At 70.3% G+C, this 57,671-nt stretch carries 27 protein-coding genes and 1 pseudogene (2 of these 28 running past the window's edge); 15 read left to right on the forward strand and 13 right to left on the reverse strand.

Features of this window, described 5'->3' with window-relative positions:
- Positions 1 to 807, reverse strand: the 5' portion of a protein-coding gene (locus tag OV427_RS48180; protein ID WP_267863014.1) for an ATPase. It extends 966 nt beyond the left edge of the window; only the first 807 of its 1,773 coding nucleotides appear in the window; it begins with the start codon at positions 805 to 807; the stop codon falls past the left edge of the window.
- Between the two features lie 187 nt (positions 808 to 994).
- Here OV427_RS48180 and OV427_RS48185 point away from each other — a divergent pair, with 187 nt between their 5' ends.
- From OV427_RS48185 to OV427_RS48205, 5 genes are all read left to right on the forward strand, one after another.
- Positions 995 to 1,771: a DUF6209 family protein gene (locus tag OV427_RS48185; protein ID WP_267863015.1), complete on the forward strand. Its 777-nt coding sequence runs from the start codon at positions 995 to 997 to the stop codon at positions 1,769 to 1,771.
- Positions 1,772 to 1,860: 89 nt separating this feature from the next.
- Positions 1,861 to 2,610, forward strand: a complete 750-nt coding sequence (locus OV427_RS48190; RefSeq protein ID WP_324290040.1) for an imm11 family protein — start codon at positions 1,861 to 1,863, stop codon at positions 2,608 to 2,610.
- Positions 2,495 to 4,156: an acyl-CoA dehydrogenase family protein gene (locus tag OV427_RS48195; protein ID WP_267863016.1), complete on the forward strand. Its 1,662-nt coding sequence runs from the start codon at positions 2,495 to 2,497 to the stop codon at positions 4,154 to 4,156. The genes OV427_RS48190 and OV427_RS48195 overlap by 116 nt, the downstream gene beginning before the upstream one ends.
- A 192-nt stretch (positions 4,157 to 4,348) precedes the next feature.
- A complete protein-coding gene (locus OV427_RS48200; RefSeq protein ID WP_267863017.1) occupies positions 4,349 to 5,677 on the forward strand; it encodes an AAA family ATPase in 1,329 nt (442 codons plus the stop codon).
- Between the two features lie 6 nt (positions 5,678 to 5,683).
- On the forward strand, positions 5,684 to 6,334 hold the full coding sequence (locus tag OV427_RS48205) for an HNH endonuclease signature motif containing protein (RefSeq protein ID WP_267863018.1): 651 nt from the start codon (positions 5,684 to 5,686) through the stop codon (positions 6,332 to 6,334).
- A gap of 241 nt (positions 6,335 to 6,575) precedes the next feature.
- Here OV427_RS48205 and OV427_RS48210 read toward each other — a convergent pair whose 3' ends face one another.
- The 3 genes from OV427_RS48210 to OV427_RS48220 form a co-directional block, all read right to left on the reverse strand.
- Positions 6,576 to 9,596 carry an error-prone DNA polymerase gene (locus tag OV427_RS48210; protein ID WP_267863019.1) on the reverse strand — a complete coding sequence of 1,007 codons (3,021 nt, stop codon included), beginning with the start codon at positions 9,594 to 9,596 and terminating at the stop codon, positions 6,576 to 6,578.
- Positions 9,597 to 9,854: 258 nt separating this feature from the next.
- Positions 9,855 to 11,423 carry a sensor histidine kinase gene (locus OV427_RS48215; protein WP_267863020.1) on the reverse strand — a complete coding sequence of 523 codons (1,569 nt, stop codon included), beginning with the start codon at positions 11,421 to 11,423 and terminating at the stop codon, positions 9,855 to 9,857.
- A gap of 244 nt (positions 11,424 to 11,667) precedes the next feature.
- Positions 11,668 to 12,495 (reverse strand): alpha/beta fold hydrolase, encoded by an 828-nt coding sequence (locus OV427_RS48220; RefSeq protein ID WP_267863021.1) that lies wholly within the window; start codon positions 12,493 to 12,495, stop codon positions 11,668 to 11,670.
- Between the two features lie 126 nt (positions 12,496 to 12,621).
- On the opposite strand from OV427_RS48220, the gene OV427_RS48225 reads away from it, so the two are divergent.
- The 6 genes from OV427_RS48225 (at position 12,622) to OV427_RS48250 (ending at position 17,970) form a co-directional block, all read left to right on the forward strand.
- Positions 12,622 to 13,110, forward strand: coding sequence for an NfeD family protein (locus OV427_RS48225; protein ID WP_267863022.1), 489 nt, complete (start codon positions 12,622 to 12,624; stop codon positions 13,108 to 13,110).
- Positions 13,110 to 14,228, forward strand: coding sequence for an SPFH domain-containing protein (locus OV427_RS48230; RefSeq protein WP_267863023.1), 1,119 nt, complete (start codon positions 13,110 to 13,112; stop codon positions 14,226 to 14,228). The genes OV427_RS48225 and OV427_RS48230 overlap by 1 nt, the downstream gene beginning before the upstream one ends.
- An 86-nt stretch (positions 14,229 to 14,314) precedes the next feature.
- On the forward strand, positions 14,315 to 14,689 hold the full coding sequence (locus OV427_RS48235) for a hypothetical protein (protein ID WP_267863024.1): 375 nt from the start codon (positions 14,315 to 14,317) through the stop codon (positions 14,687 to 14,689).
- A gap of 265 nt (positions 14,690 to 14,954) precedes the next feature.
- The gene (locus OV427_RS48240) at positions 14,955 to 16,457 is read left to right on the forward strand and encodes an ATP-binding cassette domain-containing protein (protein ID WP_267863025.1); all 1,503 of its coding nucleotides are present in this window, start codon (positions 14,955 to 14,957) and stop codon (positions 16,455 to 16,457) included.
- Positions 16,458 to 16,546: 89 nt separating this feature from the next.
- Entirely contained in the window at positions 16,547 to 16,885 is a 339-nt protein-coding gene (locus OV427_RS48245) for a hypothetical protein (RefSeq protein ID WP_267863026.1), read from the forward strand.
- A 26-nt stretch (positions 16,886 to 16,911) separates the two neighbouring features.
- Complete coding sequence (locus OV427_RS48250; RefSeq protein WP_267863027.1) at positions 16,912 to 17,970, forward strand: hypothetical protein; 1,059 nt, start codon at positions 16,912 to 16,914, stop codon at positions 17,968 to 17,970.
- Positions 17,971 to 18,052: 82 nt separating this feature from the next.
- On the opposite strand, the gene OV427_RS48255 is transcribed toward OV427_RS48250, so the two are convergent.
- Entirely contained in the window at positions 18,053 to 19,486 is a 1,434-nt protein-coding gene (locus tag OV427_RS48255) for a hypothetical protein (RefSeq protein WP_267863028.1), read from the reverse strand.
- A gap of 127 nt (positions 19,487 to 19,613) precedes the next feature.
- Positions 19,614 to 20,582, reverse strand: coding sequence for an NAD-dependent epimerase/dehydratase family protein (locus tag OV427_RS48260; protein ID WP_267863029.1), 969 nt, complete (start codon positions 20,580 to 20,582; stop codon positions 19,614 to 19,616).
- Between the two features lie 63 nt (positions 20,583 to 20,645).
- On the opposite strand from OV427_RS48260, the gene OV427_RS48265 reads away from it, so the two are divergent.
- Positions 20,646 to 21,182, forward strand: a complete 537-nt coding sequence (locus OV427_RS48265) for an FHA domain-containing protein (protein ID WP_267863030.1) — start codon at positions 20,646 to 20,648, stop codon at positions 21,180 to 21,182.
- Positions 21,183 to 21,194: 12 nt separating this feature from the next.
- Here OV427_RS48265 and OV427_RS48270 read toward each other — a convergent pair whose 3' ends face one another.
- Positions 21,195 to 21,725, reverse strand: coding sequence for a hypothetical protein (locus OV427_RS48270; protein WP_267863031.1), 531 nt, complete (start codon positions 21,723 to 21,725; stop codon positions 21,195 to 21,197).
- Positions 21,726 to 22,123: 398 nt separating this feature from the next.
- Between OV427_RS48270 and OV427_RS48275 the strand changes: the two genes are divergently transcribed.
- Positions 22,124 to 22,477 carry a hypothetical protein gene (locus OV427_RS48275; RefSeq protein ID WP_267863032.1) on the forward strand — a complete coding sequence of 118 codons (354 nt, stop codon included), beginning with the start codon at positions 22,124 to 22,126 and terminating at the stop codon, positions 22,475 to 22,477.
- A 469-nt stretch (positions 22,478 to 22,946) separates the two neighbouring features.
- Here the strand turns inward: OV427_RS48275 and OV427_RS48280 are convergent, their stop codons facing one another.
- The 3 genes from OV427_RS48280 to OV427_RS48290 all read right to left on the reverse strand — a co-directional run bounded on the left by OV427_RS48280 (position 22,947) and on the right by OV427_RS48290 (position 26,745).
- Positions 22,947 to 24,458 carry a Y-family DNA polymerase gene (locus OV427_RS48280; RefSeq protein ID WP_267863033.1) on the reverse strand — a complete coding sequence of 504 codons (1,512 nt, stop codon included), beginning with the start codon at positions 24,456 to 24,458 and terminating at the stop codon, positions 22,947 to 22,949.
- 7 nt (positions 24,459 to 24,465) lie between these two features.
- Positions 24,466 to 25,347: an ImuA family protein gene (locus OV427_RS48285; RefSeq protein ID WP_267863034.1), complete on the reverse strand. Its 882-nt coding sequence runs from the start codon at positions 25,345 to 25,347 to the stop codon at positions 24,466 to 24,468.
- Between the two features lie 180 nt (positions 25,348 to 25,527).
- The gene (locus OV427_RS48290; protein WP_267863035.1) at positions 25,528 to 26,745 is read right to left on the reverse strand and encodes a vWA domain-containing protein; all 1,218 of its coding nucleotides are present in this window, start codon (positions 26,743 to 26,745) and stop codon (positions 25,528 to 25,530) included.
- Positions 26,746 to 27,008: 263 nt separating this feature from the next.
- Here OV427_RS48290 and lon point away from each other — a divergent pair, with 263 nt between their 5' ends.
- Positions 27,009 to 29,489, forward strand: coding sequence for an endopeptidase La (gene lon, locus OV427_RS48295; RefSeq protein ID WP_267863036.1), 2,481 nt, complete (start codon positions 27,009 to 27,011; stop codon positions 29,487 to 29,489).
- 192 nt (positions 29,490 to 29,681) lie between these two features.
- On the forward strand, positions 29,682 to 30,578 hold the full coding sequence (locus OV427_RS48300) for an N-acetylmuramoyl-L-alanine amidase family protein (RefSeq protein ID WP_267863037.1): 897 nt from the start codon (positions 29,682 to 29,684) through the stop codon (positions 30,576 to 30,578).
- Positions 30,579 to 30,582: 4 nt separating this feature from the next.
- Here OV427_RS48300 and OV427_RS50940 read toward each other — a convergent pair whose 3' ends face one another.
- From OV427_RS50940 to OV427_RS48315, 3 genes and pseudogenes are all read right to left on the reverse strand, one after another.
- Entirely contained in the window at positions 30,583 to 36,489 is a 5,907-nt protein-coding gene (locus OV427_RS50940) for an amino acid adenylation domain-containing protein (RefSeq protein WP_420718389.1), read from the reverse strand.
- Positions 36,469 to 51,836 (reverse strand): annotated as a pseudogene (locus tag OV427_RS48310) (non-ribosomal peptide synthase/polyketide synthase); the annotation flags it as partial. The pseudogene OV427_RS48310 and the gene OV427_RS50940, both read right to left, overlap by 21 nt.
- A protein-coding gene (locus OV427_RS48315) for a non-ribosomal peptide synthetase/type I polyketide synthase (RefSeq protein WP_267863039.1) crosses the window boundary here: on the reverse strand, positions 51,833 to 57,671 show its 3' portion. It continues 5,576 nt past the right edge of the window; only the last 5,839 of its 11,415 coding nucleotides appear in the window; the start codon falls outside the window, past its right edge; the stop codon is at positions 51,833 to 51,835. The gene OV427_RS48315 and the pseudogene OV427_RS48310, both read right to left, overlap by 4 nt.

A 57,671-nucleotide genomic window follows, 5' to 3' on the forward strand; every position in this document is an offset into this window, starting at 1 on the left:
GCCGTTGTAGCGGTTGCGGTCGTTGATCTGCCGCAGCACGTCCGTGACGAAGGGGGTGAGCTGGTAGATCATCGTGGACTTGCCCACGCCGGACGAGCCGCCGCCGCGGATGTCCACGTACTTCTGGCGGCGCAGGCCCTCGATGATGTCGTCGACGATGGCCGTGGGGAGCTGGAGGCGGGCGGCCAGGTCCATGCCGCGCATCTCACCGGCGGCGAAGAGGGCCTTGAGGACGAGCTCCTCGATGAAGGTCGCCGTGAGGCCCGTCTCGTCCAGGCCGCGCGGCTGCTGGGGCCAGAACCGGTCCCCGGTGGCGGCGGGCATGGAGCCGTCCGTGTTCCGGCGCGGCATGGCGCGGCGCTCGGGGCCCGGGGGCGGCGCGGCGGAGGCACGGCGATCCGGGCCGGTGTACGCGGGGGTGGCGACCTGGGGGGCGGGAGCGGCGGCGCGGCGCTCGGGGGGCGGAGCGCCAGGCGGGGCGCGGCGCTCGGGCGGTGGGGCGAGCGGGGCCGGGGCGCGGCGCTCAGGGATGGCGGCGTCCGGGGAGACGACGACGGAGCGGCGCTCGGTGGCGAAGTCGGTGCCCTCCTGAGGCGCGGGTGGCGGGCGCTGGGCGGCGGGGGCGGGAGGCCGGGGTGGGAGCGCGGGGCTGGTGCCGGTGAGCCCCGTGCGCGCGCGAGGCGGGCCGGAGAGCACGGGGGATGCCGCGGGGACCGCGGGCGTCTCCACGGGGGTGACGCTGCGGTTGTTGTCTTCGTCGGCCGGCTCGCCTGCGGCCGGGGGGGACGGCCTCCTGAACAGGGACATTGGCGCTCGCTCGAGGGTGTTGGCCCCGGAGCCTACCGCATGGCTGCTGATTCAATGAAACACCACGGTGACGGGTTTGGGTGGAATTCCCGTGGGACCGGGTTTTCCCTGTCGGAGGGTTGTGGCATGGATGCGCGCCCCTTCGCCCCCGCCGGAGGGCCTCACCCCTCTCACCGGAGCTACATCCGTGAAGCGACTTCTGTCCTTGCTCACCCTGCCCCTGCTGCTCATCGGTACCGCCGCGGCGGCGCAGACGACGACGCCCGTCATCACCTTCAACGCCAACTGGACGCTCTCCGAGTCCGCGCCGCTGGTTGCCGGAGGCCAGGTGCAGGTGGCCTATGACGCCACCCGCCTGCCGCAGTGCCGCACCGCCCTGCCGGACGGGAGCCCCGGATGGAGCCTCACGGGGTACTACCGGCTGAGCGGTGGTGCGGTGGGGAGCTTCGACGTGGCGGGTGCTCCGTCCACGGGCGCCGCGCCCGTCATCGCCCTGCCCGTGGCGGGCCCGCTGGAGGTGTGGTTCCGCGTGGCGAGCGCGGGGTGCGAGGCGTGGGACTCGAACTACGGGACGAACTTCCGGTTCACCGTGCAGCCGGCGGGGACGGCGGTGCCGCCCACGATTGTGTTCCAGGAGGGCTGGGTGGAGTACGTGGTGGGCACGCTGACGGCGGGACAGTCGTTCGTCGTGGACTACGACCTCGACCGGCTCCCCGAGTGCCGGCTCCTCTACAACGGCGCGCCCACGTGGGAGGTGTGGGTGTACTACCGGTTCGACAACGGCGTGACGGGGAGCAAGAGCGTCACGGCGGTGTCCGGGTACTCGCGGTTCGGGGTTCCGGTGACGATTACGCCGCCAGCCGGGGCGAGGTCTGTGTCGATGTGGTTCGAGAACTGGGACCGTGGGTCCTGCCACCGGTGGGACTCGAATTACAGCGCGAACTATGGGTTCACGCTGAACTGAGTCCGACGCTCGCGCGAGTGAACTGACCTGGAGCTCCCGGCCTTGCCTCGGCTGGGAGTCTCGATTCTGGGGAGACTGTGAGGCATGACGTGACGAATCGCCACTTCTTCCGACTCGACTTCGACGTGGACGTACCGGGGCGTTGGTACCTGCGTGAGCCCAAGAATCTCGAAGGGCAAGAGGTCTCCGACATCTGGGCGTTCATCGAGGGAAAGCCAGTGAGTGCCCCCGGGCCGCTGCGCATCCCCTTTTCTCGGCCCGGCAATCCCCTGGACTTCGACAAGACAACCGTCGCCGGAACCCCCGTTGTGAGCGCGCGGATCGTCGCTGTATTCCGCGAGATGGCGCCCCATGACGTGCAGCTCTTCCCTGTAAAGATCGAAGGACAACTCGAGCCCCATCACATCCTCAACGTCGCGTGCACCGTTCGCTGTATCGACGACGCAGCATGTGAAGAGGTCCAGCTCTACACTCCGGAAGATGGATACCCGGAACGTGTAGGTGAGTACCACTCGGTGTCCGGTCTCCGGATCGACAAGTCGAAGGTCGGCGACGCCCGTGTGTTCCGGCTGTGGGGCTGGCATCCACCCATCATCGTTGACGGGGACATCAAGGAAGCGCTGGAGCGTGCCGGGATTGTGGGGGACTCTTCGACGAAGTCTGAAGAGGTCGGCGGGACTGTGCGATGTGCCCATCCGCGAGAGCGGGTGTTAACTTCGGCGCATGAGCTTCTTCCAGGACCCGCCGAGACTTGGAAACCAGCACGACGACGACACGCTCCTGCAGAGCTACCTGGCGCGCACCCTGCCGGAAGACCTGCACCGCTCGCTGAAGGATGAACTCCGCGAGCTGGGCGACCTGGGCGGCGGGTACTTCTACCAGTTCCAGCTTCGCGACCGGCTGAACGAGCCCGAGCTGACGCAGTGGGATGCGTGGGGGCAGCGCATCGACCACATCGAGGTGTCGCCGCTGTGGAAGGAGGCGGAGATCCTCGCGGCGAAGCGGGGGCTGGTGGCGACGGCGTACGAGCAGAAGAGCGCCGAGTTCAGCCGCGTGCACCAGTTCGTCCTGAACTACCTCGTACAGGCATCGTTGGATGTGCACTCGTGCCCGCTGGCGATGACGGATGGGGCGGCAAGATCGCTGCTCAATCTGGGGAACCAGGAGTTGATTGATCGCGCCCTGCCCCACCTGACGTCGAGAGACCCCGCGAGCTTCTGGACGTCGGGCCAGTGGATGACCGAGCGGACCGGCGGCTCGGACGTGGGCCTGACGCAGACGGTGGCGCGGCAGTCTCCCGAGGGGTGGCGACTGTCCGGGACGAAGTGGTTCACGTCCGCGACGACGGCGCAGATAGCGCTGACGCTGGCGCGGCCGGAGGGCAACGGCCCCGGTGGCAAGGGATTGGCCATCTTCTACGTGGAAACCCGGGATGCTGCGGGGAAGCTGAATGGCATCCAGATCAACCGGCTGAAGGACAAGTTCGGGACGCGCAAGGTGCCCACGGCGGAATTGACGCTGGATGGGACGCTGGCGACTCCAGTGGCCGGGCTGACGGATGGCATCAAGAACATGGCGTGGATGCTGAATGTGACGCGCACATGGAATGCTATGGGCTCGGCGTGGAGTATGAGGCGCGCGATGGCGCTAGCTCGTGACTACGCGCAGCGACGAGTGCAGTTCGGCGCGAAGCTGATGGAGAAGCCGCTCCATGTGGATACACTGGCAGGACTGGAAGCGGAGTTCCAGGCGGGGTTCATGCTGGCATTCCGCGCGGTGGAACTACTGGGGCGGATGGAGGCGAAGGTCGCGTCGGAGCAGGAATTGCTTCTACAGCGATTGGTGACGCCACTAGCGAAGCTGACGACGGGGCGGCAAGCGGTGCACGTCACGTCGGAGGTCTCCGAGGCGTTCGGCGGCGCGGGGTACGTGGAGGACACGGGTATCCCGCGGCTCCAAGCGGACTCGCAGGTGCTGTCCATCTGGGAGGGCACGACGAACGTGCTGTCACTGGATGCGCTACGGGCGCTGGCAAAAGAAGGAACGCTTAAGGCATTCTTCCACGAGGTGGAGGGGCGATTGGCAAAGGTGCGGGACTCGGGCCTGCAGCCCTGCGTGGACGCCGCGAGCGGCGCGTTGGAGCACGCACGGGCGTGGGTATTCGGAGCGATGGAAAATCCCGCGACGATGGAGGCCGGGGCCCGGAGGTTCTCTCTGACGCTGGGACGGACGCTGGAACTGGCGCTGCTGAGCGATCATGCACAGTGGTGCCTTGACAATGGTCACGGGCCGCGAAACAGGGCAGCGGCACGGCGGTTCGCGCAGCACGGCGTGGACCTCATCCGGGATGAAATGGATCTAGGTGACGCACGGCTGCTGAGCTGACTCGATCCAAACCACCATTTCATTGCCAACCACCCCACCTCTAGACCAAGCATGCAATCGCCATCGGCGGCAACCATCAAATTCGCCTGTCTAAGATCGAGAAATGGGATCATACTGAAGTATAGTTTTCACCATGATGAGAGCTCTGTATTCCAACCCCGCTAACCGCACGTGGATGAACTAGGAGGCTCAGTGCCCTATTTAACCAAGCTGCACATTGATCAATTACGTCATTTGAGCAATTTCGACATCGATCTTTCCCCTCACGCAAATCGCCAATTCAGCCATCTAGTCATAACAGGCCCAAATGGGTCAGGAAAAACAACACTGCTCAATGGCATTGCCAAAGAATGCACACTAAACGCGCGAAAACAATTCAAAAACAACGACGCCTTCAAGGCCGCATTGGAACAGGAAATCAAGAACCGACAAAGCCTACTGCAATCAAGCAGTACGAATCGGATAGCGGACCTTGAAAATCAACTATATTCAATTGATAGTCGAATTGAGCACTATCGAAAGCAAATACTAAATCAGAATCAGGAACATCCAGTCCAACTACAGTGGAGCACAGGGGGAGGGCAGCACTCCATCAATCAAGCCTTCTCTTCAGGCAACAGCGTATTTTTTCACGCACCAGCTCAGCGTCAACTGGGAATAAACAGCGTGACTGGGCCACAGAGACTTGCGCTGACTACTGAAGCGTTAACACCTCAGGTCCAGGGAGATACTCGCAACGCGGTGGCTGGCTACATACTGCAACTACTTGTCAACAAGAAGACCGAGCGAACTTTCGCGAGCGAGGATGGAGAGTCAGAGACAGTAAGGAGAATTGACGATTGGTTTGAGAGCGCTCGGCAGGCGTTTGGGATTCTTCTAGATGACCCAGGCTTGAAATTGGTCTTTGATCGCGTCAAATGGGATTACACTCTTGTGCGCTCCAAGGATGGGCGTGAGTTTAATCTACATGGCCTCTCGCATGGACATGCCTCTGCCATTCAACTATTCTCTGAGTTGCTCGTGCGTTTTGAAGTTTCTCGACAGGCCAAAGGGGATCCTTCCTTCAACCCTCAGGGTATCGCAATCATTGATGAGCTTGAGACGCACCTGCATTTGCGACTCCAAGAGGCCATGCTACCGTTTTTAACTCGTGCGTTTCCAACCATTCAGTTCATCGTGGCAACACACTCACCTGCCGTGGTCGCAAGCGTTCCCAACGCCGTAGTCTTCGATCTCGAGACACAAAAGGCCGATCGTAGCGATGCGCTACAAGGAATTCGCTATGGCGACCTAGCTACGGGACATTTCGGGGTTCAGTCCGATTACGACATCGCAACAAGGGGCAAGCTGGAAGACCTCGAAAGACTTTTTTCCAAGAACCCTCGAACTAAAGAAGAGGAAGCTCAAATGCGCGCACTTGCAGGCGTGCTCGCCGCGAAGTCGCACAGTTTAGCACTCGACGTGCTGCTTCGGTTGAAAGTAGCGGAAGTGCATGCGAGTGCGGCCGAGGCGCAGGAGTGAGCGGTCATGATCAAAGTCACCCGCTCGGCAATCCCCCCTACAAGCCTTGCTGCGAGAAAGTCTTACGCTGGAGACGATGTGCGCGACCAACTCCATGCTGACTTCCTAGGAAAGTGCTACCTGTGCGAAGGGCCGATCGTCCGCGGCAGCTTCGAGGTCGAACATCGTCAGCCCAAGGGAGATGGTGGGGGAGAGTTCGATTGGAATAACCTCTTCCCCGCTTGTCGTACGTGCAATGGCGCTCGCCGACGCAAACATCCGCCTGGAGGGCTTCTAAATCCTGGCGAGCATCATGATCTTGAGCAACGAATTCGCCAGTGGATGTCAAAGGTCGGTGGGCAGGAACTGCCTGAGTTTGACACCGCCAGTCCAGGCGATACCCAGGCAGAAAACACCGCTCGTGAGTTGCAAGAACTTCACCGCGAGAAAGATCAACGATCGACCGATCTCTGCAGCGCTATTTCACGCTGTCTCGTTGAGGTTCGCAGCAAGGCACTTGAGATGTACGCCTCCTATCAGCAGGACGGGCCCAACAGTGTGTCATACGTCCAGGCACGCGCCGAACTGCGCAGAATGGTTTCAAGAAAGGCCCCCTACACAGCGCTTGTTCGCTATTGCGTTAGTGATTTCCCGTTGGTGAGAGTTCTCTTTGACTGAAAGGCTCATGATCTTGGCTGAGAAGATTGACTGCAGATCTGAGGAGAAGAAACTCGCCTCTGCGCATCACAGAAATAACAGGCTTCTTGTTGTTGGCATGGAGTGCAGCAATAGCCTGTTCCAGGGAAACCGAGAACATCTTCAGTAGGGTGCCCACGCTGTTGAAGACGCAGCCCACGGACATGTGTGACGAAAACACGGGCAGCAACGTGCCCGTCCCCTACCAGCGGCCAGTGTCCCCTCATTGACTCAGTGAGGTGACGAACTTCGTCTTCACGTTCGTCACCTTCCCAGAACGCTCCAGCACGCCCTGCCCCACGATGAACAGGGCGCCGTGGATCTGCTTCCGGCACGCCTCGTACACGTCCGGAGGCACGATGAGGTTCGCGATGCCCGTCTCGTCCTCCAGCGAGATGAAGCAGATGCCCTTCGCCGTGGGCGGCCGCTGCCGGCAGATGAGCATCCCGCCCACCGCCACCTTCTGTCCCGAGCGCACCTTCTTAAGCCCCTCCGCCGTCACCGCGCCCAGCTTCTTCAGCGTGGGCCGCAGCAACTCCAGCGGGTGCTTCTCCAGCGACAGCCCCACCGTGTCGTAGTCCGCCACCACGCGCTCGTAGAGGCTCATCGACGGCAGCTCCACCTCCGTGCCGTCCATCGACATCCCGAAGAACAGGTCATCAGAATCCAGCGGTCCCAGCGCCTGTATCTCCCACAGCGCCTTGCGCCTCGAGCCACACAGGCTCGCCAGCGCTCCCGCCAACGCCAGCCGCGTCAGCTCGTGCCGGGGAATCCGCGCCCGCCTCGCCAGCTCTCCCACGTCGCGGAAGCCCTCCCCCTTCGCCGACTCCACCCGGCGCCCCGCGGACTCTCCTAGCCCCCTCACCATCCGCAGCCCCAGCCGCAGCGCCTTCCCGCCCTCTTCCAGCGTGCAGTCCCACTGCGAGCGCTGCACATCCACCTCCCGCACCTCCACCCCGTGCCGCTGCGCATCCGCCACCAACGTATGCGGCGCGTAGAACCCCATCGGCTGTGAGTTCAGCAACGACGCCGTGAAGGCCGCCGGGTAGTGGCACTTCAGCCAGCTCGACGCGTACGCAATCAGCGCGAAGCTCGCGGAGTGGCTCTCCGGGAACCCGTAGTGCGCGAAGCCGCGGAAGTTGTCGAACCACTCCTCCGCCTGCCCTCGCGCATACCCTCGGGAGATACAGCCCTCCACGAACCTCCCCCGGTACTGCAACAACATCGACTCCGCCCGCTTGTGGCTCAGCACCCGCCGCAGCCCGTCCGCCTCCCCCGCCGTGAAGCCCGCCGCCACCATCGCCAGCTTCATCGCCTGCTCCTGGAAGAGCGGCACCCCCAGCGTCTTCCCGAGAATCTCCTTCACCGCCTCGCTCGGGTACTGCACCTGCTCGATTCCGTTCCTCCGCCTCAGGAACGGGTGCACCATGTTCCCGACAATCGGCCCCGGGCGGATGAGGGCAATCTCCACCACCAGGTCGTAGAACGTCCTCGGCCGCAGCCTCGGCAGCATGTTCATCTGCGCGCGGCTCTCGATCTGGAACACCCCCACCGTGTCCGCCTCGCACAGCATGTCGTAGACCTTCGGGTCCTCCGACGGAATCGTCGCCAACGACAACTCCCTCCCGTGGTGCTCCCGAATCAGCGCGAGGCACTTCGACAGCGCCGTCAGCATCCCCAGCGCCAGCAGGTCCACCTTCAGCAGGCCAATCGAGTTGATGTCATCCTTCTCCCACTGGATGACCGTGCGGCCCGGCATCGCCGCGTTCTCCACCGGCACCAATTCCGTCAGCGGTTCGCGCGTAATCACGAACCCGCCCACGTGGATGGACAGGTGTCTCGGGAAGCCTTCCATCTCCATCGCCAGGGACAGCGTCTTCTGCACCCGGCTGTCAAAGGCAGACAACCCCGCCTCCAGCAACACCTCCGGCGTCACCTGGAACCCGTTTGCCGCCGCCACCTTCGACAGCTTGTCCACCTGGTCCAAGGACAGCCCCAGCGCCTTGCCCGTCTCCCTCAACGCCAGCCGGCCCCGGTAGCAGATGACCTCGCACACCATGCCCGCCCGCTGCCGGCCGTGCTTCTCGTAGACGTACTGGAGCACCTCCTCGCGGCGCTCGTGCTCGAAGTCCACGTCGATGTCCGGCGGTTCCTTGCGCTCCATGCTCAGGAAGCGCTCGAACAGCAGCCCCATCCGCACCGGGTCAATCGCAGTAATCTGCAACGCGTAGCAGACCGCCGAGTTCGCCGCGCTCCCGCGCCCCTGGCACAGAATCCCCCGCCTCCGCGCAAACCCCACGATGTCCCACAGCGCCAGGAAGTACCCCGCGAAGTCCAGCGCGGCGATGAGCTTCAATTCATGCTCAATCTGTTTCACCACCTCCGGCGGCACGCCCCCCGGATAGCGCACCACGAGCCCTTCGTACGTCAGCGCCCGCAGGTGCGCGTTCGCAGTGCGCCCCTCCGGCAGGTCCTCCTCCGGGAAGCGGTAGTGCAAATCATCCAGCGAGGCGTGACACCGCGACGCCAGCTCGATGGACCGCTCCAGCGCCTCCGGCCAGTCCGCGAACAGCCGCCCCATCTCGTGCGGCCCCTTCAGCGTCCGCTCCGCGTTGGGCAACATCCGCGTCCCCGTCTTGTCCACCGTCGTCCCGTGGCGGATCGCCACCAGCACGTCCTGCAAGGGCTGCCGCCGGCGGTGGTGCGTGTGCACGTCGTTGTGCACCACCACGGGCACGCCCAGTTCTCGCGCCAGCGCGTCCACCCGGGCCTCGCGCGCCTGGTCTCCCGCCGACAGCGTCCGGCAGAGGCCCACGTGGAAGCGCTCCGGGAAGGCCTCCGCCAGCGCCGCCACCCGCTCCACCGGGGCCGGCTCCGGCAGCAGCGCGAGCAGCCCCGCGGAGCGGTCCGCCAGCGCCCGCCACGGCAGCCCCGCCTCCCCCTTCGGGTGCGTCATCCGGCTCTGCGACACCAGGCTGCACAGGTTCGCGTACCCGCCCGCGTCCGCCGCGTACACCACCACCGGCGGGGCGTCCTCCAGCGTCAGCTCGGCCCCGAGGATGAGCTTCAGGCCGTGCTCCTTCGCCGCCAGGTGCGCCTTCACCACCCCGTACAGCCCGTCCGCGTCCGTCAGCGCCAGCGCGCGCACCCCGAGCCTCGCGGCCGTGGCCACCAGCTCCTCCGGATGCGAGGCGCCGCGCAGGAACGAGAAGTTGGAGCGGCAGACGAGCTCGGCGTAGTCCACGGCCGATCAACATACTGAGCGGGCGTTCAGGCGCTAGGTTGGATCGACACTCAGCGAGAGAGGAGACGTCATGGGTTGACGCCAGCCAGGACGATCTCGCGGGGCTTGGGCCGGGCTCGACGGCCCCCCGCCGCCGTCATGGCCAGTGCCCGCTCCCCGTTGGCCGCTCCCACGACGTCACAGCCCTGCTCCTCCAGCAGCGCCACCAGGGCTTCGCGGATCTCCGTGTCGTCCTCATCACCCGCACCTTGTGGCGCATCACGAGGCGCTCTCCTTCCCCTCGGACGCCGCCGGCCTGGGAGCGCGTGGCAGGGTGACGATGAACCTGGCCCCATGAGGCGCCACCCCCTCGATGGCGACGGCGCCGCCGTGGGCCTCCATGATCTGCTGGACGACGTACAGCCCCAGCCCCATCCCACCGAAGTGGCGTATCGAAGCCGCGCGCTCGAAGCGGCCGAAGATGCGTGCCCGCTCGCACTCCGGCACTCCCGGGCCCTGGTCGGAGACCGTGAGGACCGCGGTGTCGCCCTCGGCGCGCACCGCCAGCTCCACGGGAGTTCCCGCCGCATACTTGAGGGCGTTGGCCAGCAGGTTGGTGACCACCTGTTCCACGCGAAGCCGGTCCCACTCTCCCGTGACGGACTCGTCCAACTGGAGGGTCAGCTCGCAGCCTGCCTTGGTGGCCTGCTCACGGAAGCGATCCACGACCTCCCCCACGCTCCGGGCCAGGTCGAACCGGGCGGGAGTCAGGGCGAGCTTGCCGGTGGCGATGCGTGACACGTCCAGCAACGTCTCCACCAGGTCGGTCAGCCGCTCCCCGCCTTTGTACGCACGCTCCGCCTTGATGCGGAGCTTCGGCTCCAGGGACTGGCTCCCGTGGAGCAGGCTCTGGAGCTGGAGCAGGATGGCGCTCAGCGGGGTCTTCAGCTCGTGGGACGCGATGGAGAGGAACTCGTCGCGCAGGCGGATGGCCTCCTGGGCCTGGGCGAGCCGCAGGCGCTCCGCCTCCGCATTGCGCCGGTCCGTGAGGTCGCGCGTCACCTTCGCGAAGCCGAGGAGCCTGCCGTCGAGGTCCCACATCGGCTGGAGGACGACGTTCGCCCAGAAGCGCGTGCCGTCCTTGCGAAGACGCCACCCCTCCTCCTCGAACCTTCCCTCGGCGACCGCGACCTCGAGCTCCAGCTCGCATTTGCCGCTCGCCACTTCCTCGGGCAGGTAGAACCGCGAGAAGTGCTGGCCGATGATCTCCTCGGGCAAGTAGCCCTTGATGCGCGTGGCGCCCGTGTTCCAGGTGGCCACATGGCCCCGCGGGTCCAGCATGAAGATGGCGTAGTCCTTCACGCTCTGGAGGAGCAGCCGGAAGCGCTGCTCGCTCTGGCGAAGGGCTTCCTCCGCCCCACGCCTCACCGTCAGGTCGCGAGTCACCTTGCTGAACCCGAGCAGCTTTCCGGACTCGTTCCGGAGCGCGGTGAGCACCACGTCGGCCCAGAAGCGCGTGCCGTCCTTGCGCACCCGCCAGCCCTCGTCCTCGACCCGCCCGTCCCGGGCGGCGACGGAGAGGAGCCGCTGGGGCCTTCCGTCCGCCACGTCCTCGGGGGTGTAGAACCGGGAGAAGGAGTGGCCGACGATTTCCTCCGCCGTGTAGCCCTTGATGGCCTCGGCTCCCGCGTTCCAGGTCTGGACCTGTCCCTCCGGGTTCAACATGAAGATGGCGTAGTCCTTCACACTCTGGATGGCGAGCCGGTAGCGCTCCTCACGCTGGCGACGCGCCGGTGGCTCGGATTCATCCTCCGGGGATGGCTGGACGGGCTGTGGGGCGATGCTCACGGATGAGGCTCCAGCAGTAGGGCCCCAGGGGCCAGGGAAGCAGCCTACGGAATAAGGGCTCGACCCCCACATGTAACCTGTTGAGGCCCAACGGACTGTTCAGTCATGCACTTGCCGGCCGCGCCGCGAAACCTCAAACGACCCTGTGGACCGGCAACCGCCTCGACGGCCGGTCCAGCAGGGAGTCAGTCCGGGGTCCGGTTGGAAGCCGGAAGGTGCGGCGAGAGGGATTGCGCAATCCCTCTCACACCGCCTGGAGCTGCGCCCCGGACACCTCATCCAGGAACGAGGAGATGGCGGCGTTCACCGCCTCCGGCTGCTCCAGGTTGCTCATGTGCCCGCCGTGAGGCAGCCGCAGGAGCTGCGAGCCGGAGATGCGCTCATGCAGCCGGTCCGCCATCTCCGGCAGCGTCACCGCGTCCTCCTCGCCCACGAGGATCAGCGTCGGTGTGGTGATGCGGTGCAACTCGCCCTCCACGCTGCGCCGGTGGATGACGCCGTCCATCGCCCGCCACACCGCGCGCGGGTTCCTGGCGAGCTGCCGGCGCAGCGCTTCCCGCTCCGCTCGCCGCGCCGGGTCCTTCATGAAGGTGGGCCCGAAGTAGATGTGCATGACGCGGTCCACCACCGGCCCCAGGCCCAACCAGTGCGTCACCGTGGAGAGCAGGCGGAAGCGCGGCAGGTTGCTCGGCAGCTCTGCCCCGGCGGACGTGTCCAGCAGCACCAGCGAGCTCAAGAGCTCCGGGTGGCGTGCCGCCACGCGCAGCCCCACGAAGCCGCCCATCGACAGGCCCACGAAGTGGCACGGCGCCAGCCGCAGCGCCTGGATGACGGACACCGCGTCCTCGTACACCGTCCTCAAATCGATGGGCTTGCCGTCCTCGGGCGCCTCGCTGCGGCCCTGCCCCCGGTGGTCGTAGCAGATGCACCGGTAGCGGCCCTTCAGCGCCTCCACCTGCCGCGAGAACAGGTGCGAGTCCCACAGCAGCCCGTGGCTGAACAGCACCGGCTCACCGGGCCCTCCAGAGTCCTCGTAGTAGAGCTTCGCGCCACGAATGGACAGGAACGGCATGGATATCCAGGATAGGGCGGTGGTCCGGAGCCGAAACCCCTGGCTCCAGGGCGATTGTTTCCTGCCCCATCCCGTGCCCCCACCCCTGGTTTGACAGGACGGCGAGGCGGCTGCCAAACATGGGGCATGGACCTCACCCCCACTGCCTGGCAGCTCTGGATGGTCGCGGCGCTGGTCTGCGGAGCGCTCGAAATCAAGCTCTCCGGCTTCGTGATGCTCTGGTTCTCCCTGGGGGCGCTGGCCTCCTCGCTCGCCGCGTCGCTCGGTCTGGGCATCAACTTCCAGCTCTTCCTCTTCACCGCCGTCTCCGCCGGCCTCTTCGCCGCCTCGCGCACCATCTTCAAAAACGTTTTCATGCGCACCGCCTCGCATTTGAAGACAGGCGTCGAGGCGATGCTCGGCCAGGAGGCGGTGGTGGTGGAGACGCTCGGCGAGCCCCATGGGGGCACCGTGCGCATCAACGGCGAGCTGTGGACGGCGCGCTCCCTGTCGGGGCTCGTGGCCGAGGGCGAGCGCGTCACCGTGGAGCAGGTGGAAGGTCTCAAGCTTTGGGTGCGCCGCCCTTCGGCGGCGCTGTCGGTTCCCGTCGCGGAACACAAGAAGGAGAGGGCCTAGTGGACTTCGTAACCGTGCTTCTCATCATCGCGGCGGTGGCGGTGGGCTTCGCCCTCATCACCGGCATCCGCATCGTCCCCCAGGCCAAGGTCATGGTGGTGGAGCGGCTGGGCAAGTTCCACAGCGTGGCCACCAGCGGCCTCAACATCCTGATTCCCTTCCTCGACAGCCCCCGGGCCATCGAGATGCGCGTGGGCAACCGCGTCATGCGCAGCAACCTGGTGGATCTGCGCGAGCAGGTCATGGGCTTCGAGACCGTGCAGGTCATCACCCATGACAACGTCAACATGGAGGTCGGCTCGGTCATCTACTACCAGATCGTCGACCCCGCGAAGGCGCTCTACCAGGTGGAGAACCTGGCGCTGGCGATTGAACAGCTCACGATGACGAACCTGCGCAACGTCATGGGCGGGCTGACGCTGGACCAGACGCTCACCAGCCGCGAGACGGTGAATACCAAGCTGCGCATCGTGCTGGACGAGGCCACCGAGAAGTGGGGCGTCAAGGTGACGCGCGTGGAGCTGCGGGAAATCGAGCCGCCCCAGGCCATCAAGGCCGCCATGGCCAAGCAGATGACGGCCGAGCGCGAGCGCCGCGCCGAGGTGACGAAGGCCGAGGGCGACAAGTCCGCCGCCATCCTCCAGGCCGAAGGCGAGAAGATTTCGCGCATCCTCCGCGCCGAGGCCGAGCGCGACGCCGAGGTGGCCCGCGCCGAGGGCCACAAGCGCGCCGTCATGCTGGAGGCCGAGGGCAAGGCCGAGGCCACCCGCCTCGTCTTCGAGGCCATCCACCAGGGCCGAGCCACCCCCGAGGTGCTCGCGCTGCGCTACATGGAGACCCTCCAGGAGCTGGGCAAGGGGGACAACAAGATGTTCATCCCCTACGAGGCCACCGCCGCCCTGGGCGCCGTCTCCGCCATCAAGGACCTCTTCAGTGAGACCGCCCCCAAGCGCGCGCCCGCCCAGGCCGCACCCGCCACCCGCGCTCCCTCCGCCGCCGCGCTGAGCGCCCAGGCCATTGCCCGCGGCGCCTCCGTCCCCGAGGCCGCCACGCTCGTCGGCACGCCCGCCGTCCCGGTGCGCCGCACGCGCCCGGCCTCCGAGTCCCAGGACGATTGACGCACCGTCCTTCCGGGCCCGGCGCGGGAACCTATTTCGCGCCGGGGTGTCCTTGAGGCCGGACACCGCGGTCACCCGGAGACACCATGCAGGAAGCATTCACCGAAGGCGGCTGGGGGATGTACCCGACGACCCTGGCCGGGTTCGCCCTCATCCTCACCTGCCTCCAGTACGCGCGCCGGCCCGAGGCGCGCTACGTGCCGCTGATGCTGTCGCTCGGGCTCGTCACGCTGATGGCCGGTGCGCTCGGCTTCGCCTCCGGCATCATCTCCGTGCTGCGCCACTACACCGGCGCCGGCTCGGACGCGCCGACGTCCGAACTCTACGTGGGCTTCTATGAGTCGCTCCACAACGTGAGGCTCGCGCTGATCATGTCCACGCTGGGCGCCATCGTCGCGTCGGTCGGCGCGCTGCGCCTGGCTCGCGGGGCGGCGGTGGTTTCCCGCGCCGCCGTGGACTGAACCGGCGGCGGGTATTCCCCCTGTCAGGGTGCCTGCGTGCGCCCCGTCCAGCCGGGCCTGCGGGCGTGCCGGGGTTGCATTCCGGCGCGCCCCTTGCCATAGATTGTCGCGCTGTTCGTTCCACCCGGAGGGCCTGACAACCCCTCCCCACGCGAGGTCCGACGTCCCTTGAAGCTGAGCCGCTGAATCCCCAGGCCGTTTTGGTCTCTCCCGCGCTGAGCCGCCTTCTGGCGGGCTCGCGCCCTGGATTCAGGAGCTCGCTTCTATGTCATCCGCTCGCGCGCACCGCGTGTCGTTCGCCTTTTCCGACGCCGTCCCCGTCCTCTCTGAAGTCGACTTCCACCTGCCCGCCGGCTGGACGGGGCTCGTCGGCGCCAATGGCGCTGGCAAGTCCACCCTCCTCCGCCTGCTGTCCGGTGACTTGACGCCCACCGAGGGGCACCTCCAGTTCGAGCCGCCCTCGCCCACCGTCATCCTCTGCCACCAGGAGGTGGAGACGCTGACGCCCGACATCACCGCGTTCGCCGAGTCGTGGGACTCGCTCGCGCGGAGGCTGCACGGGCAACTGGGTCTGGACGTCACCGCGCTGGAGCGCTGGCCCACGCTGTCCCCGGGCGAGCGCAAGCGGTGGCAGGTGGGCGCGGCCCTCGCCGCCGAGCCCCACGTGCTGCTGCTGGACGAGCCCACCAACCACCTCGACGTGGAGGCCCGCACGTGGCTCATCTCCGCGCTGCGGCGCTTCCGGGGCCTCGGCGTCGTCGTGTCACATGACCGCTCGCTGCTGGAGTCCCTCACCACGTCCACGCTGCGCGTCCATGCCGGCGGGGCGCGGTTGTGGCCCGGCGCGTACTCCGCCGCCCAGGTGCACTGGGAGGCCGAGCGTGAGGCAGAGGTGGCCGCGTATCAGGGAGCCCGCGCCGAGCAGCGGCGCGCGGCGCACCTGCTGGACCAGGCCCGGCGCGAGCAGCAGGCCGTCACCGCCAACCGCCATACCCGGAAGCGGATGAAGGACAAGAACGACAACGACGCGCGCTCCATGGGCGCGAAGGTGGTGGCCGGCTGGGCCGAGGACGGCGCGGGCAAGCGCGTGGGCGTGGCGCGCCGCGAGTTGGAGCGCATCAGTGACGCGATGGGGGAGTTCACCGCGGACAAGACGGTGGGCCGCTCCGTCTTCGTGGGCTACGTGCGCTCACCCAACCCGTGGCTCTTCACGCTCGACGTGCCGACCGTGCGCGCGGGGGACGTGGAGTTGCTCGGGCCGGTGAACCTCTCGGTGGGCCGCGAGGCGCGCGTGCGCGTCGAGGGCCCCAACGGCGCCGGAAAGAGCACCCTGGTGCGCGCGCTGCTGGAGCACGCCCGCGTGCCCCTGGAGCGCGTGCTGTACCTGCCCCAGGACGTCGGCGCCATGGAAGCCCGGGCCACGCTGGACGCAGTGCGCGCACTGCCGCCGGAGGAACGTGGGCGCGTGTTGTCCCTGGTGGCCGCGCTGGGGGTGGACCCCGAGCGGCTGCTCGCCTCGGAGCAGCCGTCACCCGGCGAGGCGCGCAAGCTGCTCATCGCGCGCGGCCTGGGACAGCACGCGTGGGCCCTGGTGCTGGACGAGCCCACCAACCACCTGGACCTGCCGTCCATCGAACGGCTGGAGGCGGCCCTGCGCGAGTACCCGGGCGCGCTGCTGCTCGTCACCCATGACGCCGCCTTCGCCCGCGCGTGCACCACGGAGTCCTGGCGGGTGGAGCATGGGCGGGTGGAGGTGGGCACGGGCTGAAATTCGAAACGGCCGGGAAGATTCACGCGGGCCCTCGTTCTCCCTGCACACCCGACGCATTCCGCGTCTCGCAACCCCGGAGAATGATGATGAAGACGTTCCGCCTCGTGCCTGCTCTCGTCCTCGGCCTGTCCCTCGCCAGCGTCCCCGCGCTCGCCGACAGCGCGTCCTGCACGCCGTCCAACGTGGCGGTGCTTTCCAACCGCATCCACGTGAAGTGCGCCGCGTCCGTCGCCGGAGGCATCTGGTACTTCGCGCTCTCCACGTCCGACACCGCGCATGTGAACCGGACGCTCAGCCTCCTCAGCACCGCGCTCGCCGGAGGCCGCACGCTGTCCATCGACTACAACCCGTCCTCCACCGCGGGCACCAGCATCGGCTGCCTGTCCAGTGACTGCCGGTTGATCAACTGGATTGCGATGTGGTGAACCGCACCGGATTCCAGAGGTCACCCATGGAAACCCGACGCGTCTGGTGGGGGCTGTCCGTCCTGGCATGTCTGCTGGGAGCACTCCCCGCCCAGGCTTCTCTCTACTGGAACCACGGTGTCCGCAGCACCACGCCCAGCGTCTGCTTCGTGGGCGATGCGCTCACCTCGCGCCCCACGCGCGTGCAGCAGGTGCTCGACTACATCCACGACTTCGAGCGCGCCGCCAACATCCGCTTCAACTACCTGGGCACCTGCCCGGCATCCATCGTCCAGGCCAACGGCAACGACTGGTTCGGCGGCGACATCCGCGTCGTCCTGTCCGGCACCAGCGTGCCCTTCACCGGCATGGTCCCCGGCAACGGCTGCCCGATGTTCCTCGAGGGCGGCGTCTACAACGGCGACAACAACGGCGGAGGCAGCTGGTCCAATGCCCCGAGCGACCTCGTCACGAACCGGGGCTGCCGCTACAACCTGAAGCTCGGTGACGACGCCGACGCCTTCGGCGTGCCCTGGAAGGACCACTCGCTGCACGAGTTCGGTCATGCGATGGGCCTTGCCCACGAGCACGTCCGTGACGACGTGGACTCCGCGACGTGCACCGCCAGCGGCTACGGCGGCAGCGCGAGCAGCGGCCACCTCACGCCGTACGACAGGTACTCGGTGATGCACTACCAGTTCCTGGCCTGCGGCATCCACGGCAACTACGGCCACGCCGGCCTGTCCACGTGGGACCAGCTCGCGCTGCACATCCTCTACCCGGAGCCCGTGCGCGTCGCGGAGCTGGTGGGGCGGAGGGTCATCCGTACCACCGAGCCCCTCAACCTGTCCTCCTCCTGGGGCGCGCGCGGCGCCAACCTGTCCGTCGTCGCGTCGTCCTTCTCGTGGACGCTGTCGGGCATCTCGTACAGCTCCTCCAGCAGTCTCTCCACGTGGCTGGGCGCGGGGACGTACACCTTGCAGTTCTCCCACGCGGACTTCCTCGGCCGGACGTACTCGTACTCCGGCACGGTGGAGGTGCTCACGCCCGCGGACTACGCGAAGCAGGTCGTGACGCCCGTGTCCGCGCAGATGCCCCTGCTGTGAGCCTGGGCCGCGGACGTCCTCCTCCGTGAGGCCGTCTTCGCCCGTGCGGCGGCTCGCGACACCGCGAGCCGCCGCGTCCGCGTCAGGGGCCTCCGAACACGCCCAGCCACACCTCGTTGTTCTTGAGGTGGTCGGCCACGCGGGAGAGGTTGGAGGCCTCGTTGGTGGAGAAGGCAAACACCACGGAGCCCCCGGGCCCGCCGGCCGCGAGGAGGACCTGCGTGTCGCGCTGGCCCTCGAGCAGGAGGAGGTCCTGCTGCGCGCCCTGGGCGTCCAGCCTCAGGATGAAGCCCTTGCCGTTGTCCTGCGTGCGCCCGGTGTCCAGGTCCACGTAGCCGGTGTGACCCGTGAGGCAGTAGTGCGCCGCTCCGCACGGCACCAGCGCGGCGGCCGTCTCGTCCCGGTCCAGCGAGAAGTCGCGGGTGACGACCTCCTGCGCCGGGCGGTCGAAGCGGCCGGACGCGAAGAAGAGGTTCGTCTCGCGGCTCTTGTCGTCCTGCTCCACGGGCTTGCTGGTGCGGCCGCCGAGGGCGTAGGCCCCGCCACCCACCACGAGGCTGGCGATTTCATCCGCGGTCTCCGTCGGCACCGTCCTCGCGCCCAGCCACGCGCCCGTGGGCTCGAAGCTCGACACGAGGATGCCCCGGCCCTCCGGCCCCTCCGGGAGCCGCCGCATCGCCTCCTCGTACGCGCGCCGGTGGACGCCCAGGAAGGGGGTGGCGACATGGGCCCGGTCCGCCTCGTCCACGGTGAGTCCGAAGCCCGTGAAGGGCGCCCCCATGGCGGACATCTGTTCCCGGGTCGCCGCCTTCAGGATGACGCTCGGCGCCACCACGCTGGTCCACTGCGTCCGCAGGCGGCTGTCGAGCCGGAGCAGGCGCAGGCCGTCCATCCCCGCCAGCACGTACACGTCCTCGCCGGAGGGTCGGATGACGAGGACGCCCAGGGCACGCTCCTCGTCCGGCTCCTGCGTCTTCACCACCCTCCCGTCCGGCATGCCGTTGAAGGTGAGGCGCTCCTCTGGCGGCACGTCGTTGCGGAGCATGCCCTCGGCGATGACGGTGCCGTCCGGGCGCAGGCGGCGCAACTGAATCTCCAGTTGGGACTCCGTCCTCTCCCAGCCGAACACCGTGAGCTCTCCGCTGGGGTGCACGACGAAGTCCTGGATGAACTCCGGCATCTTCAGCTCCCCGAGGAGCTCGCCCCCGGGCCCCACGTGCGTCAGCAGCTTGACGGGTGGGTAGTAGAAGCTGTCGACGCCGTGGTCCTCGTACTCGACGCGGCGAAGCCAGGTGGAGCCGTCCGCCTCTACGCCCAACCCCACCACGTTGCCGCGGAAGGCACAGTCCACCCGGCGGACGCGGGCGCGCGCGTCGAAGGGTGCCCTTGCCTCGAAGCTGGCCTGCGCGTCCCGGGCACAGTCATCGTCCGAGTCCGAGCAACCCCCGAGCACGGAGACGAGGGCGGCGAGCGTAAGGAGGGAGAGCCGCGAACACGCGGCGAGGAAGCGGGCCATGACGTCACTCCAGCTGGGACGTTTCAATGACGATTGCGGGGAGCACCACACCCGCCGGCCCGGGTGTCCGGGACGCGCGCCCCGGCGGCGCCACTATAAACGGAGCGGGCGCGGGCTGGAGGACGACTCAGGCGGCGGAGTGTTGGAGGTACCACTCCACCAGCCGCGCCACGCCCTCCTCCACGGACACCCGGGGGCGGAAGCCCGTCTCGCGCTCCAGCGCCGAGGAGTCCGCCCACGTGGCGTCCAGCTCTCCCGGCTGGGCCGGCAGCGGGTTGAGCCTCGCCCGCGTGCCCAGGTGCCTCTCCAGCAGGGCCAGGAAGTCCCGCAGTGCCACCGGCTCGCCCCGGCCCACGTTGAGGAGCCGGTACGGCGGAGCCCCGGAGGGCGGCCTGTCCAACACGCGCACCACGGCCTCCGCCACGTCGTCCACGTGCGTGAAGTCGCGCCGCATCCGGCCGTCGCCATACAGGTCGATGGTGCGGCCCTCGCGCAGGGCCTTCAGGAAGAGCATGGGCGCCATGTCCGGCCGGCCCCACGGCCCGTACACGGTGAAGAAGCGCAGGCCCGTGGTGGGCAGCCCGTGCAGGTGGCCGGCCGTGTGGGCCAGGAGCTCGTCCGTGCGCTTGGTGGCCGCGTAGACGCTCAGCGGCCGGTCCGCCGCCGCGTCCTCCCGGAAGGGTGCAGGAGTGCCCGAGCCGTAGACGGAGCTGGAGGACGCGTACACCAGGTGCTCCACGCCCCGGGCGAGCTCCAGGACGTGGAGAAATCCGGTAACATTTGTATCCAGGTAACCGCGCGAGGCAGCACCCGCCGCCCGCACGCCCACGCGCGCCGCCAGGTGCACCACGCGCTCCGGGTGTTCGCGCTCGAACATTGCCCGCAGCGCCGGCCCGTCCGTCACATCCACCGCGTGGAAGGTGAAGCGCTCGGCGCCCGGCAGGCCCTGGAGCCGCGCCAGGCGTGCCTGCTTGAGGGGCACGTCACCGGACGGGTCCAGGTTGTCCACGCCGATGACGGCGTCCCCCCGCGCGAGCAGCCGTGCGCTGACGTGGTGGCCGATGAAACCCGCCGCTCCGGTGACGAGGACCCGCATACGCCCCCACGCTCCCACGGAGCGCTTCCCGTCTCCACCGCTTGCACGTAGGGTGGGGGCCGCATGGTGTCCGTGAAACAGCTCCGCCCCTTCGCCGGGGCCCCGCTGGACGCATTCATGGCCGCGTCCGGCCCGGTAGCCCTCATCCAGCCGCCCGCGGCGCTCCTGCAGGCCGCGGCCCTGGGAAGCGCCAGCAACCGCACCGTCGGCATGGCCCATCGCGCGCGCATGGAGGAGCGACTGCTCGCCATGCTCCGCGACTTCGACAACCTGGAGGTCCACTTCCTCCAGCCCACGGTGGACGGCGAGGAGTTCACCGTCGGCCGGACCGACACGTGCGACCTGGCGGTGCCGGACCCGTCCGTCTCCCAGCACCACGCCACCCTGCGGTGGAACGCAGAGCGTGGCGGCTTCACCGTGCGCGACGCGGAGTCCATGAACGGCACTTGGATCAACGGCGCGCCGCTGGCCTACCGCGCGCAGGTGCCACTGCATGACGGGGACACGCTGGCCTTCGGCGACGCCCAGTTCCTCTACCTGCGCGCGGAGACGGTCTACGAGCACCTGCGCCGGGCCAGTCCCCGGCCGCCCTCACCCTGACGGCTTCGTGCCTCAGGGCACCGCGCGCACGGCCTCGATGACAGCCTTGCGCAGGTAGGAGCGCCAGTCCGTCTGCGCCTGGAACATGCCGATATTGGCCACGGTGTGCGTTTCGTTGCGCCAGCTCAGCTCGCCGGAGGGCGACACGACGCCCGTGTCCAGCACCACCTGGGCCTGGCCCATCGTGTTGATGGAGGACGCGTCCACCCAGGCGAGCACCACCACCACGGCGGCCTCGGCCTGGTTGTCGCTGATGAGCGCCACCACTTCCTCCGTGGAGGGCGCGGGGGCCGGGGAGATGCGCGTGCCCATCACCTCGAAGCCGCGCTCGCGCAGCACCGCCTCCGCCTGACTGACGAGCACGGTGCGCGGGTTGCCCTCCCCCATCATGTCCTCGCGGTACGTGGACGTCGGCAGCGCGTCCACGCGCGAGCCCACCACCACCACCACCTTGCGGATGGCCCCGGGCGGCCGGACCTGGGGCGCGGCACAGGCGGCGAGCAGGAGGGTCAGGACGATGGGGACGGAGTGAAGGACGCGCATGTTCGGGACCTGGAGGATGGGTGGTGGCTCACCGACTATCATGTACCCGCAGCTCGGGGCGCCAGAGCGCCTTGGAGAACAGGAGGCGTTGCCGGGCCACACCTGCGTGAACTTCACGCCGGTGGCCTTAATGCGTTCCAGGGCCTTCTTGATGTCCTCGGAGACAGTGACCAGGTCGCGCTAGGAACACTCCAGCTTTCGGCCGCTCCCCACGCGGTGTTCCCTCTCCCCGTAATCGAGCATGGCTGCCGCTCTCACTTTTCGTTGATTGGAATGCCATCGGGGGCACTGTGGCACCGCATCGTAGAGCAGGTGCGCATTGGAGTCGCGCGCACGAGATTCTTCAACACCCAGCGCGGTACCCCACTGGCAGTGCACCCCTCTCAAAAGGTGAACAAATGAAGAACAAATTCAGCGGCGCTTGCTTGCTCCTCTTGGGCGTCATTCTTGCTGTTGGGTGCGGTGGCAGTGAATTAGCTGGCTCAGAGGATGGCCAGAACCTAGTCACGGACGAGAGTGGCAATCTTCCATCTCCCACCGAAGAGGAATTCACCTCTCGGGAGCAGGAAGAGGATCGAACCATCGGAAGCTTTGCGGCTTGCTGCTATGCGGCCTGCACTGGCGATAATCGTCCCGGCCACTATTACGGTCCATTCCCAAACGTCAAATACGGCAACTGCACGAACTACGGGCAGTATTATTGCGGACAGCGCGGCTGGACACTTGAGGGGGCGAAGTGGAGTGATTGCTAATCGTCCCAACGGTGTAGGTCCGTGAACCCGCACAAGGTGACGCTTGGGCGGGTGTCACTCGGCTCCACACGAGGCGGTGTCATGGGCTTGCCCTGCGGGGCCCTTCGAGCAGGTGCTTCGTCCTTCGCTTCGATGAGGTCATATGGAGCTGAGGTTTCCTGGGAGCAGGAAGCTGCCTTGGTGGTTGCGATTGCATCGCTCTCGGCTTCCTGCTCGGGCGCGTGGGAAGTCCCGATGCAGAGCACTTTCGGTCAGCAACCCCAACGTGCAGACACTCATTGAGTCCCCGGGAGGCGCCCCGCACGTAAGCCTCATGAGCCCGGATGGAGCGCTGGGGCTCGCGAGCGCCTGAAAGCGTTCGGGAGCCTGGTGCCTCCAGCAGGCTAGGACACCTTCGAGGGGTGGCGTGCTGGCAGTGATAGGCAAACCGCCCCTTTTCATGTTGGGGCCGCCGGAGCACCGACCGAAGTCAGTCGAACAACCCCTGCAGGTAGAACCGGCCGTCCCGTCCATCCCGAAACACCCAAGCCGGCCCCAGCCCCTCGAAGTGCACGCGGTAGTAGTCCCGCTGGTAGGGCACGTCGGCCCACCACTCCCCGCCCAGCCGCTCCGGGCCCGCCAGCGCCGTCACCCGGTGCCGCTTCCCGCCCAGCCGCGCCGCCAGCAGCCGCCCCGACTCCGCCACCTCCGCGTCCAGACATGCCGGTGCCGCCAGCAGCCGTGACGGCCGCTCCCGCCCCACGCCCACCGCCGCCTCCTCCCGCGCTCCCGCCTCCAGCCCCTCCGCCGCCAAGCCCCGCTTGCGCTCCGGCGGGTGGAAGCCCCGCGCTCCATGCGCCGCCTCCGGCCGGTGCACCGCCTCCAGCCCCGCCGCGAAGAGCGAGTGCTCGCCCAGCGTCGTCACCAACCGCGACAGCACCACCTCCAGCGCCGCGTCCCCCTCCGGAGCATCCCCCAGCGCGAGCTGCTGCCCCCGGTCCTCGGAGTGCTCGTCCACCCGCGCGGACACCTCCGCCACCGGGTTCTCCAGCTTCAATTCCTCCAGCCGGTGCCGCGCCAGATCCAGCAGCAGCTTCGCCTGCGCCGTGGGCCGCGCCAGCGTCAGCGGCACCCGCGCCTGTCCCCGCGGGTCCAGCTTCATCGAGAAGGTGAGCCGCACCGCCGCCCGCCGCCGCCCGGACAGCCGCGCCCCCAGCCGGTCCGTCAGCGTCTTCAGCGCGAAGCGCAGCGGCTCGAAGGACTCCGCCGGGAAGTCCAGCACCACCCGCTCCTCCAGCACCTCCTCCAGCACCGCCGCGACGAAGGGCGTGTCGTCCTCCCCCCGGCAGCGCGCATGCACCCGCGCCCCGGCCACTCCACCGCGCGCCGCCACCGCCCCCGCGGGCAGCACCGCCACCTCTCCCAGCGTCGTGAGGCCCAGCGAGGAGAAGGCCGCCCCCTCCCCGCCCTCCAGCGCCGCCAGCGGCAGTGGCCCCAGCGCCCGGGCCCCTCCCCCTTCCGGCACCACCTCCACCCGCCGCGCCCCGTAGCGCGCCAGTGCCCGCGACGTGAAGGCCTCCGAGGCCACCACCGCGTGCCCCCGGTAGCCCAGCTCCGCGCACCGCTCCAGGGCCAGCACCGCCAGGGGCTCCTCGCCCCCCACCAGGTGCGCCGCCCCCGCGTCCAGCCACAGGCCATCCGGCGGGGACAACTGGAAGCCCGGCGCCAGCGCCATCAGCGCCTCGCCCAGCACCGTCAGCGCCCGCGCTTCGTCCTCCGGGCGGTAGGTGAAGTGCCGCAGCACCGGCTCCAGCGCCGTGGCCGCCGTCAGCGTCATCCCCGGGCGCACCCCGGCCTTCAACGCCGTGGTGGACGCGAAGGCCACGCGCCGCTGGCCGCGCACCTCCTCCACCAGCGCGAAGGGCCGGCTCGCCAGCTCCGGCAGCTCCAGCACCTTTCGCTGCACCGGGAAGCGCGTGAAGTGCAGATACGCCCTGCGCATCGCCCCCTCAGCCCGCCACGCCGGCCGCGTCCAGGCCCTCGCGCAGGGACGGCATGGGTGCGTCACGGCCGGGCCGCTGGCCGAGGATTCCGCAGCCATTTCGCAGCGCCCCGGACTGATCCCGCAGGAAGTCCGGCGTCGCATCCGCCCCGACCTCCGCCACGTCCAGCACCCGCCCGCCATCCTCTAGCCCCAGCTCCGGGTACAGCACGCTCCACGGCAGCTCCGCCCGCGTCCCCGTGCCTCCCTGCCGGCTGCGCACCACCTCCACCGACCAGCCCTTCCCGTCGCGCGCCTCCGTGCGAAGCCGCGTCACCCCGTCCGCCGGCGCCTCCGGCGAGGTGAGCAGCAGCAGCAGCCCGCCCCCGCGCTCCGCCGCGTCCGCCAGCTTGCGCGCCTCCGCCAGGGAGACCCGTGGCGTCCTCTCCACCGAGCCCACCCCTCGCGTCAGGTCCAGCACCACGCAGGCAAAGGCCCCGCTCCGGGCGAGCTGCACCGCCGCCCACACCCGCTGCTCGGGCGCCTGGGGCCGGACGATGAGCAGCCGCTCCAGGTCCACGCCGAGCGCCGCCGCCGCGGGCGGGTACAGCTCACGCGGGCCATCCACCCACGCGCAAAGCCGCTCCTCCCGGTGCGCCGCCGACACCGCCCGCAGCGCCAGGCTGGTGCGCCCCGAGGCCGCCTCTCCACACAGCTCCACCGCCTGCCCCAGCGGGAAGCCGCCCGCGGGCAGCAGCGCGTCCACCGCCTCCATGCCCGTGCGCAGCACCGCCAGGTAGCGCCGGGGCGCCGCCTGGAGCTGGCGGATCTTCTCCCGCAGCTGCTCCACCACCGAGCCCGACGAGCCCGTCGCCCCCGCCTCCCCACGCTGCTCCGCCGCCGCGCGCATCTCGCCTCCTCGCCAGAACCCCTGAGCCCGAACGGTCGTCTGGACGCTCGTTCAGTATGCTCGTGGGTCTGACATGCGCCGCACAGGACGCACCGCGATGGGGCGGCGGATCAGACCTGACAGCTCGGATCCGCGGGGGCGACGTGAGAGATCTCCAGGGTCTGCGCGAGCACCAGGCCGCTAGCCCGCGCAGATCACCTTCACTTCCACCTTCGTGTCGTCCGCGCGGCGCAGGCACGTGCCCAGGAAGTACAGGCGCGCGGAGCGCTCCTCACCCGAGGGCTCGTACCGCAGGTCGCCCGCCGCCACCGAGCAGCTCTCCACCGTGCCGTCCGCGCGCGTGAGCTCCACCTTCGCCAGCCGTGCGTCCGGCAGATTCACCACGTCGATGCTCTGCGCCACCGTGGCCAGCTCGGCGATGCTCAGCAGCGTGTCCCGGTAGCCCTCCTTGCAGATGGAGTCGAGGTTGCGCAGGTCCTGATCGAACTTCTCCGCCAGGGCCCGCTGCCGGAAACCCGGGCCGTTCGACGTCGGACAGTCGACATTGCGGACGAACGTGCCGCCGCTCGTGACGTCCTGCACCAGACCGGCCCGCTTGTCGGACAGCGCCACCGGGCCAATGGTGGCCCACAGCACCTCCCGGGAGGCCCCCGTCGAGTCATGCAGGCGCTGGAAGAGGGAGAAGTACTCGTCCACCGACGTCAGCTTGTCCCCCTGCTCCGTGCAGTGGTCCACCGACGTGTCCTCGGTGAGCACCACGGGCGGCGGGCGCTCGGTGGAGCTGCAGTCCTCCTCGTCCGACACCACCACGACGAGCAGCCGGGCGCCGTCGCGCAGGAAGCCCGCGTTGCCGCCCGCGGAGACGGCCGTCGTCGCCAGGGGCTCCGACACCGCCAGGTTCACCGCCTCGAAGGGGGACTCCTGCCCGCTGCCGTTCGTGCCCTGCTCCACCAGCCGGCGGAACTTCTCCACCAGGAACGGGTCCGAGCCCTCGATGAAGTGCTCGTCCGTCGCCTGCCCCGAGGCGTCCGGCACGGGCTGCAGCCGGCCGGACTGGTCCTCGTAGTACCGGACCTGCTCCTGCCCCTGGAACAGCACGCGCCGATAGACGGACGTGGTGATGACGCCCACACGGAAGTCCTGGGCGATGCCGCCCCCCTCCTTGAGGGCCTCCACGAAGGCGGGCAGCTCCCGGGCGATGCCCTCCTGCTCTTCCGCCATGGAGGACGAGTTGTCGATGACGAAGAGGATGTCCGTCTTCTGCGGGGAGACGACCGGGGACTCGGCCTCGCATTTCCCTGGCAGGGTGGAGCCCGGGTCGTCGACGGGCGACTTGCACGCCGACCCCCACAGGGCGGCCGTCAGCAGCAACAGGGTTGCACGGGTGCGGAGCTTCATGGGCATCTCCGAGGGGGACGGCGCACCCGGCGGCGCGCCGCATCAAGCAGGGGGGGCAAGCATGCCCCACCCCATGCAAGGACGCGAGACTTCAGAGGATCGTCGGGCATCCGACGAGGGCGTGGAAAAACGCACATCGCGTTTGCCAGGGGCGTTTTGGTTGTTACGTTGGTTCATCTGCCGCAGAAAACTGACAGATGTTCACCGGTCTGGTCGCTTGCTGACCGGGCTTGAAGAAAGAACAAGAGAAGAGGCCGAACTTCATGTCCGACGAGAAGAAGAAGGGCTCCTCCGCGAGCGCCATGCCCACCGCGATGGCACCGCCGGGGCTCATCAACAAGGAAGACATTCCGCAGGTGCTGCCCATCCTGCCGCTGCGGAATAGCGTCTTCTTCCCGGGCGGTGTGCTTCCGCTGGCCGTCGGCCGCCAGAAGACCATTGCCCTCATCAAGGACGCGGTGCGCGACGACCAGGTCATCGGTGTCGTCACGCAGCGCCGCGCCGAGGAGGAGGACCCGGGCGCGTCCGACCTCTACACCATGGGCACCGTCGCCCGCATCGTGAAGCTCCTGAAGATGGGCGAGGACAACTACTCGCTCGTCGTCCAGGGTCTCGCCCGCTTCCGCGTGGTGGAGCTGGTCCAGGAAGCGCCCTACCTGAAGGCCCGCGTCGACGCCGTCGAGGACAAGACCTCCTCGGAGAACGTCGAAGTCGAGGCCCTGGGCATCAACCTCAAGAAGCTGGCGCGCGAGGTCATCGAGCTGATGCCCGAGCTGCCGGCCGCCGCCACCGAGCTGGTGGAGAGCATCACCCACCCCGGCCACCTGGCGGACCTCATCGCCGCCAACGTGGACGTGCCCATCGAGGAGAAGCAGGCCGTCCTCGAGACGGTGGACCTCAAGGCGCGGATGAAGCTCGTCCTCGAGCTGCTCAACCGCAAGCGGGAGATCCTCAAGCTCTCCAACAAGATCGACTCCGCCGTGAAGGGCGAGATGTCGAAGACCCAGCGCGAGTACTACCTGCGCCAGCAGCTCAAGGCGATCAAGGAAGAGCTCGGCGAGATGGGCGAGGAGGAGGAGGAGCTCGACGAGCTGCAGGAGCGCCTGAAGAAGGCCGGCCTGCCGCCCGACGTGGAGAAGGTGGCCCAGAAGGAGCTCAACCGCCTGAAGACCATTCCGGCGGCCTCCAGCGAGTACACCGTCTCGCGCACCTACCTCGACTGGATCGCCGACCTGCCGTGGTCGAAGATCTCCGAGGACAACCTCGACATCGAGAACGCGCGCCAGCAGCTCGACAAGGATCACTTCGGCATCAAGAAGGTGAAGAAGCGCATCCTGGAGTACCTGGCCGTCCGCAAGCTGAAGAACGACATGCGTGGCCCCATCCTCTGCCTCGTGGGTCCCCCGGGCGTCGGCAAGACGTCGCTGGGCCAGAGCGTGGCGAAGGCCACGGGCCGCAAGTTCGTGCGCCTGTCCCTGGGCGGCGTGCGTGACGAGGCGGAGATCCGCGGCCACCGGCGTACCTACGTCGGCGCGCTGCCCGGCCGCTTCATCCAGAGCATGAAGAAGGCCGGCACCAAGAACCCGGTGATGATGCTCGACGAGATCGACAAGCTCGGCGCGGACTTCCGCGGCGACCCGAGCGCGGCGCTCCTCGAGGTGCTGGACCCGGAGCAGAACAACTCGTTCAGCGACCACTACCTCGACGTGGCCTTCGACCTGTCCAAGGTCATGTTCGTCGCCACGGCGAACCAGCTCGACCCCATCCCCGGCCCCTTGCGGGACCGCATGGAGATCATCGAGCTGACGGGCTACACGTTCGAGGAGAAGCAGAACATCGCCCGCATCCACCTGGTGCCCAAGCAGCTCAAGGAGCACGGGCTCAGCGGGGACCACATCGAAATCACCGACGAGGCGCTGCTGACGCTGACGACCTCGTACACGCGTGAGGCCGGTGTGCGTAACCTCGAGCGCCGCATCGCGGACATCTGCCGCGCGGTGGCGGTGGAGGTGGCCGGAGGGAAGATGGAGAAGCAGACCATCAACGGCGACAGGGTGAAGGAGATCCTGGGGCCCGAGATGTTCTACTCCGAGGTGGCCGAGCGGACCGAGGTGCCGGGTGTGGCCACGGGCCTGGCCTGGACGGCGGCCGGCGGCGACCTGCTCTTCATCGAGGCGACGAAGATGGCGGGCAAGGGCGGCATGACGCTCACCGGCCAGCTCGGCGACGTGATGAAGGAGAGCGCGACGGCGGCGCTGAGCTACCTGCGCAGCAAGGCGGAGCAGCTCGGCATCAGCCCGAACTTCCTCGAGAAGACGGACCTGCACCTGCACTTCCCGGCGGGCTCCATTCCGAAGGACGGTCCTTCGGCGGGCGTCACCATCCTCACCGCGCTCACCAGCCTGCTGACGGGCATCCGGGTGCGGCACGACACGGCGATGACGGGCGAGGCCACGCTGCGTGGCCTGGTTCTGCCGGTGGGTGGCATCAAGGAGAAGGTGCTGGCGGCGCACCGGGCGGGCATCAAGCGGGTCATCCTGCCCGAGCGGTGCCGCAAGGACCTCATCGACGTGCCGGACCAGGCGCGCAACGAGCTGGAGTTCATCTTCGTCACGCACATGGACGAGGTGCTCAAGGCCGCCCTGGAGACCATGCCGGTCGGCCTCGCCCCCAGCGGCGGCGGCGAGCCGGGCAAGGAGGCCCCGCTGGCCCAGAAGACGGCGGAGCCCGAGGTCCGCGCCTAGCGCACGGCCTCACGGCCGGTAGGAAATGACACGGGCAGGTTCCCTCACGGGGACCTGCCCGTTGTCTTTGCGGGCGGGCGTCGTGCTTGGGCCCTCCGGCCGGGCAGGCGCGGGACGGGGCTGCCCTTCCGTCGAGTCCCGCGCCGGGGGACACTGGGGAACGCCGCTCCGTCCCCGGGCGTCACACCCGCCATGCTGAAAACCACCTCCCTGCTCGGACTGTGCGCCGCCCTGCTCTCCGCGCCCGTGCTCGCGTCGGAAGCGGTGGTTCAGCCCTCCGTCCCCTTGGCGGACGGTGCGAGCACGGCCTCGTCCCCCGCATGGCCCGCGCCGGGCGCGCCGCTCACCGTCGCCGAGGTGCGCTTCCCGGCGGGCTTCGGGAAGCGGCGCATCTATCTGGATGCGGGGCACGGCGCGGTGGGGAACACCGGCAACCGCTCCGTCACCTGTGAGGACGAGGAGGCCTTCACGCTGCGTGTCGCGGAGGACCTGGCGCGGCGGCTGGAGGCCACCGGCCACTTCCGGGTGCGCCTGAGCCGCAAGCCGGGCGAGCGCGTCCCCTACCCGTCCCGCCTCAACGCCGCGCGGAGCTGGAATGCGCACGCGCTGCTGAGCCTGCACTCGGATGCGCGGGGCATGGCCCTGCCCTGGGAGCCCGCGCCGGGACAGCAGTGCTACCGGCAGGACGCGTCCCCGGGCTTCAGCGTTCTGTGGTCCGAGGAGGCCAACGCGCCTCTGCGCTCCCAGCGGGCCCTGCTGGCCCGCGCGCTGGCCCGGAGCATGGGACGCGCCGGCTTCCGCTCCTACGACGGCGTGGACTACACGGGGCTCTACGCCCCCGACGCCGCACAGCCCGGCGTCTTCGTCGCGCGCCCGAACGAGCCCACGCACCGGCGCATCTTCGTGCTGCGCAGGCCGACCATCCCCTCCGTCATCATCGAGACGCACCACGCGCTCGACTTCGAGGAGGCCGCGCGCTGGCGCGAGGAGCGCACCCTGGAGGCGTTCTCCGCCGCGGTGGCCCAGGGGTTGGTGGACGCGCTCGCGCCGTCCGTGTCACCGGCCGCCAGCGCGACGGCCCAGCCCTGAGCGATCAGCCTTCTCCGCGCTGTCCGCCTTCCTCCGAGACTTCATCGAGGTGCCGCGTGAGTCGCGTTGCCACCGCGTTCACGTGCGGTGCGCGCAGCGCGCTGTAGTGGTCTCCAGGCACGTCCTCCACCATGAGGCGGGACGTCACCCAGCGAGACCAGCCGTGCGTCGCATCCACGGCGTGCTCACGCTGCGAGTCCTTCGCGCGCAGCAGCAGCACGGGTCCGCGATACTCCGAGGGCCGCCAGGCCATCTGCGCGCGCAGGTTCGCCCGCATCACGTCACGCCACGCGCGGAGGTCCGCGTCCCGCACCTCCGGCGGAAGCCAGCCGGCCTCGCGGGCGTGCCGGGCGACCCGGGAGAGTCGCTCCTCGTCTGACTGTCCTTCGAGCAGCTCGGGCCGCAGCGTCGGATCGGCGCCCGCCATGCGCGCCAGGTCCATGGCCATTCCCGCCAGCAGCAGCGTGTCGTCCGGCTCGTGCGAGGACATCCCCTCCGCCGGAGCGAAGCTGTCCAGCAGCACCAGCAGTTCCACGCGCTGGCCCTGGCGCTCCAGCTCGCGCGCCATCTCGAAGGCCACCACTCCGCCCAGGGACCAGCCGCCGAGCACGTACGGCCCTTCCGGCCGCACCGCGCGCACGGCCTCCACGTACCGCCGGGCCAGTGCCTCCACCGTGTCCAGCGGAGGCTCGCGGCCGTCGAGGCCCGTGGCCTGCAAGCCGTAGACGGGCCGCCCCAGCTTCCGAGCCAGCTCGCGGTACGGCCCCACGGCGCCGCCTACCGCGTGGACGAGGAACACCGGCGTGCCCGTGCCCGCCGCTTGCAACGTCACGCAGTGGCGCGCGGGGCCGTCGGACCTCGCGCCCTCCAGCCAGGCCGCGAGCCGCTCCACCGTGGGCGCCTCGAAGAGCGCGCGCAGCGGAACGTCCACGCCGAGGGCTTCGCGCAGCCGCGCCATCACCTGCGTGGCCAGCAGCGAATGTCCCCCCAGCGCGAAGAAGTCGTCGCGCCGGCCCACCCGCCCTGGCTCCATGCGCAGCACCTGGGCCCAGACCGTGGCCAGGGCCTCTTCCAGTGGCGTTTGCGGAGGCTCGTATGCGGAGCCCGAGGTGGCTGCGCCGTCCTCTGGCGCGGGCAGCGACCTACGGTCCACCTTGCCGCTGGGAGTCAGAGGCAGTGCCCTGAGCACCGCGAAGGCGGAGGGCACCATGTACGCGGACAGCCGCTGCGACAGGAAGGTGCGCAGCTCCGTCACCTCCACCTCGGAGCCCGTGGCTGTCGGCACCACGTACGCCACCAACCGCATTCCACCGGGGCCATCTTCGCGCGCCACCACCACCGCCTCACCCACGCCCGGGTGAGCGCGCAGGGCGGCTTCGACTTCGCCCAGCTCGATGCGGAAGCCGCGCAGCTTCACCTGGAAGTCGAGCCGGCCCAGGTACTCCAGCGTGCCATCCGGCAGCCAGCGCGCCAGGTCGCCCGTGCGGTACAGCCGCGCCCCGGGGACTCCGGAGAACGCATCCGGCACGAAGCGCTCCGCCGTCAGCTCCGGCCGGCGCCAGTAGCCCCGGCCTACCTGGATGCCACCGATGAGCAGCTCACCGGGCACGCCCACCGGCGCGAGCTGCCCATGACGGTCCACCACATGGACACGCGTGTTCGCCACCGGCCGGCCGATGGGCACGACAGCACGCGCATCGCCTCTCGGGCACGCGTGGTACGTCACGTCCACCGCCGCCTCCGTGGGGCCGTAGAGGTTGTGGACCTCCGCCACCGGCAGGCGGGCCTGGGCGCGGCGGACCACGGGCGCGGGCAGCGCCTCGCCGCTGCACACCACGCGGCGCAGGTGTGTCAACCGCTCCAGCCCGGGCTCCTCCACGAAGGCCTGCAACATGGACGGGACGAAGTGCGCGGTGGTGACGCGCTCCTGCTCCATCAGTCGCACGAGGTACGCGGGGTCCTGGTGCCCACCGGGCCGCGCCAGTACCAGCCGCGCGCCCGTCATCAGTGGCCAGAAGAACTCCCACACGGACACGTCGAAGCTGAACGGCGTCTTCTGCAACACCGTGTCGGCCGACGTCAGTCCGTACTCCCGCTGCATCCACAGCAGGCGATTGACGATGCCGGCGTGCGCATTCATCGCGCCCTTGGGCCGACCCGTGCTCCCCGAGGTGAAGATGATGTAGGCTAGGGAGTCCGGGCCCGCGAGCGGCGTGAGACGTGAAGCGTCCTCACGCGCCATCGCGTCCCAATCCCCATCCAGGCACAGCACCCGCGCGGAGTGCGGGGGCAACACGTCCTTCAACCCCCGCTGAGTGAGGAGCACCGAGGCGTCCGAGTCCTCCAGCATCCACGCCAGGCGCTCGCGAGGGTACGCCGGGTCCAGCGGCACGTACGCGCCGCCCGCCTTCAGCACGCCCAGCAGCGCCACCACCAGCTCCAGTGAGCGCTCCAGGCACACGCCCACGCGCGCCTCCGGCCCCACCCCCAGCGAGCGCAGATGCCGCGCGAGCTGATTGGCCCGAGCATCGAGCTGCGCATAGCTGAGCGCCGTGTCCTCGAAGCGCACCGCCTCCGCGTCCGGCGTGCGCGCGACCTGCGCCTCGATGAGCGAGTGCAGACACACGTCGCGCGGGTACGCCTCCTCACGCCCCTGGAAGTCCACCTGGAGCCGCCGCTGCTCCTCGGCGGTCAGCAGGCGCAGCTCGGACAGGCGCAGCTCCGGCCTGACGGTGACGGCCTCCAGGAGCACCCGCAGGTGGTCGACCAGCCGGCGCACGGACTCCTCGCGGAACAGGTCCGTGCGGTAGCCAATCTGCCCGCGCACACCGCCGGGCGTCTCGACGAAGCCCAGGGTGAGGTCGAACTTGACGGTGTCGCTCTCCACCTCGACGGGATGAAGCGAGAGCGAGCCATCCCCGCGCGAGCCCGGCATCGCCACGTCGGGCGTGTTCTGGAGGATGAGCATCACCTGGAACAGCGGCGACCGGCCCAGGTCCCGCTGCGGCCTCAACTCCTCCACCAGCTTCTCGAAAGGGATGTCCTGGTGGGCCTGCGCGCCGAGAGTCGTCTCCCGGACGCGGCCCAGCAGTGCACGGAAGGACGGGTCTCCATCCAGTCGCGTCCGCAGGGCGAGCGTGTTGATGAAGAGGCCCACCAGCCCCTCCAGCTCCGCGAAGCGTCGGCCCGCGATGGGCGTGCCAACGACGACGTCGTCCTGCCCGGAGTGACGCGACAGCACGACCTGGAACGCGCCCAGCAGGGCCATGAAGAGGGTGACGCCCTCCTCTCTGCACAGGGACTGGAGCCCGCGCGACAGCTCGGGAGTGAGCTGGAACTCGAAGCTCGCGCCTCGGGAGGACTGCACGGGAGGACGCGGGAAATCCGTGGGCAGCTCCAGCGCATGCCGCGCCCCGGACAGCTGCTCCTTCCAATAGGTGAGCTGCGACTCCAAGACGTCGTCACGCAGCCATTCCCGCTGCCAGACGCAATAATCCGCGTACTGGAGCGGCAGCTCCGGCAGGGTCGAAGTCCTGCCCGAGACGAAGCCCAGGTAGAGGGCCTCCAGCTCGCGAACCAGCACGCCCGAGGACCAGCCGTCGCAGACGATGTGGTGCAGCGTGAGGAGCAGCAGGTGCCGCTCCTCGGCGAGGCGCAGCAGCGAGACGCGCAGCAGCGGCCCGTGCGACAGGTCGAAGGGACGCGCCGCCTCCTCGCGGGCCAGCCTCCGTGCCTCCGCCTCGCGGTCCTCGCGTGCGCGCAGGTCCGTCACCACCAGCCGGACAGGCCCCGGCGGTGCGATGACCTGGACGGGGACGCCGCCCTCGTCCGGGAAGCGGGTGCGCAGGCTCTCATGCCGGCGCACCAGCTCCGTGAAGGCGCGCTCCAGGGCCGCCACGTCCAGCCGTCCCTCCACGCGCAGCACGGTGGGCACGTTGTACGCCGCCCCACCCGGCTGGAGCCTGTCCAGGAACCACAGGCGCTGCTGGGCGAAGGACAGCGGCAACGGACCTGCTCGCGGCACGGGACGGAGCGCAGGCAGCGCGAGGCTCCGCGTCGCCTGCTCCACCTGCACGGCGAGCGCCTCCACCGTGGGCGCATCGAAGAGGACGCGCAGGGGCACCTCCACGCCCACGGTGCTTCGCAGGCGCGACACCACCTGCGTGGCGAGCAGCGAGTGGCCACCCAGCTCGAAGAAGTCGTCGTGGACTCCCACGCGCTCCACGTGCAGCAACTCCGTCCAGAGCGCGGCGAGCTGTGCCTCCAGCGCGGTGCGCGGCGCCACGTACTCCCGGGCCCGGACCGCCAGCGCCCCTTCCGGCGCGGGCAGCGCCTTGCGGTCCACCTTGCCGTTGGACGTCAGCGGCAGGGCGGGCAGCACGGCGATGGCGGAGGGCACCATGTACTCCGGCAGCCGCTCCTTGAGGGCCTGGCGCAGCGAGGCCACGTCCACCGGGGCCCCCTCCTCCGACACCACGTACGCCACCAGTCGCTTGTCGCCGGGCACGTCCTCGCGCACCACGGCCACCGCTTCACGCACGGCCGGGAGCCGCGCCAGGGCGGACTCCACCTCGCCCGGCTCGATGCGGAAGCCGCGCAGCTTCACCTGGAGGTCCGTGCGACCGAGGTACTCCAGCGTTCCGTCGGCCCGCCAGCGCGCCCGGTCTCCCGTGCGGTACAGCCGCGCCCCCTGCGTGCCCGAGAACGGGTCCGGCACGAAGCGCTCGGCCGTGAGGGCCGACTGGCCCAGGTAGCCTCGCGCCAGGCCCAAGCCGCCGACGCACAGCTCTCCGGGCACGCCCACGGGCAGCGCGTGCAGCGCCGCGTCCACCACGTACACCTGGAGGTTGGCCCAGGGCCGGCCGATGTTCAGCGAATCCCCGGGCCGCAGCGGCTCGGAGATGGAGGCGCACACCGTCACCTCCGTGGGGCCATACGCGTTGAGCAGCCGCACGCGGCCACCCCAGCGCTCCACCACCTCGGCGGTGAGGGCCTCTCCCGCGGAGACGAGCGTCTCCAGCGCCGGGAAGTCCTCCGGAGCCACCTGCGCCAGCACCGACGGCGTCAGGGTGACGGCGGAGATGGACTCCTCGCGGGCCAGCGTGCGCAGCGGCTCGCCTGGCAGCAGGCGCTCCCTCGGGGCGAGCACCAGCGTGGCGCCGGAGAGCAGCGCGCCGAACAGCTCCCACACGGAGGCGTCGAAGCCGATGGAGAAGAACTGCAGCACGCGACTGCCGGGCCGCAGCGACATGGCCGTACCCGCCCGCAGCGCCGTATTGCACAGGCCCCAGTGCTGGAGCAGCGTGCCCTTGGGACGCCCCGTGCTGCCCGACGTGTAGATGACGTAGGCGAGGCTGTCCGCGCTCGCGCCACTCTCGGGAGCCGTCGTGGGCCGCGAGTCGATGAGCGCCGCGTCCGCGTCCAGCAGTACGAGCTGCCCACCCGCCGAGGGCAGCTCGTCAGCGAGGGCCTCCGTGGTGACGAGCACCGGTGCCGCGCTGTCGCGCAGCATGTACGTAAGTCGCTCCACCGGCTGGCTCGCATCCAGGGGCACCCAGGCGCCACCGGCCTTGAGGATGCCGAGGATGCCGACCACCGTCTCCAGCGAGCGCTCCACGCACAGCGCCACCGGCACGTCTGGCCGGACGCCCAGCGCGCGCAGGTGATGCGCGAGCTGGTTGGCCCGTGCCTCGAGCGCCGCATACGTGAGCGACTGGCCCTCGAAGCGCACGGCCACCGCGTCGGGCGCGCGTGCCGCCTGGGCCTCGAAGAGGTGGTGCGCGCACGCGTCGCGGGGGAAGTCCCGCTCCGTGGCGTTCCACTCCACCAGTACCTGGCGCCGCTCCTCCGAGGACAGGAGGGAGAGCGTGGACACAGGTGCCTCGGGCCGGGCCGCCGCGGCCTCCAGCACCGTGCCCAGGTGTCGCACCAGCCGAGCAACCGTCTCTTCCGTGAAGAGGTCCGTGCGGTACTCGCAGGCGCACTCCAGACCCCGGGCCGTCTCCGCCATGGACAGTGTCAGGTCCAGGCGCGAAGTGCCCGCGTCCACCGGCTCGCCGCGCAGGGTGAGGCCGGGCACCGTCAGCTCGGTGACGGGCTGGTTCTGGAGCACCAACTTCACCTGGAACAGCGGAGCGTGGCCCTGGCTGCGCTCCGGGTTGAGCGCGCGGACGACCTCCTCGAAGGGCACGTCCTGGTGCGCATAGGCACCGAGCGTGGCCCGCCGCACGCGGCCCAGCAGCTCGTGGAAGGACGGGTCGCCCTCCAGTCGCGCGCGGATGGCGAGCTGGTTGATGAAGAAGCCGATGAGCCCCTCCGTCTCCGCCCGGTTCCGGTTCGCGATGTCCGTGCCGACGACGAAGTCCTCCTGGCCGGAGTGGCGCGAGAGGACCACCTCGAAGCCCGCCAGCAGGGCCATGAACAAGGTGGAACCTTCACGACGACACAGCGCGTGGAGCGAGGCCGCCAGCTCGCGCGGCAGCACGCGTGTGAGCATGGCGCCCTGCCGTCCCTGCACGGCAGGACGGGGAAATCGGTGGGCACCTCCAGCACCGGCGGAGCGCCCGCGAGGTGCTCGCGCCACCAGGAGAGCTGCGCCTCCAGTGCTTCACCCTGGAGCCACTCGCGCTGCCATAGCGCGTAGTCCGCGTACTGCACGGGCAGCTCGGGCAGCTCGGGAGTACGGCCCTCGCGGAAGGCCGCGTAGAGCGTCGCGGACTCGCGCACCAGCACGCCCATGGACCAGCCGTCCGAGACGATGTGGTGCATCATCACCAGCAGCAGGTGCCGGGACTCGGACACCCGCACCAGCGAGGCGCGCAGCAGCGGGCCGCGCGTCAGGTCGAACGGACGCCGTGCTTCTTCGTACGCCAGCCGCCGGGCCTCGGCCTCGCGTGCGCCCTCGGGCAGCGAGGTCAGGTCCACCACGGGCAGGGACACGGGCGCGGGCGGGTGGATGACCTGGACGGGGCCGTCCTGGAAGGTGGTGCGCAGCACCTCGTGGCGGCGCACCAGCTCCGTCAGGCCGCGCTCCAACGCGTTCACGTCCAGCGTGCCCTCCAGCCAGAGCACGACGGGCATGTTGTAGAAGGCGCTCCCCGGCTCCAGCCTGTCGAGGAACCACAGGCGCTGCTGCGCGAAGGACAGCGGCAGTGCGCCGGTACGCGGCACGGGCACCAGCGGCGGCGCCTGCAAGGACGCGCCCGCCAGGGCCTCCACGCGCACGGCGAGCCCGGCCACGGTGGGCGACTCGAACAGCTCTCGCAGCGGCAGCTCCACGCCCACGGTGCTCCGCACGCGCGACACCACCTGCGTGGCCAACAGCGAGTGGCCACCCAGTGCGAAGAAGTCGTCGTGGCGGCCGGGCTTCTCCACCCGCAACACCTCGGCCCAGATGGCCGCGAGCTGTTCCTCGATGGGAGTAGCAGGAGCCTCGTAGGCGGCACCGGAGGAAGCGCCATCCGGTACGGGCAGTGCGGCGCGGTCCACCTTGCCGTTGGGCGTGAGGGGGAACGCGTCCAGCGGCACGAAGGCCGTGGGCACCATGTACTCCGGCAGTCGCTGCTTGAGGAAGGCACGCAGGGCGGCCAAATCCGGCGCGGCGTCCTGGTGGGTGAAGTACGCCACGAGGCGCGGGTTGCCGGGCACGTCCTCGCGCACCCGCACCAGGGACTCGCGCACCGCCGGGTGTTGCGCCAGCGCGGACTCGATTTCTCCCAGCTCGATGCGGAAGCCGCGCAGCTTCACCTGGAAGTCGGTGCGGCCCAGGTACTCCAGCGTGCCGTCGTCGCGCCACCGCACCCGGTCGCCCGTGCGGTACATGCGCGCGCCCGGCGTGGCACTGAACGGGTCCGCCAGGAAGCGCTCCGCCGTGAGCGCGGGCCGGCGCAGGTAGCCACGCGCCAGGCCCGCTCCGGCGATGAACAGCTCTCCGGGCACGCCTGGCGGCACCGGCCGCAAGTGCGCATCCAGCACGTACAGCCGCACGTTGGACAGCGGCCCGCCCAGCGTGGAACGGGTGCCGGGCCGTACCGCGAAGGCAGTGGCGTCCACGGTGCACTCGGTGGGGCCGTAGACGTTGAAGGTGCGCGTGCGAGGCGCGGCGGCCAGCTCCCGCCACAGCGCCTCGTCGATGGCCTCACCGCCGGGCACCAACAGGCGCGGAGCACTCGCGTCTCGCAGCAGGCCGTCCCGTACCAGCAACCGCAGCAGCGACGGGGTGCAGTCCAGCACGTCCACGCGGTGCCGCCGCAGCCAGCCCCGCATGGCCTCCGGGTCCTGGCGGGGAACCTCGGGAACGATGCACAGGCAGTGGCCGTCGAGCAGCTGAACGAGCTGCTTCACGGAGGCGTCGAAGGCCAGCGGCGCGTTGACGCTCACCCGCAGCCCCGAGGTCTGGCCGGCGTACACCGTGCGCGCCAGCGCGTGGCGTAGGTTGAGCACCGAGCGGTGCCGCACCATGACGCCCTTGGGCGTGCCCGTGCTCCCGGACGTGTAGATGACGTACGCAAGGTTGTCGGCGGAGACAGCCGGCGCGGGGGCGTGCGAGGGCAGCGAGCCCGGCAGCGCATCCGCCGCATCGAGGAACAACACGCGAGGCACCGCGGGCGTCCACCCATCCACCTGATGCCGGTGGGTCAGGAGTACCGGAGCGCCGCAGTCCTGGAGCGTGAAATCCCGCCGTTGCACGGGCCACGCCGTGTCCATGGGCACGTAGGCCCCTCCGGCCTTCATCACGCCCAGCAGGGCCACGACCATGTCCACGCCGCGCTCGAAACACATCGCCACGGGGACGTCGGGACCCACGCCCAGCGCGCGCAGATGGTGCGCGAGCTGGTTGGCCCGAGTGTCGAGCTGCGCGAAGGAGAGGACGGACTCCTCGAAGGACACGGCGGGCGCGTCGGGAGTCCGGGCCGCCTGGAGCTCGAAGGCGTGGTGGAAGGTGGAGTCCACCGGGACGTCCACCGCGGTGTCGTTCCACTCGCGCAGCACCTGCTCGCGCTCGGCGGGCGTCAGCAGGTCCAGCTCGGATAGGCGCAGCTCCGGGTTGGAGGCGATGGCCTCCAGCAGCACCACGAAGTGCCGCGCCATGCGCAGGCCCGTGGCCTCCGTGAAGAGGTCGGCGCTCAACTGCAGGTGGCCCTGGAAGCCCTCGGCTGTCTCGGACAGGTCGAGGCCAAGCTCGAACTTGGCCAGCTCCCCACCGACGCCGTCCATGGACCGGAAGGTCAGTGAGGGCAGGCTCACCTCCTGCACCGGAGCGTTCTGCAGGACGAAGAGGGCCTGGAAGAGCGCGGAGCGGTTTAGGTCACGCGCCGGCTGGAGCTCCTCCACCAGCTTCTCGAAGGGGATGTCCTGGTGCTCGTAGGCACCGAGCGTCATCTCCCGCACCTGCCGCAGCAGCTCGCGGAACGACAGCGTACCTTCCGGACGCGCGCGCAGGACGAGCGTGTTCGCGAAGAAGCCGATGAGTCCTTCGGTCTCCGCGTGCCGGCGGCCGGCGATGGGCGAGCCGACGACGATGTCCTCCTGCCCGGAGTAGCGCGCCAGCACCGTCTGGTACGCCGCAAGCAACAGCATGAAGGGCGTTGCCCCCTCGCGCTGGGCCAGCGTATTGAGCGAGTCACTCAATCGCCGCGACAGGCGCACCGGCACCCGGACTCCTCGACGTGAGAGGACGGGCGGGCGCGGAAGGTCCGTGGGCAGCTCCAGGTGCGGCGGCGCACCGGCGAGCCGCTGCTTCCACCAGCCGAGCTGCGCCTCCAGCACCTCTCCGTGGAGCCAGCCGCGCTGCCACACCGCGTAGTCCGCGTACTGCACGGGCAACGCCGGCAGCGGCGCCGGCAGGCCGCGCGTGAAGGCGTCGTAGAGGGCCGCCAGCTCTCGGACGAGCACGCCCGCGGACCAGCCGTCGGAGACGATGTGGTGCAGCACCAGCACCAGCACGTGCTCCTCGGGCGACAGGGTCACCAGCGCCGCCCGGAACAGGGGCCCGCGCTCCAGATTGAAGGGACGCAGCGCCTCCTGCTCCACCTGCCGGCGTGCCTCGGCCTCGCGCTCGGAGGCCGGCAGCGTGCCCAGCTCCACCGCGCGGAAGTCGAGCACCGGCTCCGGGGCGATGACCTGCACGGGTACGCCGTGGTCCGCGCGGAACGTCGTGCGCAGCGAGTCATGGCGCAGCGACAGTGCACGGAAGGCCCGCTCCAACACCTTCGCGTCCACCGGGCCCAACAGCCTCACCGCCGCGGGCACGTTGTAGAAAGCGCTCCCCGGCTCGAGCTGGTCCAGGAACCACAGTCGCTGCTGCGCGAAGGACAGCGGCGGAGCGACACTCCGGTCCGCCCTCGGCGTCAGCGGCGGCGCGGCCCCGGCGCCACCGGTGCGGCCCCGTCGGTCGATTCTCTCCGCGAGCGCGGCGACGGTGGGGGCCTCGAACAGCTCACGGATGGGCAGCTCGATGCCCAGCGTGGCGCGCAGGCGGGCGACGACGCGCGTGGCCAGCAGCGAGTGTCCGCCGAGCTCGAAGAAGTGGCCGTGCAGGCCCACCTGCTCCAGTCCCAGCACCTCCGCGAAGACGCTGGCCAGCGCCTGCTCGGTGGCGGTGCGCGGGGCCACGTAGCCCTCGCGTGCGCTGGACGCGAAGTCCGGCGCGGGCAGGGCCTTGCGGTCCACCTTGCCCTGGGACGTCAGCGGCAGGGCCTCCAGCACCACGAAGGCCGACGGCACCATGTACTCCGGCAGGGCGCTGCCCAGGACGTCACGCAGGACGTCAGGCTCCAGCACGCAGCCCTCTCGCGGCGTCACGTATGCCACCAGGTGCTTGTCGCTGGCCGTGGCGGCGCGCGCCACCACCACCGCCTCGGCCACGTCCGGGTGCTTTCGCAGCGCGGACTCCACCTCCGCCAGCTCGATGCGGTAGCCGCGCACCTTCACCTGCGCGTCGGCCCGGCCCAGGAACTCCAGCACGCCGTCCTTCCGCCAGCGGGTCAGGTCTCCCGTGCGGTACAGGCGCGCGCCGGGCACGCTCGAGAAGGCGTCCGGCACGAAGCGCTCCGCCGTGAGGGCCGGCTGCTCCACGTAGCCGCGCGCCACGCCGTCACCGCCGATGAACAGCTCTCCCGTGACGCCCACGGGCACTGGCTGGCCCTGCGCGTCCAGCACGTACACCCGCGTGTTGCCGATGGGGCGGCCGATGGGCACCCCACCCTCCACCTGCTCCACCCGCGTCATCCGGTGGCAGGAGGCGAACAGCGTCGTCTCGGTGGGCCCGTAGCAGGCCGTCACCGGAATGCGCAGCGTCTCCAGGACGCGGCGCACGTGCGGCGCGGAGACCACGTCGCCACCGGTGAGGAGCTGCCTCACCGTGCGCAGGCCCTCGAGGTGGCTGTCCACCATCTGCGAGAAGAGGCCCGCGGTGAGGTGGAGCGTCGTCACGCCATGCCGCACCAGCACCGACTCCAGCTCGTGCACGTCGGACGGTGGGCCGGGTGGGAAGACCACCAGTCGCCCGCCGTGCAGCAGCGGGCCCCACAGCTCCAGCGTTGAGGCGTCGAAGGAGATGGGCGCGATGAGGAGGAACGTCTCGTCGGGGCCGAGATGCGCGTAGTCCACGCCGAAGACGGTGCGCAGCACTGCGGCCTGCGGAGTCCCAACGCCCTTGGGCCGGCCCGTGGAGCCGGAGGTGAAGTCGATGTACGCCAGGCTCTCGGGCAGCGCGGTGACGGGAGGCGCGGACGTCGGCTGGCCCGCCAGGGACAGCTCGTCCAGCAGCACCGTGCGCATCCCCCCGGTGGGCATGCCGAGCCGCAGGTTGTCCGTGGTGAGGAGCACCGTCGGACGCGCGTCCTCCACCATCGCCGCGAGCCGCTCGCGCGGGTAGGACGAATCCAGCGGCACGTATGCGCCGCCCGACTTGAGGATGGCCAGCAGCGCCACCACCAGCTCCAGCGAGCGGTCCAGGGCAATGGCCACTCGCGAGTCGGTGGACACACCCATGCTGCGCAGGAACCACGCGAGCTGGTTGGCGCGGGCGTCCAGCTCCCGGTAGGTGAGCCGCTCGTCCTCGAACTCCACCGCCACCTTGTCCGGATGTCGCGCAACCACCTGGGCAAACACCTCGGGCAGCGTGCGGCCCCGGGGGTACTCCGACGCCGTGGCGTTCCAGTCCACCAGCACCTGCCGGCGCTCGGCCCCGGTGAGCATGGACACGGAGGCCAGCGGCGCATCGGGCCGGTCGACCACGGACTCCACGAGCACGCGGAAGTGCTCCACCATGCGACGGGCGGTGGTGGCCTCGAACAGGTCGGTGTTGTAGCCGAGGAAGCCGGAGTAGCCCCCGTCCGACTCCGCGAGGTTCAGCTCCAGCTCGAACTTCACCGGAAGGTCGTCGACCTGGAGCGGGCTCAGCGAAAGCCCCGGCAGCCGCAGCGCCGGCAGCGGCGTGTTCTGCAGCGCGAAGAGCACCTGCACGAGCGGATTGCGGCTCAGGTCGCGCTCCGGCTTCAGCGCATCCACCAGTCGCTCGAAGGGCAGGTCCTGGTGTGCATAGGCGCCCAGTGCCGCCTCCTTCACCTGCTTCAGCACGTCGTGGAAGGACAGGCGTGCGCCCACGCGCGAGCGCATCACCAGCGTGTTGACGAAGAGGCCGATGAGCCCTTCCAGCTCGCCGCGCTGGCGCCCCGCGATGGGCGAGCCGACGCTGACATCCTCCTGTCCCGAGTAGCGGGAGAGCAGCACCTGCCACGTGGCAAGGAGCAGCATGAACGGCGTCACGCCCTCCCGCTGGCAGAGGGCGTTCACCCGCTCGGCCACCGCGGGAGACAGGACCACCGGCACCTGCGCGCCGTGGAAGGTCCTGACCGGCGGGCGGGGCCTGTCCGTGGGCAGCTCCAGCGGAGAGATTCCCGCGAGCTGCTCCCGCCACCACGCGAGCTGTGCGTCGAGCACCGCCCCTTCCAGCCACTGATTCTGCCAGACCGCGTAGTCCGCGTACTGGATGGACAGCGGCGGAAGCGGAGAGGGCCGGCCCGAGGACAGGGCCTCGTACAGCGCGGCCACCTCGCGCACCAGCACGCCCAGGGACCAGCCGTCGGCGACGATATGGTGCAGGTTCAGGACGAGCACATGCTCGTGCCCGCCCAGCTTCAACAGCAGCGCGCGCACGAGCGGACCCGTCGTGAGGTCGAAGGGCTTCCGCGCCTCCGCCTCTAGGCGTCGACGGGTCTCCGCCCTTCCCTCTTCCGGCGTCAGGCCGCTCAGGTCCACGTGCTCCAGCGGGAGCCGGACGTCGGACGTGACGTACTGCACGGGCCTGCCCGCGGCGTCCACGACGAAGGTGGTGCGCAGCGACTCGTGGCGAGTTACCAGCTCGCGCAGACCGCGGTGCAGGACGTCCGCGTCCAGCGCACCCTCCAGCCGGACGAAGGCGGGAAGGTTGTAGGTGGCGGTGCCGGGCTCCAGTTGGTCGATAAACCACAACCGCTGCTGCGCGAAGGACAGCGGCAGCGCGCCCATGCGCGGCACGGGGACGATGGCGGGTGCGCCGTCCCCCGGCCGGACTGCGTCAATCCTCGCGGCGAGGTCCGCGAGCCTCGGGGCTTCGAAGAGGGCCCGCAGCGGCAGCTCCACGTCGAAGGTGGAACGCACCCGCGAGACGAGCTGCGTGGCGAGCAGCGAGTGTCCGCCCAGCTCGAAGAAGTGGCCGCGCAGGCCCACGCGCTCCAGGCCCAGCACCTCCGCGAAGAGCCCCGCCAGTGCCTGCTCGGTGGCGGTGCGCGGAGCCACGTAGCCCTCGCGCGCCGCGCTTCCCAGGTCCGGCGCGGGCAGGGCCTTGCGGTCCACCTTGCCGTTGGGCGTCAGGGGCAGCGCTTCCAGCGCCACGAAGGCCGACGGCACCATGTACCCGGGCAGCTGCTTCTGGACATGGGCCCGCACCGCCTCCACCGCGAGCGGCGGCGACGTGGGGACGACGTAGGCCACCAGCCTCGCATCCCCGGCCACGTCCTCCCGCGCGACGACCACCGACTCGCGCACGGACGGGTGCTGAGCCAGCACGGACGCAATCTCCCCCAGCTCGATGCGGAAGCCGCGCACCTTCACCTGGAAGTCCACGCGCCCGAGGAACTCCACCGTGCCGTCCGCGCGCCAGCGGGCCTTGTCTCCGGTGCGGTACATGCGACCGCCGGGACGCGCGCCGAATGCGTCCGGCAGGAAGCGCTCCGCAGTCAGCCCCGGACGGCGCCAGTAGCCGCGCACCACGCCCTCACCCGCGATGTACAGCTCGCCCGCCACGCCTACGGGCACGGGCCGCAGTCCTTCGTCGAGCACGTACAGCGACGTGTTCGCGATGGGCGTGCCCAGCGGCACCGGGCCCGTCACCTCGTTCACCGGGTGCGTGGAGGACCAGATGGTGGTCTCCGTCGGACCGTACATGTTGTGCAGTGCGGGCACGCGCTCGCGCAAGGCCCGGGCCAGCTCCGGCGGCAGTGCCTCGCCGCCCACGAGGAGCTGGCGCAGTTGCCCCAGTGCCTTCGCGGACTCGGGTTCATGGCTCAGCGCGCGCGCCATCGACGGCGTGCACTGGAAGTGCGTCACCCCGTGACGCAGCACGGACTCCGCGAACCACGTGCGCGTCCCCATGTCGCCCTGCACGACCACCTGGAAGCCGCGCGCCAGCGTCCACAGCAACTCCAGCACCGAGATGTCGAAGGACATGCTCGTCACCGCGAGCCACACTCCTCCTTCGACGGGCCCCAGCCGCGCGTCCATGGCCGTGAAGAAGTTGGCCACCGTGCGGTGCGGCACCATCACCCCCTTGGGGCGGCCGGTGCTGCCGGACGTGTAGATTGCATAAGCGAGGCTCTCTGCCTCCGCGCCGCCGGGCAGGTCGCCGCCATCCAGGGCCCCGAGCCGCGCTTCGTCCGTGTCCACGCACACCACGGCCACGCCGTCGCGCGCGAGTGCCTCCGCGTGCCGCGACTCCGTCACCCGCACCCGGGCCCCGCAGTCCTCCAGCATGTACGTCAGGCGCTCGTGCGGATACGCCGGGTCCAGGGGCACATAGGCGCCCCCTGCCTTGAGCACGCCCAGCAGGGCCACGCCCAGCTCCAGCGAGCGCTCCAGGTGCACGGCCACGCGCGAGTCGGGCCCCACGCCGAGCGCACGCAGATGCCGCGCAAGTTGGTTGGCTCGCGCGTCGAGCTGCGCGTAGGTGAGCCGCGCGTCCCCGAAGGCGAGGGCCACGGCGTCAGGCGTCCGCGCCACCTGCGCCTCGAAGAGCCGGTGGATGGGCGCGGCCGGAAAGTCGGTGGAAGGGACGTTCCATTCCACGAGCACCCGCCGCCGCTCCTCCTCGGAGAGCATGGGCAACTCGGCCACCGGCCGGGCCGCATCACCGGCGAGGCCCACCAGCAGGTTGCGCAGGTGCGCCATCATCCGCTGGATGGCCGCCGCGTCGAAGCGGCCGGAGTCGTAGGCGAGCTGGAGCAGCAGCTCGCGGCCCGGCATCGCCGTCAGCGTCAGCGGATGGTGGTCCATCTCCAGCGAGCGCGCGTCGCGCACGGACAGCTCGTCCGAGGGCGCGTTCAGCGCGGCGTCCACCGGATAGTTCTCGAAGATGACCAGGCTCTCGAACAACGGCTGGCCCGGGGGCACGTCGCTCCAGCGACGCACCTCCACCAGCGGCGCCAGCTCGTGCTGCCGCGCCTCCAGCAACCACGCCTGGAAGGCCTTCAGCCACGCTCCCACCGGCTGGGACGGCGACAGCCGCACGCGCACGGGGATGGCGTTGATGAACATGCCCACCATGCCCTCGACACCGGCCAACGCCGCGGGCCGCCCGGAGACCGTCACGCCGAAGACCACATCGTCATTGCCGCTGTAGCGCCCGAGCAACAGCGCCCATGCCGCCTGCACCAGCGTGCCCGGCGTCAGGCCCTGCTGCCGCGCGAAGGCGCCCACCGTCGCGGTGTCGTCCATGCCCAGGCGGAGCTGCAGCTCGCGCCGGCCGCCCTCTCGGGGCGTGCCGCCCAGGTCCACCCGCGTGGGCTCGGTGAAGCCCGCCAACGACTTGCGCCAGAAGTCGCGCGCGGCGCCCAGGTCCTGCCGCGCCAGCCACGCGATGAAGTCCCGGTACGGGCGCACGTCCCGCCGAGGGGGCGTCAGCCCGCGCCGCACAGCCTCATAGCGGGTGAGCACGTCGCGCATCACCAGCGGCACCGACCACCCGTCCAGCAGGATGTGCGAGAGGCTGAACACCACGCGCCACACGCGCTCGCCGGTGCGCAGCAGCGTGAGCCGGAACAGCGGCGCGCGGGATAGCACCACGCCACGCCGCCGGTCCTCCGCGAAGAACGCGGCCAGCCGCGCCTCGCGCTCGGGCGCGGGCACCGTGCGCCAGTCCTCCACGCTCACCGGAGGCTCCACCTCACGCATCACCGCCTGGAGCGGCCTGTCCAGCCCCTCCCAGAAGAAGGCGGTGCGGAGGATGGGGTGCTGCGCGGCTGCCTGCCGCCACCCCTGGATGAAGGCCTCGACGTCGAGCGCGCCCTCCAGCTCGAAGGTGATTTGATTGAAGTACGGCTGTGCCACGTCCTCCTGGAGGTGGTGGAAGAGGATGCCCTGCTGCAGCGGCGACAGCGGGTAGAGGTCCTCCACGTCGCGCAGGCGCCCGCCCTTCTCGACCAGCCGGTCGGCGAGCGCATCCAGCGCGCCCTGCCCCAGCCCCGCCAGCGGGAAGTCCGAGGGCGCCAGCCCGCGCGGATCCTCAGACGTGCCGTGCGCGATGAGTTCGCGCAGCGCCTCACGCAGCTCCGTGGCCAGCCGTTCCACCGTCTCGCGCCGGTGGAGGCCCGAGCCGTACGTGAGCATCAGCCGCAGCCGGCCCCCGGTGACGGCGCAGTCCACGTCGAGCAGGTGCGCCCGCTTCCCGCCCGCCGCACGCGTGGGGCCCACGGGCCCGTCCGACAGCGCGAGCGGCGCCGTTGGAGGCAGCACGGTGTCGAGCTGCCCCAGGTAGTTGAAGCCCACCTCCGGCGGTGGCAGCGCGCGCAGCCGCTCCCGCAGCTCGCGGTCCGGCGACAGGTAGCGCAGCACGCCGTAGCCCACGCCCTTGCCCGGAATGCGCCGCAGCGCCTCCTTCGCGGAGCGCAGCCACGCGCCGGGGCCCTTCCCCGTCTCCTCCAGCAGCACGGGGTAGATGCTGGTGAACCAGCCCACCGTGCGCGACAGGTCCGCGCCTTCGAAGAGCTCCTCGCGGCCGTGTCCCTCCAGCTCCACGCGCACGCACGGCGCGCCCGTCCACTGGCGCAGCACGTGGGCCAGCGTGCCCAGCAGCAGCTCGTCCGGCCTCGCGCGGCACGCCTTCGCCACGTCCTGTAGCAGCGCCTGCGTCTCGGCGGGCTCCAGGGAGACTTCCACGAGCCCCGCCGCGCCCTCCGTGTTGGCGGCGCCGTTCTGCACGTCCAGAGGAAGCCGTCCCACACGCTCCCAGGGGAGCCCGAGCCAGAAGGACGCCTCCTCGCGCGCTGTCGGTGTGCGGGCGTGCTCCACCAGCTTCGCGGCCCAGGCAGCATAGGACAGCGTCTTCGGCGGCAGCCTCACGGACTCATCCGTCCGGAGCTGTCGGTACGCGGTGAGCAGATCCTCCAGCAGCACTCGCCACGACACGGCGTCCACCGCGAGGTGGTGGATGACGAGCAGCAGTTCCTGCGGCGCATCCGGCCCCAGGTCGAACAGCACGGCCCGCGCGATGTCGCCCGTGGCCAGGTCCATCCCCACCTGGGCCTCGAGGGCGTGGGACTCCAGCGCCGCACGGCGTGCGTCCAGCGCCAGCCCGGAGAGGTCCACCTTCTCGAGCGGCAGCGTCCCCTCCACGCCAGCCAGCTCCTGACGCCACGGGCCCTGCCCGTCTCGCGTGAAGCGCAGGCGCAGGGTGTCGTGGTGCTCGCGCAGGTGCTGGAGCGCACGTTCCATGTGCTCCGCGGTCACACGCTCGCGCAAGGTGAAGCGCAGGGCCTGGTTGAAGTGGTGCGGCTCCGCCAGCTCGCGCTCGAAGAACCAGCGCTGGATGGGGGTGGGCTCCACCGGCCCCGTCACCGGCCCCTGCTCCGCCGCGACGGCGGGCGCTTCCGCGGCCACCGCCGCCAGCCGCGCCACCGTGGGGAAGTCGAAGAGCTGCTTCGCGGTAAGGTGCAGCCCGGCCTGCGCGGCGCGGGAGATGATCTGGATGCCGAGGATGGAGTCGCCGCCCAGCTCGAAGAAGTCGTCGTGGATGCCCACGCGCTCGCGCCCGAGCACCTGTGCCCAGATGGCCGCGAGTGCCTCCTCGCGCGCATCGCGCGGCCCCACCCACGTCTCCGCCACCTCCACCGCGCGCTCCGGCGCTGGCAGCGCGCGCCGGTCCACCTTGCCGTTGGACGACAGCGGCAACACGTCCAGCGCGACGATGGCCGAGGGCACCATGTACTCGGGCAGCCGCTCGGACAGCCACGCCTTCAGCAGCGCGGGGTCCGGCTTCGCGGCACCTTCGTCCTGCGGCACGGCATAGGCCACGAGCCTCGCGCCCGAGGGCCCGTCGTCCCGCACCACCGCCACCGCGTCGCCCACCGAGGGGTGCGCCCGCAGTGCGGCTTCAATCTCTCCCAGCTCGATGCGGTAGCCGCGCACCTTCACCTGGAAGTCGGTGCGGCCCAGGTACTCCAGCCGTCCGTCCGCGCGCCAGCGCACGCGGTCTCCCGTGCGGTACAGCCGCGCCCCGGGCTCATTGCCGAAGGCATCCGGGACGAAGCGTTCCGCCGTCAGCTCCGGCCGGCGCCAGTAGCCGCGCGCCACGCCCGTACCGCCGATATACAGCTCTCCCGGCACGCCCACGGGCACCGGCCGCAGGTGCGCGTCCAGGACGTACAGGCGCGTGTTGGCGATGGGCCGGCCGATGGCCAGCGGGCCGCTCGCCGGGTCCGTGGCGCTCACCGTGTACACGCAGCAGCCCACCACCGTCTCGGTGGGGCCGTACTCGTTGATGAGCCGCGTCTCCGGCGCGTGCTCGCGCCAGAAGGCCACGCCCTCGGCCGTCAGCGCCTCGCCACCGATGACGAAGGCGCGCGTGCGGCCGGCGGCCTCCTCGGGCCGGAGCTGCTGCGCCAGCATTCTCAGGTGCGTGGGCGTGAGCTTCACCAGGCTGAAGTGGCTGCCCGCGCGCAGCGCTTCGCCCAGGCCCTCCACGCCCGCCTCCTCCGACACCAGCACCACGGGCCGTCCGGCAATCAGCGGCGCGAGGAGGCTCGTCACCGTCAAATCGAAGGACAGCGGCGAGTGGACCGGCGAGCCGCTGCCCTCGGCGATGCCGTAGGCGCGGATGGCCCAGCACAGGTAGTTCACCGCGCCCCGGTGCTCCACCATGACGCCCTTGGGGCGCCCCGTGCTGCCGGAGGTGTAGATGAGGTACGCGAGGTCGTCCGCGGTGGCCAGCGGCTCGGGCGGCGTGACGGGCTCACGGCCGGCGGTGCGCGCCCACTCGGAGTCCAGGCACACGAGGAACTGCGAGGACACGGGCAGCGCATCCGCCAGCGCATCCTCGGTGAGCAGCACCGGCACGCCCGTGTCCTCCAGGAGGAACGACAGGCGCGACGCCGGCCAGGCCGGGTCGATGGGCACATACGCCCCACCCGCCTTCAGCACGGCCCACAGCGCCACCACCATGTCCGGGGAGCGGCGGAAGCACAGGCCCACCAGCGTCCCGCGTCGCACGCCCAGACCACGCAGGTGGTGCGCGAGCTGGTTGGCTCGGGACTCCAGCTCCCGGAAGGTGAGCCGCGTGTCGCCCATGCGCACGGCCACCGCGTCCGGCGTGCGCTCGACCTGGGCCTCGAAGAGGCCGTGCACGGTGGCCTCGGTGGGGAAGTCCGTGCGCGTGTCGTTCCACGCGACGAGGAGCTGGTGGCGCTCGGCGTCGGACAGCAGGGGCAGCTCGCCCAGGCGGCCCTCGGGGCGCGCGGCCATCGCCTCCAGCACCCGGCGCAGCCTCTCGAGCTGCGCGTCCGCGAACGCCTCGGTGAAGCGCGTGCGGTCATAGCGCAGGTGCAGCGGCAGCCGCGAACCGTTGGAGGAGATGAGCGTGAGGGCATGGTGGTCCGCCTCCATCGCCCGCACGTCACGCACCTCCAGCGCGCGCGAAGCGGAGGTCAGCGCGGCGTCCAGCGGGTAGTTCTCGAAGACGACCAGCGTGTCGAAAAGGGCGGTGCCCGCGGGCACGTCGCTCCAGCGCTGTACCTTCACCAGCGGCGCGTGCTCGTGCTGACGCGCCTCCACCTGCACCTCTTGAATCCGGCGCAGCCACTCCACCCACGGGGTGTCCGGCGACAGTCGCACGCGCACCGGCTGGGTGTTGATGAACAGGCCGACCATCTCCTCCACGCCCGCCAGGTCCGGCGGACGCCCGGAGACGGTGGTGCCGAAGACGACGTCCTCGGAGCCCGACAGGTGGCCCAGCACCATGGCCCACGCGCCCTGCACCAGCGTGTGCGCGGTGAGCCCGTGCCGTCGCGCGAAGGCATTCAGCGCGGCCGTGGTGTCCGCGGGCAGGTGCAGCACTCGCGTGGCGCGGCCCGGGCCCTCGCCCTGCCCCGCGCCCGTGGCGGTGGGCTCGTGGAAGCCCGCCAGCTCGCGGCGCCAGAAGGCCTCCGAGACGGACAGTTCGTGCTCCGCCAGCCAGCCGATGTAGTCCCCATAGGGACGCGGCGACGTGAGCCTCGGCGTCCGGCCCGCGAGCGCGCCCTCGTACAGCGCGAAGACGTCGCGCAGCACCAGCGGCACGGACCAGCCGTCCAGCACCAGGTGCGAGTGGCTGAACACGAGCCGATGCGCGTCGTCCGCGGTGCGCAGCAGCGTCAGCCGCACCAGCGGCGCGCGGGACAGGTCGAAGCCGTCACGCCGGTCCTGCTCCAGGAAGGCCGTCAGCCGGGCCTCGCGGGCCTCGGGGGACAGGTCGCGCCAGTCCTCCACGCGCAGCGGCAGATCCACCTCGCGCAGCACCACCTGGACGGGCTCGTCCACGTCGTCCCAGACGAGGGCCGTGCGCAGCACCGGGTGCGCCGCCACCGTGCCCTGCCACGCGCGCGTGAAGGCCCCCAGATCCAACCGCCCGCGCAGCTCGCAGACGAGCTGGTTGAAATACAGCCCGTGTCCGGGCTCCGCGAGCGCGTGGAAGAGCATGCCGCCCTGCAGGGGCGACAGCGGGTACAGGTCCTCGAGGTTGTCACTCATCGCGTCTTCTTCCCGAAGCGGGCGGACAGCTTGTCCAACTGCGCCTGTTTCACCTTGGCCAACGGGAAGTCGGACGGGGAGTGGCCTCCCGCATCCGGCGCCCGCGACGCCACCACCAGGGCCTTGAGCCGCGCGAGGAAGTCCTCCGCCACGGCCACCACCGTCTCGCGACGGTGCAGCGCCTCACTGAACGTCCACAGCACCTCGAGCCGGCCGTCACGCACCGCGCTCGTCACGTCGAGCGCGTACGGGCGGCGCGAGCTCGGGGCCCGCTGCCGCAGCGATTCCCCTTCCGGCGCGAGCGCGAAGGGCGCCCCCGCGTCCACAGCCCCGTCCACCTGACCCAGGTGGTTGAAGCCGACCTCGGCTGAAGGCAGCGCCGCCAGCGACGCGTCCTTCGCCACGTACCGCAGCAGGCCCCAGCCCATGCCCTGCGACGGCACTGCACGCAGTCCTTCCTTCACCGCGCGCAGGGACTCGCCCGGCCCGTGCGTGCCTCGCAGGTCCAGGAGCGCCGGGAAGAAGCGCGTGAACCAGCCCACCGTGCGGGAGACATCCACGCCCGGGAGTACCTCCTCGCGGCCATGGCCCTCCACGTCCACCAGCGCCGTGCTCTTCCCCGTCCAGGCGGCGAGCGCCTGCGCCAGCGCGGTGAGCAGCGGGTCCTGTGGTTGCGTGTGCCACGCCTTGGGCACGTCGTGCAGCAGGGCCTTCGTCTCCTCCGCGTCCAGCGTCACGCGCACCGTGCGCGCGGTGGCCTCGGTGTTGACGCCTTCGGAGAAGTCCAGGGGCAGCCGCGCCACCTCGCCCCACGGCCGCTCCAGCCACCACGCGCGCTCCGCCGCCAGCTTCTCCGAGCGCGCCAGTGACTCCAGCCCGCGCGCCCAGACCTGGAAGGACGTCGTCTTGGGCGGCAGCCGCACCGCCGCGCCCGTCGCGAGCTGCGCATACACCGCCGCCAGGTCCTCCAGCAGGATGCGCCACGACACCGCGTCCACCACCAAGTGGTGCACCGCCAGCATCAGCCGCGCAGGCCGCCCCGCGTCCGACTCCAGCAGCGCCGCCTTCACCAGCGGGCCGTCCAGCCGCAGCGACGCTTGCAGCGCTTCCGCCTGCTCCAGCCGCGCGTGCTCCACCGTCACGGGCTCGCCCGGAGCCACGGACGCCTGGTGCCAGCCGTCCTCCGCGCGAGCGAAGCGCAGGCGGAGCGCGTCGTGGTGATCCAGAACGTGCGCCAGCGCCCGCTCCAGCAACGCCGGGTCCAGCGCCGTCTTCACGTCGAGCAGCAGCGACATGTCCCAGTGGTGCGGCGCCTCCAGCCCCAGCTCGAAGAACCAGCGCTGAATCGGCGTGAGCGCCACCGGTCCCACCACGGGCCCCTGCTCGGCCTGCACGGCGAGCCGCGTCCCCGCGACGGTGGCCAGCCGCGCCACCGTGGGGTTCTGGAAGAGCTGCTTCGGGGACAGCTCGATGCCGGCCGCGCGAGCGCGGGTGATGATCTGCAAGCCGAGGATGGAGTCGCCCCCCAGCTCGAAGAAGTCATCGTGGATGCCGACGCGCTCCACATGGAGCACCTCGCGCCAGAGGGCCACGAGCTTCTCCTCCACCTCCGTGCGCGGCGCCACGGCGGGAGCGCCTCGAGCCTCCGCCGAGCCCGCGTCGGGCGCGGGCAGCGCGCGGGTGTCCACCTTGCCGTGACGCGTGCGCGGCAGGGCGGCCAGCGTCACGTACGCGGCGGGCACCATGTACGGCGGCAGGCGGGACAGCAGCCACGCCTTCATCTCCGTGGTGGTCAGCGCCTCGGTGTTCCCCTCCGTCGCGGGGACGACGTAGGCGACGAGCCGCTTCGGCCCCTTGCCGTCCTCCCTCGCCACCACCGCGGCCTCCTTCACCGCGGGGCTCGCGACCAGCGCGGCCTCCACCTCGCCCGGTTCGATGCGGAAGCCCCGCACCTTCACCTGCGTGTCGGAGCGGCCCAGGAACTCCAGCGTCCCGTCCGTGCGCCAGCGCGCCAGGTCTCCCGTGCGGTACATCCTCGCGCCGGGACGCCCGTCGAAGGCATCCGCCACGAAACGCTCGGCGGTGAGCGTCGGCTGGCCCAGGTAGCCCCGCGCCACACCGGTGCCGCCCACGTACAGCTCGCCCGGCGCGCCGGGAGGCATCAACTGGCGCCGTGCATCCAGCAGGTACACGCGGGCCCCGGGCACCGCCCGGCCGATGGGCACGCTGCCCTGCTCGTCCGGACGCACGCGGTGCACGGTGCTCCAGACTGTGGCCTCGGTGGGGCCGTACTCGTTGAACAGCGCCACCGTGGGCAGCGCCTCGTGGTGCGCGCGGGCCAGCTCCAGCGGGCACGCCTCGCCGCCCACGCTCACCGCGCGCAGGCCGGACAGTCCGCCCGGCGGCGCCGCCGCGAGCACCTGCCCGTAGAGCGCCGGCACGGAGATGAGGTGCGTGATGCCCGCCTTCGCCATCAACTCCGCGAGCTTCCGCGGGTCCTCGCGCTCCTCCATGTCCGGGTAGCGCAGCGTGCCGCCCTCGAAGAGGGACCAGAGCAGGCCCGCCAGCGAGGCATCGAAGGTGAACGGCGCCAGCGACAGCACGACGCCAGGCACGCCGTACACCGCGCGCCGGGCCCGCGTCGCGGACACGAGCTGCCGGTGCTCCAGCACCACGCCCCTCGGCCGGCCCGTGGAGCCGGAAGTGTAGACGATGCACGCCGCATGGTGCGCCTCGGGCCCCGGCGTTTCCGCGCCCGCTTCGGGCAGGGACTCCAGCGACACCACTGCCGTGCCCTCGCGCGCGGGCACTCGTGCGGCCCACGCCCTGGATGTGACGACTGCGCGCGCCCGCGTGTCCTCGAGGATGCCGGAGATCCGCTCCGCGGGATGCTCCACGTCGAGCACCACCGCCGCGGCCCCCGCGCGCATGACGCCGAGCATTCCCGCCACCACGTCCGCGGGCTGCACCAGCGCGAGCGCCACGACGGCATCCGCTCCCACGCCCAGGTCGTGCAGATACCGCGCGAGCCGCGCGGACAGCACGTCCACCTCACGGTAGGTGAGCCGCCGCGTGCCGTCCTCCACCGCCACCGCGTCCGGCGTACGAGCCACCTGTGCCGCGAAGCGCGCGGGCACCGTGTCCGAGCCGGAGGGCTCGGGGGCCACGGACGGATTCCACTCCACCAGCAGTCGCCGCAGCTCGGCCTCGGACAGGAGGGAAAGCCGCGACAACCGCTGCTCGGGAGCGGCGGCCACGGACTCCAGCAGGCGGAGCAGGTGCTCCGACAGCCGGGAGATGGTGTCGGCGTCGAAGAGGTCGGTGTTGTACTCGATGGCGCCCGCCAGCCCCTCCTTCGACTCCACCAGCTCCAGCGTGAGGTCCAGCTTGGTGGCGCCCGTGGGGACGACGCGGCTGCGGATGTGCACGCCGGCCAGGGACAGCTCGGGCGCGGGCGTGTTGTGCAGCACGAGCATCGTCTGGAAGATGGGCGTGTGGCTCAAGTCACGGGCCACGTGGAGCGCGTCCACCAGCTTCTCGAAGGGCACCTCCTGGTGCGCGAAGCCGCCGAGCGCGGAGCGGCGCACGCGGCCGAGCATCTCGACGAAGGTCGGGTCGCCCGACAGGTCCGCACGCAGGGCGATGGAGTTGATGAAGCAGCCGATGAGCGGCTCCACCTCCGGGCGGTTGCGGCCCGCCACTGGCGTGCCCACCGCGAAGTCCTCCTGGCCGGAGTACGCGTGCAGCAGGGACTGCCATGCCGCCATCAGCACCATGAAGGGCGTGGCGCCCTCTCGACGGCCCACCGCGGCCAGGGACTCCGCCAGTCGCTTCGGCACGGTGACGGGCAATCGCGCGCCGGGGTACGTCTGCACCGGAGGCCGGGGCCGGTCCGTGGGCAGGCGCAGCACGGGCACGTCGGACAGCACCTCACGCCACCAGTCCTGCTCGGCCTTCAGCTCGGGGCCGCGCATCCACTCCTGCTGCCAGACGGAGTAGTCCGCGTACTGCACGGGCAGCGCGGGCAGCGGCGACGGCTGGCCTTCCATGAAGGCCGCGTACAGCCGCGCCAGCTCGTGCATCATCACGCCCGCGGACCAGCCGTCCGAGACGATGTGGTGCAGCACGAGCAGCAGCACGTGCTCGGTGTCGCTCACCCGCAGCAGGGCCGCGCGCATCAGCGGGCCGGTCTGGAGGTCGAACGGGCGGCGCGCCTCCTGCTTCGCCCAGGCGGAGACGTCGTCCTCGCCCGCGCCTTCGGCCACGGCCAGAACGATGGGCACCTCAAGCGACGGTGCGATGACCTGCACCGAGCCCGAGTCCGCCATGGCGAAGGTGGTCCGGAGGATTTCGTGCCGGCGCACCACCTCGTTGAGGGCGCGCTCCAGCGAGGCCACATCCAACGTGCCGCTCATCACGAGCGTGACGGCGTTGTTGTAGGCCACGTTCCCCGGCTCCAGGTGGTCCAGGTACCAGAGCCGCTGCTGCGCGAAGGACAGCGGCAGCGGCCCCTCTCGCGGGACACGCGGAATCGGCGGAGGGCCCTCGGGCTTCTTCGCCGAGGCCCCGGGCGTCGCCGCGACCTTCGGCGGCTTCGGACGGCGTGTCGGCACTGGCACGGCGGCCAGCAACTCCAGCGAACCGTCGCCACGGCGCCGCGCGCGGCGGCCCGTCATCAGCCTGCGCTCCGCCGCTTCCGTGGCCTGGACGATGCGAAGCGACGCGGTGCCCGGCGCGTTCCAGAAGCCGCGAGGGACACCCGCGCCCGTGACGGCCAGCTCGCCCACCACACCCGGAGGCACCGGTCGGCCCCGCGCGTCGACGACCTCGAACGGAACGGAGCTTCCATTCCCGGATGCGAGCCACGCGCCGAGCCCCACGTCGTGGCGCACGACCTCCGCACCCAGCGAGCGGGCCAGCGAGGCCGCATCGTCTGGCGTCGCACCCTCCAGCAGCACGCGGCGAAGGACTCCGGCGGCTCCGTGCACTTCCGACAGCGCGCGGGCCTGCGCCACCGTGCAGTGCAGGTGGGTGATGCCCGTCTCGCGCACCAGTGACAGCAGCGCCTCCGCCGCACCGGGCCCCTCCTGGAGCATCACGACGGGAACCGGTGCTCCCGGCTCCGGTGCGTAGCGACCGCGCAGCGCATCCAGATGCCGCAGCCCTTCGAGCGTCGCGTCCACCTCCACGCCGAAGTCCACGAGGCAGGCCACCTCATCCACGTCGAGCCCGCGCACGCGCTCCACCACGGGCCCGCAGGAGTCGGGCGTGCCGAAGAGGCCGCCGTCTTCCAGGTAACGCTCCAGCCCGTGCTCCAGCAGCGCGTCCACATCCGCGGGCGTCAGCGAGCGCGGGTCCATCTTCAGTCCCTGGCTGGCGATGAAGCCCGCGAGGATGTCCAGTGAGCTGCGGAAGTAGTTGAGGAGCGGCTGGCGCACGCGCTCGCGCACCCCCGCGGGGTCAGCGCCCAGGTACGTGTGCATCATCAGGCTCACGTGCCCCCGGCCCGCGTGCCCGTGCTGGCGCCAGGCCTCGCGGTACAGCGCCACCTTCGCGGCCAATTCCTCCAGGTGCTGGCCCATCAGGTTGGTGAGCACGTACGCGCCCAACTCGCCCGCCAGGCGGAACGTCTCCGGGCTGCCCGCGGCGGTGAGCCAGACGGGCAGGTCCTTCTGGACGGGGCGCGGGCGGAGGGACAACTCCACCTCGTCGCCCGCACCATTACGGCGGCGCACCGTGCCTCCGCGCCACAGCGTCCGGACCTCCTCGACGCCTCGGAGCATGACCTCCTTGCGGCGCGCGTACCGGTCCGGCGCGAAGACGAAGTCGTTGGCA

Origin of the sequence: Pyxidicoccus sp. MSG2 (assembly GCF_026626705.1) — a bacterium.
GTDB lineage: Bacteria > Myxococcota > Myxococcia > Myxococcales > Myxococcaceae > Myxococcus.

Excerpts from the sequence above, each read along its gene's own strand:
- OV427_RS48280 (WP_267863033.1), bottom strand. The coding sequence starts at position 24,458 with ATGCGCAGGGCGTATCTGCACTTCACGCGCTTCCCGGTGCAGCGAAAG.
- OV427_RS48265 (WP_267863030.1), top strand. The coding sequence starts at position 20,646 with ATGGTGTCCGTGAAACAGCTCCGCCCCTTCGCCGGGGCCCCGCTGGAC.
- OV427_RS48220 (WP_267863021.1), bottom strand. The coding sequence starts at position 12,495 with ATGCCGTTCCTGTCCATTCGTGGCGCGAAGCTCTACTACGAGGACTCT.
- OV427_RS48240 (WP_267863025.1), top strand. The coding sequence starts at position 14,955 with ATGTCATCCGCTCGCGCGCACCGCGTGTCGTTCGCCTTTTCCGACGCC.
- OV427_RS48285 (WP_267863034.1), bottom strand. The coding sequence starts at position 25,347 with ATGCGCGCGGCGGCGGAGCAGCGTGGGGAGGCGGGGGCGACGGGCTCG.
- OV427_RS48235 (WP_267863024.1), top strand. The coding sequence starts at position 14,315 with ATGCAGGAAGCATTCACCGAAGGCGGCTGGGGGATGTACCCGACGACC.
- OV427_RS48275 (WP_267863032.1), top strand. The coding sequence starts at position 22,124 with ATGAAGAACAAATTCAGCGGCGCTTGCTTGCTCCTCTTGGGCGTCATT.
- OV427_RS48270 (WP_267863031.1), bottom strand. The coding sequence starts at position 21,725 with ATGCGCGTCCTTCACTCCGTCCCCATCGTCCTGACCCTCCTGCTCGCC.
- OV427_RS48290 (WP_267863035.1), bottom strand. The coding sequence starts at position 26,745 with ATGAAGCTCCGCACCCGTGCAACCCTGTTGCTGCTGACGGCCGCCCTG.
- OV427_RS48245 (WP_267863026.1), top strand. The coding sequence starts at position 16,547 with ATGAAGACGTTCCGCCTCGTGCCTGCTCTCGTCCTCGGCCTGTCCCTC.
- OV427_RS48195 (WP_267863016.1), top strand. The coding sequence starts at position 2,495 with ATGAGCTTCTTCCAGGACCCGCCGAGACTTGGAAACCAGCACGACGAC.
- OV427_RS48300 (WP_267863037.1), top strand. The coding sequence starts at position 29,682 with ATGCTGAAAACCACCTCCCTGCTCGGACTGTGCGCCGCCCTGCTCTCC.
- OV427_RS48205 (WP_267863018.1), top strand. The coding sequence starts at position 5,684 with ATGATCAAAGTCACCCGCTCGGCAATCCCCCCTACAAGCCTTGCTGCG.
- OV427_RS48250 (WP_267863027.1), top strand. The coding sequence starts at position 16,912 with ATGGAAACCCGACGCGTCTGGTGGGGGCTGTCCGTCCTGGCATGTCTG.
- OV427_RS48260 (WP_267863029.1), bottom strand. The coding sequence starts at position 20,582 with ATGCGGGTCCTCGTCACCGGAGCGGCGGGTTTCATCGGCCACCACGTC.
- lon (WP_267863036.1), top strand. The coding sequence starts at position 27,009 with ATGTCCGACGAGAAGAAGAAGGGCTCCTCCGCGAGCGCCATGCCCACC.
- OV427_RS48255 (WP_267863028.1), bottom strand. The coding sequence starts at position 19,486 with ATGGCCCGCTTCCTCGCCGCGTGTTCGCGGCTCTCCCTCCTTACGCTC.
- OV427_RS48225 (WP_267863022.1), top strand. The coding sequence starts at position 12,622 with ATGGACCTCACCCCCACTGCCTGGCAGCTCTGGATGGTCGCGGCGCTG.